The sequence below is a fragment of the Rhizobium sp. K33 genome, from assembly GCF_056501445.1.
Genome location: NZ_CP096478.1, coordinates 3,325,001 through 3,382,671 on the forward strand (window position 1 = coordinate 3,325,001; position 57,671 = coordinate 3,382,671).

General features: G+C 61.9%; 49 protein-coding genes (1 of these 49 cut by a window edge). 31 read left to right on the forward strand and 18 right to left on the reverse strand.

Annotated elements, in window-relative coordinates:
* The 6 genes from M1E12_RS16190 to M1E12_RS16215 form a co-directional block, all read left to right on the forward strand.
* Positions 1-50: the 3' end of an energy-coupling factor ABC transporter permease gene (locus M1E12_RS16190; RefSeq protein ID WP_479562546.1), read on the forward strand. 634 nt of this gene lie to the left of the window's left edge; only the last 50 of its 684 coding nucleotides appear in the window; its start codon lies off the left edge, out of view; it ends in the stop codon at positions 48-50.
* Between the two features lie 132 nt (positions 51-182).
* On the forward strand, positions 183-1,127 hold the full coding sequence (locus tag M1E12_RS16195; protein WP_479562547.1) for a phosphoribosylaminoimidazolesuccinocarboxamide synthase: 945 nt from the start codon (positions 183-185) through the stop codon (positions 1,125-1,127).
* 76 nt (positions 1,128-1,203) lie between these two features.
* Positions 1,204-1,806: a TetR family transcriptional regulator gene (locus tag M1E12_RS16200; protein WP_246035095.1), complete on the forward strand. Its 603-nt coding sequence runs from the start codon at positions 1,204-1,206 to the stop codon at positions 1,804-1,806.
* Between the two features lie 138 nt (positions 1,807-1,944).
* Positions 1,945-3,162, forward strand: coding sequence for an efflux RND transporter periplasmic adaptor subunit (locus tag M1E12_RS16205; RefSeq protein WP_479562548.1), 1,218 nt, complete (start codon positions 1,945-1,947; stop codon positions 3,160-3,162).
* 41 nt (positions 3,163-3,203) lie between these two features.
* Positions 3,204-6,323 (forward strand): efflux RND transporter permease subunit, encoded by a 3,120-nt coding sequence (locus M1E12_RS16210; RefSeq protein WP_479562549.1) that lies wholly within the window; start codon positions 3,204-3,206, stop codon positions 6,321-6,323.
* 128 nt (positions 6,324-6,451) lie between these two features.
* A complete protein-coding gene (locus M1E12_RS16215) occupies positions 6,452-7,891 on the forward strand; it encodes an efflux transporter outer membrane subunit (RefSeq protein WP_479562550.1) in 1,440 nt (479 codons plus the stop codon).
* A 69-nt stretch (positions 7,892-7,960) separates the two neighbouring features.
* Here M1E12_RS16215 and M1E12_RS16220 read toward each other — a convergent pair whose 3' ends face one another.
* Positions 7,961-8,737, reverse strand: a complete 777-nt coding sequence (locus tag M1E12_RS16220) for a cupin domain-containing protein (protein ID WP_479564904.1) — start codon at positions 8,735-8,737, stop codon at positions 7,961-7,963.
* Positions 8,738-8,922: 185 nt separating this feature from the next.
* Here M1E12_RS16220 and M1E12_RS16225 point away from each other — a divergent pair, with 185 nt between their 5' ends.
* Together M1E12_RS16225 and M1E12_RS16230 are read left to right on the forward strand one after the other, a co-directional pair.
* Positions 8,923-10,203, forward strand: coding sequence for a 4-aminobutyrate--2-oxoglutarate transaminase (locus M1E12_RS16225; protein WP_479562551.1), 1,281 nt, complete (start codon positions 8,923-8,925; stop codon positions 10,201-10,203).
* A gap of 3 nt (positions 10,204-10,206) precedes the next feature.
* Positions 10,207-11,691: an NAD-dependent succinate-semialdehyde dehydrogenase gene (locus M1E12_RS16230; RefSeq protein WP_113460939.1), complete on the forward strand. Its 1,485-nt coding sequence runs from the start codon at positions 10,207-10,209 to the stop codon at positions 11,689-11,691.
* 33 nt (positions 11,692-11,724) lie between these two features.
* On the opposite strand, the gene M1E12_RS16235 is transcribed toward M1E12_RS16230, so the two are convergent.
* The gene (locus tag M1E12_RS16235) at positions 11,725-12,651 is read right to left on the reverse strand and encodes a hydrogen peroxide-inducible genes activator (RefSeq protein ID WP_136541850.1); all 927 of its coding nucleotides are present in this window, start codon (positions 12,649-12,651) and stop codon (positions 11,725-11,727) included.
* 102 nt (positions 12,652-12,753) lie between these two features.
* Here M1E12_RS16235 and M1E12_RS16240 point away from each other — a divergent pair, with 102 nt between their 5' ends.
* The gene (locus M1E12_RS16240; RefSeq protein WP_479562552.1) at positions 12,754-12,984 is read left to right on the forward strand and encodes a YdcH family protein; all 231 of its coding nucleotides are present in this window, start codon (positions 12,754-12,756) and stop codon (positions 12,982-12,984) included.
* 152 nt (positions 12,985-13,136) lie between these two features.
* Here the strand turns inward: M1E12_RS16240 and efp are convergent, their stop codons facing one another.
* A complete protein-coding gene (gene efp, locus M1E12_RS16245; RefSeq protein WP_113460942.1) occupies positions 13,137-13,706 on the reverse strand; it encodes an elongation factor P in 570 nt (189 codons plus the stop codon).
* A 137-nt stretch (positions 13,707-13,843) separates the two neighbouring features.
* Between efp and epmA the strand changes: the two genes are divergently transcribed.
* The 7 genes from epmA to M1E12_RS16280 all read left to right on the forward strand — a co-directional run bounded on the left by epmA (position 13,844) and on the right by M1E12_RS16280 (position 21,906).
* The gene (gene epmA, locus M1E12_RS16250) at positions 13,844-14,911 is read left to right on the forward strand and encodes an EF-P lysine aminoacylase EpmA (protein WP_479562553.1); all 1,068 of its coding nucleotides are present in this window, start codon (positions 13,844-13,846) and stop codon (positions 14,909-14,911) included.
* Positions 14,904-15,947, forward strand: a complete 1,044-nt coding sequence (locus M1E12_RS16255) for a lysine-2,3-aminomutase-like protein (RefSeq protein ID WP_479562554.1) — start codon at positions 14,904-14,906, stop codon at positions 15,945-15,947. The genes epmA and M1E12_RS16255 overlap by 8 nt, the downstream gene beginning before the upstream one ends.
* A 161-nt stretch (positions 15,948-16,108) precedes the next feature.
* Positions 16,109-16,360, forward strand: coding sequence for an acyl carrier protein (locus M1E12_RS16260; protein ID WP_136541858.1), 252 nt, complete (start codon positions 16,109-16,111; stop codon positions 16,358-16,360).
* On the forward strand, positions 16,360-17,541 hold the full coding sequence (locus M1E12_RS16265) for an acyl-CoA dehydrogenase family protein (protein WP_479562555.1): 1,182 nt from the start codon (positions 16,360-16,362) through the stop codon (positions 17,539-17,541). The genes M1E12_RS16260 and M1E12_RS16265 overlap by 1 nt, the downstream gene beginning before the upstream one ends.
* Before the next feature lie 4 nt (positions 17,542-17,545).
* Positions 17,546-18,454 (forward strand): amino acid--[acyl-carrier-protein] ligase, encoded by a 909-nt coding sequence (locus M1E12_RS16270; RefSeq protein ID WP_479562556.1) that lies wholly within the window; start codon positions 17,546-17,548, stop codon positions 18,452-18,454.
* Between the two features lie 7 nt (positions 18,455-18,461).
* Positions 18,462-19,427 carry a DUF1839 family protein gene (locus M1E12_RS16275; protein ID WP_479562557.1) on the forward strand — a complete coding sequence of 322 codons (966 nt, stop codon included), beginning with the start codon at positions 18,462-18,464 and terminating at the stop codon, positions 19,425-19,427.
* Positions 19,428-19,437: 10 nt separating this feature from the next.
* Positions 19,438-21,906: a glycosyl hydrolase 2 galactose-binding domain-containing protein gene (locus M1E12_RS16280; protein WP_479562558.1), complete on the forward strand. Its 2,469-nt coding sequence runs from the start codon at positions 19,438-19,440 to the stop codon at positions 21,904-21,906.
* 18 nt (positions 21,907-21,924) lie between these two features.
* Here M1E12_RS16280 and M1E12_RS16285 read toward each other — a convergent pair whose 3' ends face one another.
* The 3 genes from M1E12_RS16285 to M1E12_RS16295 all read right to left on the reverse strand — a co-directional run bounded on the left by M1E12_RS16285 (position 21,925) and on the right by M1E12_RS16295 (position 25,416).
* Positions 21,925-23,046 carry a GumK N-terminal domain-containing glycosyltransferase gene (locus M1E12_RS16285; RefSeq protein ID WP_479562559.1) on the reverse strand — a complete coding sequence of 374 codons (1,122 nt, stop codon included), beginning with the start codon at positions 23,044-23,046 and terminating at the stop codon, positions 21,925-21,927.
* The gene (locus M1E12_RS16290; RefSeq protein ID WP_479562560.1) at positions 23,046-24,230 is read right to left on the reverse strand and encodes a glycosyltransferase family 4 protein; all 1,185 of its coding nucleotides are present in this window, start codon (positions 24,228-24,230) and stop codon (positions 23,046-23,048) included. The genes M1E12_RS16285 and M1E12_RS16290 overlap by 1 nt, the downstream gene beginning before the upstream one ends.
* A 103-nt stretch (positions 24,231-24,333) precedes the next feature.
* Positions 24,334-25,416 (reverse strand): glycoside hydrolase family 5 protein, encoded by a 1,083-nt coding sequence (locus tag M1E12_RS16295; RefSeq protein WP_479564905.1) that lies wholly within the window; start codon positions 25,414-25,416, stop codon positions 24,334-24,336.
* 334 nt (positions 25,417-25,750) lie between these two features.
* On the opposite strand from M1E12_RS16295, the gene purU reads away from it, so the two are divergent.
* From purU to M1E12_RS16310, 3 genes are all read left to right on the forward strand, one after another.
* Positions 25,751-26,635: a formyltetrahydrofolate deformylase gene (gene purU, locus M1E12_RS16300; RefSeq protein ID WP_479562561.1), complete on the forward strand. Its 885-nt coding sequence runs from the start codon at positions 25,751-25,753 to the stop codon at positions 26,633-26,635.
* A gap of 116 nt (positions 26,636-26,751) precedes the next feature.
* Positions 26,752-29,679: an aminotransferase gene (locus M1E12_RS16305; RefSeq protein ID WP_479562562.1), complete on the forward strand. Its 2,928-nt coding sequence runs from the start codon at positions 26,752-26,754 to the stop codon at positions 29,677-29,679.
* A 162-nt stretch (positions 29,680-29,841) separates the two neighbouring features.
* The gene (locus M1E12_RS16310) at positions 29,842-30,249 is read left to right on the forward strand and encodes a DUF3307 domain-containing protein (protein ID WP_479562563.1); all 408 of its coding nucleotides are present in this window, start codon (positions 29,842-29,844) and stop codon (positions 30,247-30,249) included.
* A gap of 5 nt (positions 30,250-30,254) precedes the next feature.
* On the opposite strand, the gene M1E12_RS16315 is transcribed toward M1E12_RS16310, so the two are convergent.
* Positions 30,255-31,154 carry a LysR family transcriptional regulator gene (locus M1E12_RS16315; protein ID WP_479562564.1) on the reverse strand — a complete coding sequence of 300 codons (900 nt, stop codon included), beginning with the start codon at positions 31,152-31,154 and terminating at the stop codon, positions 30,255-30,257.
* A gap of 148 nt (positions 31,155-31,302) precedes the next feature.
* On the opposite strand from M1E12_RS16315, the gene M1E12_RS16320 reads away from it, so the two are divergent.
* The gene (locus tag M1E12_RS16320; protein ID WP_479562565.1) at positions 31,303-32,586 is read left to right on the forward strand and encodes an NAD(P)/FAD-dependent oxidoreductase; all 1,284 of its coding nucleotides are present in this window, start codon (positions 31,303-31,305) and stop codon (positions 32,584-32,586) included.
* Between the two features lie 39 nt (positions 32,587-32,625).
* A complete protein-coding gene (amaB, locus tag M1E12_RS16325) occupies positions 32,626-34,167 on the forward strand; it encodes an L-piperidine-6-carboxylate dehydrogenase (protein WP_479562566.1) in 1,542 nt (513 codons plus the stop codon).
* 57 nt (positions 34,168-34,224) lie between these two features.
* Here the strand turns inward: amaB and M1E12_RS16330 are convergent, their stop codons facing one another.
* The 4 genes from M1E12_RS16330 to M1E12_RS16345 all read right to left on the reverse strand — a co-directional run bounded on the left by M1E12_RS16330 (position 34,225) and on the right by M1E12_RS16345 (position 37,869).
* On the reverse strand, positions 34,225-35,151 hold the full coding sequence (locus tag M1E12_RS16330; protein ID WP_479562567.1) for a TonB family protein: 927 nt from the start codon (positions 35,149-35,151) through the stop codon (positions 34,225-34,227).
* A complete protein-coding gene (exbD, locus tag M1E12_RS16335) occupies positions 35,148-35,627 on the reverse strand; it encodes a TonB system transport protein ExbD (protein WP_479562568.1) in 480 nt (159 codons plus the stop codon). The genes M1E12_RS16330 and exbD overlap by 4 nt, the downstream gene beginning before the upstream one ends.
* 4 nt (positions 35,628-35,631) lie before the next feature.
* Positions 35,632-36,792, reverse strand: a complete 1,161-nt coding sequence (exbB, locus tag M1E12_RS16340; protein WP_479562569.1) for a tonB-system energizer ExbB — start codon at positions 36,790-36,792, stop codon at positions 35,632-35,634.
* A 147-nt stretch (positions 36,793-36,939) separates the two neighbouring features.
* Positions 36,940-37,869 (reverse strand): 1-phosphofructokinase family hexose kinase, encoded by a 930-nt coding sequence (locus tag M1E12_RS16345; RefSeq protein WP_479562570.1) that lies wholly within the window; start codon positions 37,867-37,869, stop codon positions 36,940-36,942.
* 236 nt (positions 37,870-38,105) lie between these two features.
* Here M1E12_RS16345 and M1E12_RS16350 point away from each other — a divergent pair, with 236 nt between their 5' ends.
* Positions 38,106-38,726 (forward strand): riboflavin synthase subunit alpha, encoded by a 621-nt coding sequence (locus tag M1E12_RS16350; RefSeq protein ID WP_479562571.1) that lies wholly within the window; start codon positions 38,106-38,108, stop codon positions 38,724-38,726.
* 10 nt (positions 38,727-38,736) lie between these two features.
* Here M1E12_RS16350 and M1E12_RS16355 read toward each other — a convergent pair whose 3' ends face one another.
* Positions 38,737-39,129: a response regulator gene (locus tag M1E12_RS16355; protein WP_113460961.1), complete on the reverse strand. Its 393-nt coding sequence runs from the start codon at positions 39,127-39,129 to the stop codon at positions 38,737-38,739.
* A gap of 199 nt (positions 39,130-39,328) precedes the next feature.
* Here M1E12_RS16355 and M1E12_RS16360 point away from each other — a divergent pair, with 199 nt between their 5' ends.
* Positions 39,329-39,715, forward strand: coding sequence for a hypothetical protein (locus M1E12_RS16360; RefSeq protein ID WP_113460962.1), 387 nt, complete (start codon positions 39,329-39,331; stop codon positions 39,713-39,715).
* Between the two features lie 29 nt (positions 39,716-39,744).
* The gene (locus M1E12_RS16365) at positions 39,745-40,236 is read left to right on the forward strand and encodes an MgtC/SapB family protein (protein WP_479562572.1); all 492 of its coding nucleotides are present in this window, start codon (positions 39,745-39,747) and stop codon (positions 40,234-40,236) included.
* Between the two features lie 3 nt (positions 40,237-40,239).
* On the opposite strand, the gene M1E12_RS16370 is transcribed toward M1E12_RS16365, so the two are convergent.
* Both M1E12_RS16370 and M1E12_RS16375 read right to left on the reverse strand, forming a co-directional pair.
* Positions 40,240-41,028, reverse strand: coding sequence for an SDR family oxidoreductase (locus tag M1E12_RS16370; RefSeq protein ID WP_479562573.1), 789 nt, complete (start codon positions 41,026-41,028; stop codon positions 40,240-40,242).
* Positions 41,025-41,216, reverse strand: coding sequence for a DUF3008 family protein (locus M1E12_RS16375; RefSeq protein ID WP_113460965.1), 192 nt, complete (start codon positions 41,214-41,216; stop codon positions 41,025-41,027). The genes M1E12_RS16370 and M1E12_RS16375 overlap by 4 nt, the downstream gene beginning before the upstream one ends.
* A gap of 142 nt (positions 41,217-41,358) precedes the next feature.
* On the opposite strand from M1E12_RS16375, the gene glgX reads away from it, so the two are divergent.
* On the forward strand, positions 41,359-43,437 hold the full coding sequence (gene glgX / locus M1E12_RS16380; RefSeq protein WP_479562574.1) for a glycogen debranching protein GlgX: 2,079 nt from the start codon (positions 41,359-41,361) through the stop codon (positions 43,435-43,437).
* A 23-nt stretch (positions 43,438-43,460) separates the two neighbouring features.
* On the opposite strand, the gene M1E12_RS16385 is transcribed toward glgX, so the two are convergent.
* On the reverse strand, positions 43,461-44,468 hold the full coding sequence (locus M1E12_RS16385; protein WP_479562575.1) for a diguanylate cyclase: 1,008 nt from the start codon (positions 44,466-44,468) through the stop codon (positions 43,461-43,463).
* A gap of 243 nt (positions 44,469-44,711) precedes the next feature.
* A complete protein-coding gene (locus M1E12_RS16390) occupies positions 44,712-45,899 on the reverse strand; it encodes an acyl-CoA dehydrogenase (protein ID WP_479562576.1) in 1,188 nt (395 codons plus the stop codon).
* Positions 45,900-45,996: 97 nt separating this feature from the next.
* Here M1E12_RS16390 and M1E12_RS16395 point away from each other — a divergent pair, with 97 nt between their 5' ends.
* From M1E12_RS16395 to M1E12_RS16415, 5 genes are all read left to right on the forward strand, one after another.
* Positions 45,997-46,917, forward strand: a complete 921-nt coding sequence (locus tag M1E12_RS16395; protein ID WP_479562577.1) for a LysR family transcriptional regulator — start codon at positions 45,997-45,999, stop codon at positions 46,915-46,917.
* Positions 46,918-47,022: 105 nt separating this feature from the next.
* The gene (locus M1E12_RS16400; RefSeq protein ID WP_479562578.1) at positions 47,023-52,467 is read left to right on the forward strand and encodes an alpha-2-macroglobulin family protein; all 5,445 of its coding nucleotides are present in this window, start codon (positions 47,023-47,025) and stop codon (positions 52,465-52,467) included.
* A complete protein-coding gene (pbpC, locus tag M1E12_RS16405; protein WP_479562579.1) occupies positions 52,467-54,554 on the forward strand; it encodes a penicillin-binding protein 1C in 2,088 nt (695 codons plus the stop codon). Before M1E12_RS16400 ends, pbpC begins: the two co-directional genes overlap by 1 nt.
* Positions 54,555-54,640: 86 nt before the next feature.
* Positions 54,641-55,042 carry a hypothetical protein gene (locus tag M1E12_RS16410; protein ID WP_113460972.1) on the forward strand — a complete coding sequence of 134 codons (402 nt, stop codon included), beginning with the start codon at positions 54,641-54,643 and terminating at the stop codon, positions 55,040-55,042.
* Positions 55,043-55,103: 61 nt separating this feature from the next.
* On the forward strand, positions 55,104-55,520 hold the full coding sequence (locus tag M1E12_RS16415) for an OsmC family protein (protein WP_479562580.1): 417 nt from the start codon (positions 55,104-55,106) through the stop codon (positions 55,518-55,520).
* Here the strand turns inward: M1E12_RS16415 and M1E12_RS16420 are convergent.
* Positions 55,496-55,957 (reverse strand): DUF1810 domain-containing protein, encoded by a 462-nt coding sequence (locus M1E12_RS16420; RefSeq protein ID WP_479562581.1) that lies wholly within the window; start codon positions 55,955-55,957, stop codon positions 55,496-55,498. The genes M1E12_RS16415 and M1E12_RS16420 overlap by 25 nt on opposite strands.
* A 340-nt stretch (positions 55,958-56,297) precedes the next feature.
* Here M1E12_RS16420 and M1E12_RS16425 point away from each other — a divergent pair, with 340 nt between their 5' ends.
* A complete protein-coding gene (locus tag M1E12_RS16425) occupies positions 56,298-57,401 on the forward strand; it encodes a DUF475 domain-containing protein (protein WP_479562582.1) in 1,104 nt (367 codons plus the stop codon).
* Positions 57,402-57,472: 71 nt separating this feature from the next.
* Here the strand turns inward: M1E12_RS16425 and M1E12_RS16430 are convergent, their stop codons facing one another.
* Positions 57,473-57,652 (reverse strand): hypothetical protein, encoded by a 180-nt coding sequence (locus tag M1E12_RS16430; RefSeq protein ID WP_113460975.1) that lies wholly within the window; start codon positions 57,650-57,652, stop codon positions 57,473-57,475.
* Positions 57,653-57,671: the final 19 nt, after the last annotated feature.

Below are 57,671 nucleotides of genomic sequence, written 5' to 3' on the forward strand. Positions count from 1 at the left end.
CAACCGACAATGGTCTGTTCAACGGCCGCCTGCACCACGCAGCCGTCTGATCGACGCTTCACTGAGAAGAGCGCATGGTCCGGCCATGCGCTTTTTCTTTGAAACAGGGGCCACTTTCGGGTACCGCGAGGCGGAAACCGCACAACCTGAGTGCTATCGCCGTCAAGACATCGAGGACACCCATGCGCATCCTGTCCGAAGCTCATTATCCGGAACTGCCGAACTACTATCGTGGCAAGGTGCGCGAAAACTACGACCTTGCGGACGGCAGCCGGATCATCATCTCGACCGACCGCCTCAGCGCCTTCGACCGGATCCTCACCTGCATTCCTTATAAAGGCCAGGTTCTGACCCAGACGGCGCGCTACTGGTTCGAGAAGACGAAGGACATCTGCCCCAATCATGTGATCGCCTATCCCGACCCGAATGTCGTTGTCGGCAAGCGCCTCGATATCCTCCCCGTCGAGATTGTTGTCCGCGGTTATCTCGCCGGTACGACGGGCACCTCGATCCTCACTCTCTATAAGAAGGGTGAGCGCCAGATGTACGGGATCACCCTTCCCGACGGCATGCGGGACAATGAGAAGCTTCCGACCCCGATCATCACGCCGACCAGCAAGGAATTCGACGGTGGCCATGACGAGCCGCTGACACCGTCCGAAATCGTGGAGAAGAAGCTGCTGACCGCCGACCAGTGGGAGACCTTGTCCCGCTATGCGCTCGCGCTCTTTGCACGCGGTCAGGAACTGGCGGCCAAACGCGGCCTCATTCTCGTCGACACGAAATACGAATTCGGGACGGACGAGAACGGCACGATCATTCTGGCGGACGAAATCCACACCCCTGACAGCAGCCGCTACTGGATCGCGGACAGCTATCAGGCGAGCTTTGAAAAGGGTGAGCGTCCCCAGAGCTTCGACAAGGACTTCGTGCGCGCCTGGGTCGCCGAGAGATGTGACCCCTATGTCGATGAGATCCCGGAAATTCCACAAGCGCTGGTCGAAGAGACATCGCGTGTCTATATCAAGGCGTACGAAGCGATCACGGGAATGGCATTCGTGCCCGATGACAGCGGCGAAAGTCCCTGGGCCCGTGTCCGTCACAATCTGACCTCGTACCTCCCCTGAGAAAGGGTGGACTATGAATCATGATCCTCGCGTAAGGCCTCTCACCTGCTGCCCTTCGGCTGGAGCGGGTGCTGCCATGCGCAGGCCAAGACGGCCGGCGGAGGAAACGCGCGAGGAGATTTTGAACACGGCCGAACGCATGTTCCGCGCTCAGGGCTATGCCAGCGTATCCATTGCGGACATCGCGACAGAGCTTTCGATGTCGCCGGCCAACGTGTTCAAGCATTTCCGCACCAAGACAAGTCTTGTGGATGCGATCGCCACCCGCGCCATCGAACAGACGCTGAATGCCTTGAAGGCCCTCGCCAGCGACAGGCCGGCGCCGGAGCGGCTCTACGCACTTGCCCAGCACCTGATGGACGAACACCTTTCCGAGCAGGTGGATGCTCCCTTCGTGTTCGAGATGATCCTTGTAACGATCACCGAAGAACTGGATTGCGGCGACCGATTCCGCCAGATCGTTGTCGGCATGATCGGCGAGATCATTGCGGCCGGCGTCGAGGAAGGTGTCTATCACGCGGATGATATCCCGCGCCTGGCCAACGCCACCTTCGATGCGCTCGCCTGTGTCATTCATCCTGTCATGACAGGGATGGAGAAGGCTGACATAATGGCAACACGCTGTCGGGAAGTCGTCCGCCTCATCGATGCTGCATTGCGGTCGCCGCTTGCAAAGTGACGTTTCTTGACTTACGTCACTTCGATCATGATGGAGACCTCCTTCAACGGACGCCTCCATAGTTCCGTCATGCCCTGATTCCGATGAAGCAGGACAGGACTGCTCTCGTTCAATGCCTGACCATCTGTATGGGATTATTTGATGCGCCCAAGCCTCAGACTTGCTTCCGCTCTCGTCATCTGCACTGCAGCCCTCGCCGGCTGCTCCGAACAGGAGGCGGCTCAGGGAGGTGGTGGAGCTGCAGCCGGCGGCGGTGAACGCCCACCGGCGGCCGTCAGCGTCGTGGTGATGAAGAAGGAATCCCACGAGCTCACGACAACCCTGCCCGGTCGTGCCTCCGCATTCCAGATGGCAGAGATCCGTCCGCGCGTCAGCGGCATCATCAAGGAAATTGCCTTCAAGGAAGGCAGCGAGGTCCAGGCCGGCGATCTGCTCTTCAAGATCGAGGACGACACCTATCGCGCAGCGGTCGCCCAGGCGCAGGCCAGCCTGCAGAAGGCAGAAGCCGGCGTTCCGACCGCTCAATCCAACCTTGCCCGTCAGGAACGCCTTGTCGGCAGCGGCGCCACGCAGGTCGAGCTTGAAAACGCCCGTGTGACCCTGCTTCAGGCCGAAGCAGATGTTGCCCAGGCGAAGGCCGCCTTGCGGTCCGCCGAGATCGAGCTGGGTCTGACCGAAATCAGGGCCCCTTTCGAAGGCGTGACGACGGCTTCGCGCTACTCCATCGGCAATGTCGTGACCGCCAACCAGACCGACAGCCTGATGACACTGCGCCGTCTTGATCCGATTTACATCGACCTGACGGAATCGAGCGTAAACCTGCTGCGGCTGCGCGAGGCGATCAAGGCCGGCCGCATCGATCAGACCGACAGCGAGACCACAAACATCCGCCTGACACTGGAAGACGGCATCGAGTATCCGATCGTCGGCAAGCTCGACATGTCGGAACTGGCCGTCAGCCAGACCACCGGTACATTCTCGATCCGCGCCCTTTTCGACAATCCCGACAGCCTGATCCTGCCGGGCATGTATGTCCGGGCAACCGTCGATGTCGGCGTCGAGCAAGGCTTTCTCATCCCGCAGCGGGCGGCCACGCGCAGCCCGAACGGCGAGCTGACGGCGAAATTCGTGACCGCTGACAACAAGGTCGAAACGCGGACCTTCGAGAATGCCGAGGTTTCCGGTGACAATTGGCTCGTCGCCTCCGGTATCGAAGATGGCGACAAGCTGATCGTCGACGGCTTCCAGTGGATCGGCGACGGTGCACCCGTTCAGCCTGTCGAGGCGAAGATCAATGCGGACGGGCTCGTCGAAGAGACCGCGGCCCCGGCTGCTGCTCCTGCTGCACAACCTTAATTGTGCGACAGGCAAGGCAACCGAGGCGTAGAGGATAACCCATGGCCCAATATTTCATCCGTCGCCCGATCTTCGCTTGGGTGATCGCGATCATCATCATGCTCGGGGGCGCATTGGCGATCTCGACCCTGTCGATCGCCCAGTATCCGGAAATCGCACCGACGACGGTGCAGATCTCGGCAAGCTATAACGGCGCCAGCGCAGAGACCGTCGAGAAATCCGTAACCTCGATCATCGAGGACGGAATGACCGGTCTCGACGATCTGACCTATATGACCTCGTCGTCTAGCACCGGCTCGGCAACCGTGACGCTGACCTTCGGCAACTCCATCGATCCGGAAATCGCCCAGGTTCAGGTTCAGAACAAGCTCCAGCTGGTACAGGCGCAGCTGCCGGATATCGTGCAGACCTCCGGCATTTCGGTGACGCGTTCGACATCGAGCATCCTGCTCGTCGGCGCACTCGTCTCGACGGATGGCGCCCGCAGCAACGTCGAGCTTGGTGATATCTTCTCGTCCCAGATCGAAGACCAGATCAAGCGCCTCGAAGGCGTAGGCAGCATTCAGGTCTTCGGTACGGGCTATGCAATGCGCGTCTGGCTGGATCCGTTCCAGCTCAACAAGTTCCAGCTGACCCCCACGGATGTCACCACCGCAATCCAGGCGCAGAACACGCAGGTCTCCGTCGGCGCGCTGGGCAGCCAGCCCGCCCCGGCCGGCCAGCAGCTGACCGTAACGGTCACGGCTCAGAGCCAGTTGCAGTCGGTCTCCGACTTCGAGTCGATCATCCTGAAGACGGAAACGGACGGCGCGACGGTTCGCCTGAGCGATGTCGCCCGCATCGAGATCGGCCAGGAAAGCTACGGCACCAAGACCCGCTCCAACCGAAATCCGGCAACCGGCTTTGCCGTGAACCTCGCGACCGGCGCCAACGCGCTGGATACGGCGGCCCTCGTCAAGTCGCAGCTCGAAACCATCGGGCCGTCACTGCCGGAAAACGTGGTCATCACCTATCCCTATGACACAACGCCATTCGTCCAGCTGTCGATCGAGAAGGTCGTTCACACGCTGCTCGAAGCGATCGTGCTGGTCTTCGTGGTGCTGCTCGTCTTCCTGCAGAACCTGCGCGCCACCATCATTCCGATGATTGCCGTCCCAGTCGTTCTGCTCGGTACCTTCGGCATCCTTGCGATCACGGGTTATTCCATCAACACGCTCACCATGTTCGCCATGGTGCTTGCGATCGGCCTTCTGGTCGATGACGCGATCGTCGTCGTGGAAAACGTCGAGCGCATCATGTCGGAAGAAGGGCTCTCTCCGCTCGAGGCGACCCAGAAGTCGATGGGCGAGATCACCGGCGCAATCGTCGGCATCGCGCTCGTCCTGACCGCCGTCTTCATTCCGATGGCATTCTTCGGCGGCTCGACGGGCATCATCTACCGCCAGTTCTCGGTCACCATCGTTTCGGCCATGCTGCTCTCGGCGCTTGTGGCTATCGTCCTCACACCGGCGCTCTGCGCCACGATGTTGAAGCCGATCGACCACCACAAGCAGAAGCGCGGCCTTGGCGGCTGGTTCAACCGGAACTTCGACAGTGCCACCGGCGGCTATGTCTCCTCCATCGGCTATCTCCTGAAGCGCCCGCTCCGCGTCATGCTGATGTTCGTGATCGTGATCGGCGGCATGAGCTGGCTCTTCCTGCGTCTCCCGTCCTCCTTCCTCCCGCAGGAAGACCAGGGCGTGTTGATGACCATCGTGCAGCTGCCGAACGGCGCAACCGTCACGCGGACGGAAGAGATCATCAAGAAGATCGAGGACTACTATCTCGATCAGGAGAAGGACGCGATCCAGGACGTTTTCTCGGTCTCCGGCTTCTCTTTCACCGGGTCGGGCCAGAACTACGCGCTCGTCTTCGCCAAGCTGAAGGATTTCGAGCTGCGTGAAGAGCCAGAACTCGCGGCTTCGGCAATCGTGCAGCGTGCCATGGGGTATTTCTTCACCCTGCGTGATGCCCAGGTCTTCCCGCTGCAGCCGCCTGCGATCCCGGGTCTCGGAACCTCGAGCGGCTTCTCGATGTACCTCGTCGACAGCGGCAAGAACGGCACCGAAGCGCTGACCGCCGCCTCGCAGCAATTGATGCAGGCCGGCAGCTCCAACTCCGCTATTAGCTCGCTGCGCTCCAACAACCCGCCGGCGGAAACCCAGCTGAAATTCCTGCTTGATCAGGAAAAGATGGGCGCCATGGGTCTCGACATCGCAACCGTCAACAACATGCTGTCGACGATCTTTGCGGGCCGTGACGTCAACGACTTCACCCTGAACGGCGAGCTGAAGCCGGTCTATGTGCAGGGTGACGCGCGCTACCGCATGCAGGAAACGGCGATCAACGACTGGCATGCCCGCAACAGCAACGGCGAAATGGTGCCTTTCTCCTCTTTCGTCAAAACCCAGTGGATCAGTGGCGCTCCGACGCTCAGCCGGTTCAATGGCGTTGGTGCGATCTCGATGGAAGGTGCAGCCGGCGCAGGCGTCAGTTCCGGCACGGCCATGGACACGATGGAAGAGCTGACCGCTGCCATGGATGGCGGCTACACCGTCGCCTGGCAGGGCATCTCCTACCAGGAGCGACTGTCCGGCTCTCAGGCGCCGCTGCTCTATGCTCTGTCCGTTCTGATCGTCTTCCTCTGCCTTGCCGCCCTTTACGAGAGCTGGTCCATCCCGTTCTCGGTCATCATGGCGGTGCCGGTCGGCGTGCTCGGAGCGGTCGCCGCGGCAACCCTGTTCGGTCAGTCAAACGACGTCTACTTCAAGGTCGGCCTGCTTACCACGATCGGTCTGGCTGCCAAGAATGCGATTCTCATCGTGGAGTTCGCAAAGGACCGTCAGGCGGCCGGATTGAGTGTCATTGATGCAACACTCGAAGCCGCAAAGCTTCGTTTGCGCCCGATTATCATGACATCTCTCGCCTTCATCCTCGGCGTTGTGCCATTGGCTATTGCGACCGGCGCGGGTTCCGCTGCGCAGAATTCGATCGGTATTGGCGTTCTAGGCGGCATGTTGACCGCAACGGCGCTCGGAATCTTCTTCGTGCCGTCGTTTTTTGTGATCATTCGGCAACTTTTCGGCGGTGCAAAACCGAAAGATGAGCTGTCTAAGGGATGATTGACAAACTACGTTAAGGAATTATTGCGTAGGCTGCTGCGGTAGCCTGCGTGAGTATAGCGGTCGCCGGCAAAGGTATCCAGAGATCCTTCCGCGGCAAGACCGGGGGACCAATACAGGAACACGTGATGCTGAAAATTCGCGCCGCCGCACCTCTCGCAATGCTCCTCCTTTCCGGTTGTGTCGTCGGACCGGATTACGAGACGCCCCAAACGGCACTCCCGATCAAGTTTTCCGAAGGCAGCACGCGGGCTGCTGCAGACGTAACGCTGCAGCCCTGGTGGACGGCATTCAACGACCGCCGCCTGAACACTCTGGTTGATCAGGGCCTCGACCAGAACCTGGATGTTCTACAGGCGATCGAGCGCATCACCTCGGCTGAAGCGAACTTCGAATCCGCCGATTCGGCGGCATTCCCGCAGCTCTCGGTTTCTGGGCAACACCAGACCTCTGGCAGCAGCGGCACTGGTGACTTCGACGGTTCCGGTCAAAGTGGCCAAGATAGCCCTACACGTAACACCACTAGCGGAACGGCAAGCGTTTCATGGCTCCTAGATCTCTTTGGTCAGTATAGACGCTCGAAGGAGAGCGCCAAGGCATCGCTCGACGCGGCCTATGCCAGCGCCGACGTCGCACGTCTGACCTTCCTGTCGAGCGTCGTGACGGCCTATGTCGATGCCCGCTACTATCAGGAGCGCATCGCGATTGCCCGCAAGAACCTCGGGTCCCGCAGGGAAACGCTGGAATTGACGCGCCTGCAGCTTGAAGCCGGTGCGGCTTCCCGCCTCGACGTGGTCCAGTCGGAAGGTCTCGTGAATTCGACGCTGGCTGAGATCCCCGCACTCGAGATCTCGTTCCGCCAGTCTGTGCACCGGATCGCGCTTCTGCTCGGCCTTCCGGCGACGAGCCTTCTCGCAGACCTGCAGAAGGGCGCATCTCAGCCCTACTTCCGCCGCAGCGTGAATGCCGGTGTTCCTGCCGACCTGATCCGCAACCGTCCGGATATTCGCGCAGCCGAGCGTAATCTCGCAGCGGCAACGGCCGAAATCGGCGTGGCTGAAGCCGCTCTTTACCCGTCTATTTCCTTGAGCGGCTCGATTTCACCCAGCTACATTGTGACCTCCGCTGCAAACGGTGGAGTCACAACCTGGGGCTTCGGACCGACCCTTGACTTGCCGATCTTCGATGCGGGTGCCCGTCGCGCCAACATCAAGGCACGGGAAGCGGCAGCGCGGGAAGCCTATCTCGCCTGGAAGCAGACTGTTCTCGGCGCGGTCGAGGAAGTGGAGAACGCCCTCGTGGCCGTCAACCGCACGCGTCAGACCGTTTCGGCACTGACCGCCACCGTCCGCTCCTATGAAGAGGCCCTGTCGCTTGCAACGGCAAGCTACCGTGATGGCGCCTCCTCGCTTCTCGACGTGCTGGATGCCCAGCGCAACGTTGCCAGCGCCCAGGCGAGCCTCGCCCAGGCTGTGCAGCAGTTGGCCAACGGCTATGTCGCCCTCAACGTCGCCATCGGCGGCGGCTACGCATGGGACGGCGCAAAGACCGTCGTCGCCAGCAAGTAAGCGTCCTGAACCAGACGATAAGAAAGCCCGGCACCTGAAAAGGTCGCCGGGCTTTTCTTTGTCCAGAGTTCAGAAAGTGGCGGGCGTATTGATCCAGATGAGCACGGTCTCGCCGCTTGAGATATTGCGCCACGAATGCGGCCTGCGGCTTTCGAAATAGAAGCTGTCGCCGGCATGCAGTTCGAAGAACTGGTCACCGTCGAGGATGATCTCCAGGCTTCCCGACAACATATGGATGAACTCCTCTCCCTCATGCTGATAGGCGCCCTCGCTTGAAGCGCCCGGTGCAAGCTGGAACCGGTTGCACTCCATCATGTTGCGCCCTTCGGCCAGGACCTGAACCGCGACACCGGATGAAGTGGTTGGCCAGGAAGCCCATTTCCCTTCGCGGATCAGGCTCTCCCCGCCCCTGCCCTCCTCCTGTCCGCTGAGCGAGGCCAGCGTCGTGCCGAGGTGGCGGGCAACCTCGTGCAGCGCGGTGAACGAAAGGCCCTGGGAGGTACGTTCGAAGGTCGAGAGCTGGGAGATGGATACGCTGGTTGCCTGAGCGACAGTCTCAAGCGTCTTGCCGGCCTCCCGCCGCAGACGCCGCATGCGGGTGCCCGGCCGGATGTCGGAAGCGTCGTCCTCTGCCTCGCCGGTATCGTCGTCGGCTTCCGGCAAGTCACGAAGGGTCTCGCGGATCGCCGCGGGATTGAGCCCCTTCTCGCTCCGAAGCCAAGCAATCTGCTTCAACCGATCCACCAGGGCGCGATCATAAAGCCGCTGCCCCGTCTCGGTGCGAAGAGGCTGGATCAGTTCCTGGCTTTCCCAGAGCCGCAGCGTCGAGGGCGAAACGCCCGCCATGCGCGCTGCCTCCGCAATCTTGAACCGGATATCGTCCACGCTGCCCTCGATCAAATGTCGCAGTCACGCGTGATAATGCCGACAGGACATATTGCAAGTCTACAGAAAAAATGTAGGAAATATGAAACCGGGCGATCAACCTTGTCGATGACGCCTCTGGCAACCCTTCGCACAGGACGAAAACGATGAAGAACGCCGAAATCTCAGCCCGCAAGAATGACGCCATCTCCCGCGGCGTCGGCATGACCACGCAGATCTATGCCGACAAGGCAGAGAACTCGGAAATCTGGGACGTCGAAGGCCGCCGCTTCATCGATTTCGCTGGCGGCATTGCCGTACTCAACACCGGGCATCGCCACCCGAAGGTCGTTGAAGCAGTCAAGAACCAGCTCGACCGCTTCACCCACACCTGCCATCAGGTCGTCCCTTACGAAAACTACGTCGCGCTTGCCGAGCGCCTGAACAAGATGGTCCCCGGCAACTTCGAGAAGAAGACGATCTTCGCAACGACCGGCGCCGAAGCCGTCGAGAACGCAATCAAGATCGCCCGCTGCGCCACCGGCCGCTCTGCCGTGATCGCCTTTACCGGCGGCTTCCACGGCCGCACCTTCCTCGGTATGGCACTGACCGGCAAGGTCGTGCCCTACAAGGTCGGCTTCGGCCCGATGATGGGCGACGTCTTCCACGTGCCCTTCCCGCTCGAGATGCACGGCATTGATGTCGAGACCTCGCTCGACGTTCTCGACAAGCTGTTCAAGGCCGATGTTGACCCGAAGCGCGTTGCGGCCATCATCGTCGAGCCGGTCCAGGGCGAAGGCGGCTTCTACGACGTGCCGCGCCCGCTGATGAAGGCACTGCGCGAGATCTGCGACGAACACGGCATCCTGCTTGTCGCGGACGAAGTGCAGACCGGCTTTGCCCGCACAGGCAAGCTGTTTGCCATGGAGCACTATGACGTCGTGCCGGACCTGACGACGATGGCAAAGAGCCTCGCCGGCGGCTTCCCGCTCTCGGCCGTCACAGGCCGCGCCGAACTCATGGACGCGCCCGGCCCCGGCGGTCTCGGCGGCACCTATGCCGGCAACCCGCTGGCGATCGCCGCCGCCCATGCCGTTCTCGACGTGATCGACGAAGAAAACCTCTGCGATCGCGCCAACCAGCTCGGCAGCCGCCTGAAGCAGCGTCTGGAAGCCATCCGCGCGGATGTTCCGCATATCATGGACATCCGCGGCCTCGGCTTCATGAACGCCGTCGAGTTCAAGGTGCCCGGAACCGACAAGCCGAATGCGGATTTCACCAATGCGGTGCGTCTGAAGGCGCTGGAGAAGGGCCTGATCCTGCTCACCTGCGGCGTCTACAGCAACGTCATCCGCTTCCTCGCCCCGATCACCATTCAGGATGAGGTCTTCAACGAGGCGCTCGATCTGATCGAAGCCTCGATCCGTGAAGTTGCAGCAGGAGCCTGAGGCATGACCCTTTCGAACATTCTGACCGACAAATTGAAGGACCCGACACTGGCGACCGACAAGTCGCTGGTCGGTAATGACTGGCTGGCTGCAAGCCAGTCGGGCAAGACCTTCGAGGTCACCAACCCGGCCACGGGCGAAGTCATCGCGGTTCTTCCCGATGTGAGCAAGGCAGAAGTCACCAAGGCGATAGATGCCGCTCACACGGCCCAGAAAGCCTGGGCGAAGAAGACCGGCAAGGAGCGCGCCGCCGTACTCCGCAAGCTGAACGACCTGATGGTCGCCAATGCCGACGACCTTGCGACGATCCTGACGATGGAGATGGGCAAGCCCTGGCCCGAAGCCCGTGGTGAAATCCTCTACGGCGCATCCTATGTCGAATGGTTCGCCGAAGAAGCCAAGCGCGTCTATGGCGACACCATCCCCGGCCACCAGGCCGACAAGCGGATCATGGTCATCAAGCAGCCGGTCGGTGTCGTCGGTGCGATCACGCCATGGAACTTCCCCAACGCGATGCTCGCCCGCAAGGTCGCGCCAGCACTTGCCGTCGGTTGCGCCATGGTGTCGAAGCCCGCCGCCCAGACGCCGCTATCGGCTCTGGCGATCGCCATTCTGGCCGAGCGTGCAGGTCTCCCCGCCGGCCTCTTCTCTGTGTTGACCTCGACCGACGCGGCCATGGTTGGCCAGGAACTCTGCGCCAATGACAAGGTCCGCAAGCTGACCTTCACCGGCTCCACCAATGTCGGCCGCATCCTGATGCGTCAGGGGGCCGACCAGATCATGAAGCTCGGCCTCGAGCTCGGCGGCAATGCTCCCTTCATCGTCTTCGACGATGCGGATCTCGATGCCGCCGTCGAAGGGGCGATGATCTCCAAGTATCGCAATGCCGGCCAGACCTGCGTCTGCGCCAACCGCCTTTATGTCCAGTCCGGCATCTACGACGCCTTCGCCAGGAAGCTCGCCGAAAAGGTTGGCCAGCTCAAGGTCGGCAACGGATTTGCCGAGGGCGTGACCACCGGTCCGCTGATCGACTCCAAGGCCGTTGAAAAGGTCAAGGAGCACGTGGCGGACGCCGTCTCCAAGGGTGCTCAGATCGCTCTCGGTGGAAAACCCTCCTCGGCGGGCGAGCTCTTCTTCGAGCCGACGATCCTGACGGGCGTCACCACGGCGATGAAGGTGGCGACCGAGGAAACCTTCGGGCCCGTCGCTCCGCTCTTCAAGTTCGAGACGGAAGAGGAAGTGATCGAACTTGCCAACGCCACCGAATTCGGCCTCGCCTCCTACTTCTACTCGAAGGACATCGCCAAGGTGTTCCGCGTGGCGGAAGCCCTCGAATACGGCATGGTCGGCGTCAACACCGGGCTGATCTCGACGGAAGTGGCGCCCTTTGGCGGCATCAAGCAGTCCGGTCTCGGCCGTGAAGGCTCCAAATACGGCGTGGATGACTATACCGAGATCAAGTATATCTGCCTCGGCGGCATTGCCTGACCGATTGAAGATCCCCGGCCCTGCCGGGGATCCTCATTTCTGTTGATCGCCTTCGAAGATGCGCTCGGCCACAGAGCGTCCGAGACGCGCTAATGTCTCGAAATGGCTGCCTCGTGCCGAAGACTGGCGCCAGAAGAAGCCGATGTCGCGAATGCCTTCCCAGCCGTCGATCGTCAGCAGCTTGATCCCGTCTTCCTTGGCGAATTCAGAGCGCACATAAAGCTCCGGAAAGAGCGACAAGCCCATGTCGATCGACACCATCTGCCGGATCGCATCCAGGCTGGACCCCTCATATTCTTCGGCCAGTGTGGCGCCAGACATGTCCGCGAGGCGCCGCACTTCGTCCATCAGCCGGTGACCGGCACCGAGCGTGAGAAGCCTCTCGCCCTTCAGCGCATCCGGCGCGATCCTGTCGAACGCAGCCAGCGGATGCGCCTTGGGGACGCCAAGAAGAATCCGCTCCCGACAGATCTGCAGCGAGACGAAACCGTCTTCAGCCGATGGCAGCGGACCCAGTCCGCAATCCGTCTCCCCCTGCAGCACGGCCTTTTCCAGCTGCCGCGGCCTGTCTTCCCGAATGTAGATCTTGAGCTCCGGATACTGCTGGTGAAGGGGCGGCAGAAGATAGGGTAGAAAATAGGGGCCGAAGGAGGGCGCGACGCCGAGGCGGATCGCGCCGCCAAGATTGGACTTCGATCCGGTTGCAAGCGCCCTGATCTCATCCAGACCACTGAGAATGACCTTGGCGGCCGTGATGATCTCGGTGCCGACGGGCGTCGGGGTCACCTGACCCGGCATGCGATCAATGAGCGTCACCCCCAGCTGTTTTTCGAGAAGCGCTACCTGCACGGAGAGCGTCGGCTGGGAGACGTTGCAGCGTTTGGCGGCTTCCCCGAAATGCCCGGTCTCGCCGAGCATCACGAGATATTCCAGCTGCCGGTGGCTTGGTCGGAAGGGCACGGGGTCAACTCCATAGAGAGGGCCTATGGATTTTATATAATCAATGAATTGGAACAATCAAACGAACACCCTCATATTCTGATCGTACGAAAGGAGATAGCCATGAAGCAACTGCTGAAAGCCCTGAGAGCCCGTCACTCGATCGTCGCCGCCAAGATCGATGAAGAACAGCGTCGTCCGCAACCGGATGGCATCCGGGTCCGCGCCTTGAAGAAGATCAAGCTGCACTTGAAGGAGCAGATCATGTTGCTGGAGCAAGGCGGGACCATGAAGGTCGCCTCAGCGCGCTCCAAGGCGTCGAACTTCGGCACACCTCTTCTCGCCGGACGCTGATCCGCCTGCGCGCCGTGATGGCGCAGGCGTGACCGGCGAGAGCGGCCGGCGGGGCACCCTGCGCCCCGCCGGCATTTTCGGGTCGATGAAACGAAAAAGCCCGGCGTCGTTGAACGCCGGGCTTTTTTGGTTTTTGTCGGTCTCGCGCCGGATTAGTTCTTGGCGCGCTCGACGTAGGAATTGTCTTCGGTCGCGATCACGACGCGGGTACCAGCGTCGACATGCGGCGGCACCATGGTGCGGATGCCGTTCGAAAGCATGGCGGGCTTGTAGGAGGAGGAGGCCGTCTGACCCTTCACGACCGGCTCGGTCTCGGTGATCTCGAGCGTCACGTGACGCGGCAGCTGGATGGCAAGAGCGACGCCTTCATGCATCGAGAGGATGCAGACCATGCCTTCCTGCAGATAGGCCTTCTGATCGCCCATCGTCTCGGCATCGACAACGACCTGATCGTAGTTGTCAGGGTTCATGAAGTGGAAGCCTTCACCGTCCTCGTAAAGGAACTGGTGGTTCACATCTTCAACGAACGCGCGCTCGACCTGTTCGGTCGTGCGCCAGCGCTCCGAAACCTTCACACCGTCGACGATGCGGCGCATGTTCACCTGGGTGACCGGCGTGCCCTTGCCCGGATGGAAATTCTCGGCCGTCAGGACGACGTAGAGCTTGCCGTCGACATCCAGAACATTGCCCTTGCGCACGGACGAGGCGATAATCTTGACCATTGGAATTCCTTGTATCTGCGTAAGACCCGTCGTAAAGGACGGCGGTCCCGATGGACCTCTTTGAATTTCTCGGGCGCAACTAACCCAAATCCGGCAAAATAGCCAGCCCGTGTTGAGAAATGGACCGAGATTCCGGCATGATTGACAGCCGCCGATCATCCCCCCCGTGGTGGCGCGCTTCCGTGCATGCGGACCGCCGTCCTTTCCTCATCGGCCGCAACCGGATTCAGGCTGCTTTTCGCGCGCATTTCGCCGGACAGGACTTCATCGAAGTGGACACCGCGACCCTGCAGGTATCGCCCGGCAACGAGGCCCATTTGCATGCGTTCCGGACCGAGGCGATCGGCCATGATGGCTCCGCGGTACCGCTCTATCTGCACACATCGCCGGAATTCGCCTGCAAGAAGCTGCTGGCAGCAGGCGAGATGAAGATCAGCTGTTTCGCGCATGTCTATCGCAACCGCGAGCGCGGCCCACTGCACCATCCGGAATTTACCATGCTCGAATGGTATCGGGTCGGCGAAGGCTATGAGCAACTGATGCGGGACTGCACCGACCTGATCGCGCTCGCAGCCCGGACGGTAGGAACGCGCCAGTTCGCCTATGGCGGCCAGACTGTCGACCCCTTCGCGGAGCCGGAACGGATCTCGGTCGCGGAAGCCTTCTCCCGTTATGCCGGCATCGACCTTCTGGCGACCATTGCCGTCGATGGCTCGACGGATCGCAATGCCTTGGCAAGAGAACTCGAAAACGCCGGCATCAAGACGGCGGTTGACGATACCTGGGCCGACCTCTTCAGCCGCGTCATCGTGGAAAAGGTCGAGCCGAACCTCGGTGATGGCCGCGTCACCATTCTCGATCGCTATCCCGTTGCAGAAGCCGCTCTTGCCCGCCCCTGTGCGGACGATCCACGCGTCGCTGAACGCTTCGAAGTTTATGCCTGCGGCGTGGAACTGGCCAATGCTTTTGGCGAACTGACAGACCCGGCGGAGCAGCGCCGGCGCTTTGAAGCGGAGATGGTCGAGAAAAACCGCGTCTATGGCGAGACCTATCCTTTGGACGAAGACTTTCTGGAAGCGCTCGCCAGCATGCCGGACGCATCCGGCATCGCACTTGGCTTCGACCGTCTCGTCATGCTGGCAACCGGCGCGCTCCGGATCGACCAGGTGATCTGGGCACCGGTCGCGGAGACCCATCTTGGCTGAGGGAACGCTGCGCAGCGTCGGCGACCTCGTGTCGGAAGGTCTCGTGCCGGCCGACGAGGCGGCGTCCCTCACGGCCGTGGCGGAACGCTACGCCATCGCGCTTACGCCGACCGTCCGCGCCTTGATCGACACGAGCGCGCCGGCCGATCCGATCGCCGCTCAGTATGTGCCGTCTGCCGCCGAATTGATCGAACACCCGGGCGAGCGGCCGGATCCGATCGGCGATCATCCGCATTCGCCTGTCGAAGGCATCGTTCACCGCTATCCCGACCGGGTACTGCTGAAGCTCGTCCATGTCTGTCCGGTCTATTGCCGCTTCTGCTTCCGTCGCGAAATGGTCGGCCCCCAGGGTGACGGCAATCTCGGTGCAGAGGCTCTGCAAAGGGCGCTCGACTATGTCCGCGCCGACGCGCGCATCTGGGAAGTGATCCTGACCGGCGGAGACCCCCTGATTCTTTCGCCCCGCAGGCTGCGCGACGTCATGCAGCAGCTTGCGACCATCTCCCATGTGCGGATAGTGCGAATCCACAGTCGCGTGCCGGCCGTGGATCCTGCCCGCATATCCGATGAACTCCTGGAAGCGCTGACGACGGGCGGCAAGACGCTTTATCTTGCGCTGCACGTGAACCACCCGCGCGAACTCACGGCCGAGGTCCGCGAGGCCTGCAGACGACTCTCGACTGCCGGCGTGCAGCTGGTCAGCCAGAGTGTTCTTCTGCGGTCGATCAACGACAATGCCGAGACCCTGGCGGAGCTGATGCGATCTTTCGTCGAGATCGGCGTGAAGCCCTACTATCTTCACCATCCTGATATGGCGCCCGGCACCGGTCATTTCCGCCTGACCATTGCGGAGGGCCAGGCCATCATGCGGGACTTGCGCAGCAAACTTTCAGGCCTCTGCATCCCCCATTACATCCTCGATCTGCCTGGTGGTCACGGCAAAGTGGAAATCGGCACGAACGCGCTGCGCGAAGTTGAACCAAATCGGTACATCGTTCTCGACCGTCACGGCCGGGAACACCTCTATGAAGGTTAGTCCAGGCATATTTCCGCCCTGAAACGGCCTACTGGGACCTCTGCAGGCTTTATCTTAGCTTTCGTTCATTCTGATTTTACCGAAAGCCTTAGCGGAAACTTCGTCTTTCCTCTGTAAGAAATCGCTCAATAGATTTCGAGCGTCCGACCGGAGGGAAAACGATGAACGAAACCATTCGCGCGCTGCTGACCAAACTCGGTGGCCTTCCCGTAGCTGTCGATACGCTTGCTGATGATGCCGACCTTTATGCGGCTGGCCTGTCGTCCTTCGCCTCGGTCCAGCTGATGCTGGGCTTGGAAGAAGCCTTCGACATGGAGTTCCCGGACCATCTGCTGAACCGCAAGTCTTTTGCCAGCATCGCCGCCATCGAGGCGACGGTCGCAACCATCGTCGGGGACAGAAAGGTCGCCTGATGGACCTCTCCTCCACATCGACGGACAAGACACTGAAGGCACGCGCATCTCGCGTTGCCGCCGTCGCCGCTCAGCATGCGGACGATGTCGATAAGGCCGGCCGTTTCCCGAAGGAAGCGGTCGACGCCATGAAGGCGGAACGGCTGATGGGGATCCAGATCCCTCTCGATTGCGGTGGTGAAGGTCGATCGATCTCGGAAATCGCCGAGCTCTGCACCATCATGGCCCAGGGCTGCGCTGCCAGCGCAATGATCTTCGCCATGCATCAGATCAAGGCGTCGAGCCTGGTCTCTCACGGCACCGAAGCCCCCTGGCACCGAGACTTCATGCGCCGGATCTGCGCCGAACAGCTTCTGTTGGGCTCGGCCACGACGGAAGGCGGTATCGGCGGCAACCTGCGCAACTCGATCTGCGCGATCGAGGTCGAGGGTGAACGCTGCCGGCTGGAGAAGGACGCAACGGTCATTTCCTATGGCAAGCAGGCGGACGCGATCCTCATCACCTCGCGTGCCCACAAGGACGCGCCGCCCAGCGATCAGGTAATGACGGTATTCCTGAAAGACCAGTACAGCCTCGAACAGACCCATGTTTGGGACACGATGGGCATGCGCGGCACCTGCTCCGATGGCTTCCTGTTCAAGGGCGAAGCACCGACCGAACAGATCTTGCCGAAACCCTTCGCCGAGATCGCCGCGCAGTCGATGCTCGCCAGTTCGCATCTGCTCTGGAGCGCGCTCTGGTACGGCATTGCTGTCGATGCCTTCGCCAAAGCGCAGTCCTTCGTGCGTGCCGCTGCCCGCAAGGCGCCTGGCACGCAGCCGCCGGGTCTCGTCCAGCTCGCAGAAATGTCGAGCCAGTTGCAGGTCATCCGATCGAATATCCAGGCTGGCCTCACCTCCTACGAACAGGCCCTGAAAGATCAGGACCGTCTGTCGTCCATGGGCTTCGCCGTCGCCATGAACAACGTCAAGATCGCCTCGTCGGAGATGATCCTGCCGGTGATCAACCAGGCGCTGAGGATCTGCGGCATCATGGGCTACAAGAACGGCACGCCCTACAGTCTGGGACGTCACCTACGCGACGCTCATTCGGCGGAGCTGATGATTTCCAATGACCGCATCCTCGGCAATACCGCGACGATGCTGCTCGTACACAAGCAAGAAACCGGATTGTTGGGGTAAAGACATGGACATGCAGGTGAGCTTTCTGGACCGCCTCTTCGACAGCGGTCTTCTGATCGACACGGGCGTCGACGGTCTCTACGGCCGCAGCGGCCAGTTCGAAGACGTCATCGCCGCCTTCGAGCGACTGATCGACAAGGTCGGCGGTGCCGACGGCGCCGAAGCGATCCGCTTCCCGCCCGGCATGAACCGCGCCTATTTCGAAAAGAGCGGCTACATGAAGAGCTTCCCGCAGCTCGCGGGCACCGTGCATTCCTTCTGCGGCAACGATCACGACCATCTGAGCCTCTTGCAGTGCATGGAAGAAGACAAGGACTGGACGAAAGAGCAACAAGCGACCGACATCGCACTGACCCCAGCCGCCTGCTATCCGCTTTACCCGACCGTCGCCAAACGTGGCCCGATCTCGATGGATGGTGGCCTCTTCGACCTGCAGTCCTACTGCTTCCGCCATGAGCCCTCGAAGGACCCTGCACGTCAGCAGCTCTTCCGCATGCGCGAATATGTCTGCATGGGCACCGAGGCCCATGTCACGACCTTCCGTCAGACCTGGATGGATCGCGGCGTCGAGATGATGAAATCCATTGGCCTCGACGTCGAGATCGATGTTGCCAACGACCCCTTCTTCGGCCGCGCCGGCCGGCTGCTTGCCAACAACCAGCGGGACCAGAACCTGAAGTTCGAACTGCTGATCCCGGTCACCTCGCAGGCCAACAAGACCGCCTGCATGAGCTTCAACTACCATCAGGACGCCTTCGGCCAGAAATGGGGTCTCTCGCTGGCCGACGGCTCCGTTGCACACACCGCCTGCGTCGGCTTCGGCTTGGAGCGCATCGCGCTGGCGCTTTTCGCCCAGCATGGTCTGGATGTTGCAGCCTGGCCGGAAGCCGTGCGCAAGACGCTCTGGGGCTGAACCCGCAATGACATCGGTCTTCCCCGGTCTGGATCCGGATGCTTATGTCCCGCACGCTCTCCATGCAAAGGAGCGCATGTGGCCGGAAACCAACTGCTATGTCGATCTCTGGATCGAGGTGCTGGCCTCGGCCGGCTGTGTGCCGGAAGCCATGCTTGGCTTCACCCTGACCCAGGACTTCGAAGGCGACCAGTTCACCTTCTTCAAGGTGCCGCTCGAAGACCTCGAACAGCTCTACGACGTCAGGGTCACAGAACTCGCGATCTTCGACACCGTCGAGGACCACGTCAGCGAGCAGATCGCCCGCGGACGCCTGTGCCTCGTGGAGATGGACAGCTTCTTCATGCCCGACACGCAGGGCGTCGGCTACCGGCAGGAACACGGCAAGACGACGGTCGGCATCAACCGGCTCGACGTCGAAAACCGGGTCATGGACTACTTCCACAATGGCGGCTTCTTCCGCCTGGAGGGCGAGGACTTCGACGGAGTTTTCCAGCGGAACCTGCCGGAAGGCGCGTTGCCCTTCCTGCCCTACACGGAATTCGCCAAGTTTCCGAATGCGCCCACGTCGATAGCCCACCAGCGCGAGACGGCATTAGCGCTTCTCCGCCGGCACTACGCCCGGCGTCCGCAAGGCAATCCGATCGCAGCCTTCGCAGCGGTTTTCCCGGCACAGGTCAAGGCAATCGCCGAACGGCCCTTCGGCTACTTCCACAAATACGCCTTCAACACGCTGCGCCAGTTCGGCGCCAATTTCGAGCTTCTGGCCGGTCATCTGGCATGGATGGATGAAGCCGCTTACGCCTCTGCCATTGCCGAAGCTCTGGCGATCAGCGAATGCGCCAAGACGGTGCAGTTCCAGCTTGCCAGGGCTGTGACCCGCAAGAAGTTCGATCCCTTGGCCACGGCACTCGATCCGGCCATTGCGGCCTGGCAGCGTCTGATGGATGATCTTGGCCAACGACTGACGTAAGGACGCGCCTATGACGGGAACGATCTATCTGGGGGCTGACATGCGTCCCCTGGAGCAGGGCTGGACCCTCATGATGTCAGAGCCCGGGCAGTATCAGGTCCCCGCGGATCTTCCGCGCAATACGTTCAACATCAAGGCATCTGTTCCCGGAACGGTCGCGGCCGCACTGACCGAAGCCGGCCTTTTCGATCCGGCAAGTCCGGCGCCCCTGCATGGGAAGGATGTCTGGTACCGGAGATCGCTCAGCGGCGAAACACCCGGTCCCGCCGTGCTGCGCTTCGAGGGTCTAGCGACCATTGCGGAAATCTTCGTCAATGGCGTCTTGCGGCACACCAGCGAGAGCATGTTCGAACCGGTGGACCTGGCCCTCGACCTCTCGGGCGAAGACGAACTCGTCATCTGTTTCCGTGCCCTGCAACCGCATCTCGAAAGAAAGGGACCGCGAGCACGCTGGCGCCCGCAAATGATGGACCACCAGGGCCTGCGCCTTGTGCGAACAACCCTTCTCGGGCACATGCTCGGCTGGTGCCCTGAGATCCATCCTGTCGGTCCCTTCAGACCGATATCGCTCATTCGTCCTTCACGCGATGCGATCGCCGATTTGCGCATTGGGGCCGACCTCGATGAGTTCGGCACGGGCGTTCTGACCGTGGAATTCCGCGAAGAGGCCGGCGCAGAAATGGCGATCCTCTGTTGCGGCCGTACGGCGCAGTTCGAAAGGCAGCCCGACGGCAGAATGAGAGCCCGCCTCGATCTGCCAGCCGTCGCGGCGTGGTGGCCAAGAACGCATGGCGAGCCCACGCTCCATGATGTGACGCTGGCCATCGACGGGCGTCTTCATTCCCTCGGTCTCGTCGGCTTCCGCCGCATCGAGGTGGATCATGACGAGGACGGCAGAGGCTTCGGGCTGAAGGTCAACGGTGTCCCGGTCTTCTGCCGTGGGGCCGTCTGGACCAATGCCGATATCCTGCGGCTGCCGGGCACGGCTGAAGCCTATGCACCATGGCTCGCGCTGGCGGCCGAAGCGAACATGAACATGATCCGCATCGGCGGGACCATGACCTATGAGACCACCGACTTCTTCCGCCTCTGCGATCGGCTCGGCATCATGGTCTGGCAGGACCTGATGTTCGCCAATTTCGACTACCCGACCTCCGATGAAACCTTCGCGAGCAAAGCGGTGTGCGAAGTCGACATGCTTCTCGGGAGCCTTCAGGGCCATCCGTCCCTGGCCGTCGTTGCCGGCGGCAGCGAGGTCTTCCAGCAAGCGGCCATGCTCGGTCTTCCCGAGCGCATCTGGAAAGGCGAGTTCTTTACCGCCACGCTGCCACGCGTGGTGAGGGACCGCCGGCCCGACGTGGCCTATGTCCCGAACTCACCCTATGGCGGCAGCATGCCCTTCGTGCCGAACGAAGGCGTTGGCCATTACTATGGCGTTGGTGCGTACCAGCGCCCGCTCGAAGACGCCCGGCGCGCCAATGTGCGTTTCGCTGCCGAATGTCTGGCCTTCGCCCATATCCCGCAGCAGCGAACCCTCGACGCCCACCTGCCGGTTGCTCCGGTCCACGACAGCAGGTGGAAAGCGCGTGTGCCACGCGATCGCGGCGCCTCCTGGGATTTCGAAGATGTTCGAGACCATTATCTTGCAGAACTCTATGGCGTCGATCCGGCACGCCTGCGCCGGGAAGATCCCGCAGCCTACCTCGATCATGCCCGCGCAACGACAGCGGAAGTGGTAACGGAAACCTTTGCCGAATGGCGACGACATGGCTCGTCATGTCGCGGCGCGCTCACCTGGACACTTCAGGATCTGGAAGCCGGCCCTGGATGGGGGGTGATCGATGCGACTGGCGAACCTAAACCGGTCTGGTACGCCTTGAAACGCGCCTTCTGTCCGCTCCAGGTTCTGTTGACGGATGAGGGCACCAACGGCCTGGATATCCACCTGATCAACGAGAGGCCGACCAGCGAGAGTGTGACACTCGAGATTGCCTGCCTGCGAGAGGGTGCGCAGCCGGTCGTCTCGGCGAGCAAGGCCTTGTCCCTCGACCTTCGTTCCAGCCATCGCATTCCGGCCACGAACCTGTTCGGGGCATTCTTCGATACGACCTATGCCTATCGCTTCGGTCCGCCGTCGCATGATGTGACGGTTGCGAGATTATTGGATAGCGAAGGCGCCGTTCTCTCGGAGGCTTTCCATTTTCCGTCTGGGCGTCAGCACGCGCGGCATTCCGCCGGCATCGAACACGCCTTCCACCGGATCAACAGCGTGTGTTGGCTAGAATTGAGCACCGATCGGTTCGCCCAGTCGGTCCATCTTGATCTCGAGAACTTCCGGCCGGAGGATGACTGGTTTCATCTGGCGCCCGGCCGCACAAAGAGGATCCGGCTGCATCCGAGAGATGGTGCCGACCACGATCAGAAGCCACGGGGCACACTGCGCCATCTCGGCGCGAGGAGAAGCCATTCGCTAGCCTGACGATCAGGTTTTAGGACTTCACACCTTAGGATCGTGAAAAAGCCGTCCGACCACTTCGTCCCAGGTGAGAACATCGGATGTGTCGATGGTCAGATGGTCCATGACCTTGGCGCGTTCGAAGGCGGAGCGCATGGAGGCCGGATCGTCTGGATCATAGGCACAGACATTATCGCGACCGGCCGCTGCAAACCGCGGCGCCACAATCGGAAGATGGCAGTAGCTGTACTGGATCATCTTCAGGCTCGACTGACTGAGATAATCGGCGCCGGCACCGGGCCGATAAGGCGCAATCCCGATATCGGCAAATTTGATGAAGGGCACGATCGTCTGAAATGACACCTCCCCATGCACCACGATGTTTCCTCGTGGCTGGGAGGGGAGAGCCTTCTTGCCGAAGAGGTGAAAGGTCCAGTCGGGGTTTGCGGTCGCGAGCGTCTCGATGAGACTGGCATCGAACATCATGTCGCCAACGCTGATGGCGTGACGCTCCCCTTCGTAAGGGCTGACCGACGCCTCGTCGAACAGAATCTTGCTGATGCCGTGCGGCACGAAGACCACACGGTCCTGCAATCCGAAATCGGAGCGCATCGCGTCTGCCATGATCCGGATCTGATCATAGAGTGGCAGGGTCCGCTCAAGTTCGTCGATAATACAGGGGTGAACCCGAATGGTCTCCAGCCGATCTGCTGCGTGGTAGATGAATTTGGCCGCGGGCGCGTATTGATGCAGATAGCGCGTCAGAAGAGGCGAAGGTCCGCTCTCGATGACGACGTGCGAGTAGTCGGCCAGACGCTCGATCACCGCCTTTGGCAGAAACTGGCCGTAGCGGCGGTAAAAAGGTGCAGCCACGGCGTTCAGCAAGCCGAACCGCAGATTGACGGGATGGAAGGGCGCGACCCAGACGAACTCCTGCAGACGCTCATCCAGCTCGAACCACTGATTGATCGGACGGGTGCGCGCATGCTCGTAGCGTCCGTCCCGAATGAAACGGCTGATCGGGCTGAGGCGGCAGATCAGGAAATCGACCGCGGCACCTTCCGCACGGAGTTGGTCCGAGATGAAATGCAGGTCGACACGTCTCGGCGCATCGGCGAAATGATGGCCCGAGACGACGAGGATACGCTTGGAAGAAGATCTCATCAGGCAAACGCCTCCTGCAGACGCGGTCCTAGAACCTCGCGGTAGAGAGAAGCATGCTGATCGCAAACGCCCGCCCAGCCATGCTGCGAAGCGCCCGCGATCATCTCCGACCTGAGCGTGGGCGAAGCAGAAAGCCGCTGAAACGCCGCTTCGATCGACGAAGCTGCCAGTTCGGCCTGCGAAAAATCGGCAGTTGCCACCCCTGGATGGCGGGCTGCCAGAGCGCGGAAGGCCTCGTTCTCGTGAAGCACGGGCACCAGTCCTGCGCTCATGGCCTCGACGGCGACGAGCCCGAAGCCTTCATACTCCGATGCCGAGACAAACAAGGACGCGTTGGCGAAGATCTCGCGGACCCGATCATTGGTCACTCCGACATGCAGGTCGATCTCCTTGCCGAGGTCTTGGGCTGCGATCGCGGCACGGAGTTCCGTTTCCGTCTGATCGGAGGGCGAACCGATGATATCGAGATGCCAGCCGCTGGCTTGAGCCTTCAAAGCACGCATGGCATCGATGAGCCGGTCCAGCCGCTTGTTCGCCGAAAACCGACCGATGGTCACCATGCGCCGAACCGGTGTCTCGCTCGCAAGCCCGGCGAATTTGCCGATATCGACGCCGTTCTCGATCAGCCGCGCCTTCTTGCCGGCGATCGGCTTGAACATCCGCAGATCCGGTTGGCTGCAGCAGATGATCGCATCATAAGCCAGAGCCGAGGCGCGGGTCGCGGTCCCGAACCAGAGCTTCTTGATCGCCGCATGGTTCTTCGTATGGAAGAACCCACCATGCGTGGTGGCAACCAAAGGCTTGCGGTGAAACGGTCGGGACCAGGCGAGCGCATCGTAGAAGAAGTCGATGCCGTGCACATGCACGAGGTCGGCATCGACGATATGACGGAACACCTGGGGCGCGACGGGATACCGGCTGCTGCCACGCCAGGGAATGCGGACCACCTCGACGCCTTCAATGACTTCATGAGGCGGCAGGGCTATGCCGGGCTCCCGAAACAGGCGATCGAGGGTGATGACCCTTACATTGACGCCGCGCTCGACCAGCGAGCGGCTCAAGTTGGAGACCACATCCTCAAGACCACCCCGGCCCGGCGCATACTGGCGCACGATCTGCACGATGCGCGGGCTTCCCCCAGAGCCTGTCGAGCCGCTCGGTCGCAAGCCAGTCATGCTCCCCATGCAGCACCTTCGTCTTGGCTATATCCGGTCCATGTCATGCGCCCTGCCTAACGGAAAACCGTTAAGGTCAGGTGTGCGCAGCAGTGCCGGTCGGCTGGCGGCCTCAACCGCCTCCGCTCAGGGAGGGACAGGTCATGGCTTGCGGCGAGAAATCGGAAAGCGCCCGTGACAGGCCCTGCAGCTGCGGACGATCGCCGGCGTCCGTGGGCTGGATGTTCAATGCCTCCTCGGCGGGCCACCAGTCTCCTGCCGCCCAATAGGCCCATCCGATCCACACATCCCGCCCCCGTTCGACGGTATCGACCATGCGACTGAGAGCCTGAATGCAGGCTTCATCCTTCGGCACGCCGAACTCGCCCAGGTACCCGCGCTTGCCATTGTCCCGGAGCCACTGCGTGTAGTTCTCGATTGCGGCGATGGCATCCTCGGCCCTGCTGCAATTGTCCTTGGTCCCGGAGAAGTCGTCGTCGAGATACTGATGGACCTCGAAAGCATAATGGTCGAGCGGATCCTTCACGCCGAGCATGACGACGCCGTTGGCGCCACCATAGTCCTCGCCCATCCAGCTATGTGCTCCCGACCAGGAGTTTCCGGGCACGAGGATCAGGTTGCGCGCACCCGTGGTCCGGATGGCGGCGATCGCGACATTCGCCCCCGTCAGCCACTGCTCCGTCGGCATTGTGTGCGGCTCGTTCATCAATCCGAACACGATGCCATCCTGATTGCCGAATGCGAGGCTGAGCTTGGTCCAGAAATCGGCGAAGGCTTCGTAAGGCACGGCTTCCGAGCCGATCAATTCACCGCGGTAGCGGGCATAATTGTGAGGATCGAGAACAACGATCTGCCCCGCCTCCCGCAGTCGACGCACCGTATCCTTCAGCCGCTCAAATTCATCCGCATCGAAGTCCGCGTTGAGAGAGGTCTGCAGACGCGACCAGGAAAAAGGCAAGCGTACGGAGTTGAAGCCCTTGTCGGCGAAATAGCGGATGGTCTCGTCGGACGGATAGATATAGGCCGTCCCGAAGACGCCATCCTCCTCGCCGAACTCGGCACCCGCGAGATTGATGCCTCGCAGACAGGTCCCGGACGCAAGCACGGCCTGCGACGTCGTTGCCAACAGGCCCAAAGCAAGGCCGCACGCACGAACGAGGGGAAGGATCATGCCTTTGCGGGCGGTGCGCGTCATGGAGGATTTCATCTGCATCTCGTAACGAGGCCTGAGGTTGGCGCAGGTTATTGCCGGCTCTGCAAAGGTCAATGGGCCAGTTCAGGGATGGATAGCGGTTTTATGCATCGTGATCACGACGACGGCGAAGATGCGTCTTTGAAAGGCGCAATGGGAACGAGGTTTTGCTTTTCCTGGCCTAATCTCTGGCCATCGCAAAGGCAGGGAGCTCGCGGCGGCGAACAAAGCCCACCTTTGGAGGACGATAACAATCAGCGATGTTGCACGCTTCCGATCGTGACGGACATGCGATAGAGACACGGCGCCCTGCCATGCCGAGGAGATGAGAGAACCGATGACGAGCTATGTATTGACCGTATCCTGCCAGTCCACTCGCGGCATTGTAGCGGCGATCTCGGGTTACCTTGCCGAGCAGGGCTGTAACATCGTCGATAGTTCCCAGTTCGACGATCTGCATACCGGACAGTTCTTCATGCGCGTCTCCTTCATCTCGGAGGAAGGTGCGGCGCAAGCCAAACTCGAAAAGGGCTTCGTGGCCGTCGCCGATAAGTTCGGCATGAACTGGAACCTCTATGACGCCGCCCAGCGCATGAAAGTGCTGCTGATGGTGTCGCGTTTCGGCCACTGCCTGAACGATCTGCTCTATCGCTGGAAGATCGGTGCGCTCCCGATCGACATCGTCGGCGTCGTCTCGAACCACTTCGACTACCAGAAGGTCGTCGTGAACCACGACATCCCCTTCCACCACATCAAGGTGACGAAGGAAAACAAGCCGGAAGCCGAAGCTCGGATCATGGATCTGGTCGAGCAGACGGGTACCGAGCTCATCGTTCTCGCCCGCTACATGCAGGTTCTCTCCGACGACATGTGCCGCAAGATGTCGGGCAAGATCATCAACATCCACCACTCCTTCCTGCCGAGCTTCAAGGGTGCCAACCCCTACAAGCAGGCCTTCGAGCGCGGCGTGAAGCTGATCGGCGCGACCGCCCATTATGTCACGGCCGATCTCGATGAAGGCCCGATCATCGAGCAGGATGTTGCCCGCATCACCCATGCGCAGTCGGCGGAAGACTATGTCTCGATCGGCCGTGATGTGGAAAGCCAGGTGCTGGCGCGCGCGATCCACGCACACATCCACCACCGGACCTTCATCAATGGCAACCGCACGGTCGTCTTCCCGGCAAGCCCGGGCTCCTATGCCTCGGAGCGCATGGGTTGATCAGGGCAAAGGGCGCCGCAGCGGCGCCCTTTCTCGTTTCAGGCCCGATTTCTCCGGGATAGACGCAAAACCACGCTCTGCTAATCTCCCGTCATGATTCCCCAGGGAGGAAACGTATGGCCGACTCGGCTCTGCTCCAGCGCACTGAACTGCCGCGTCCAAACGTTTCGCTGGCCGATGCCAGGATCATCTTCAATGACTTCTATGGCTTCAGTGGCGAGATCCAGGAACTCGGCAGCCAGCAGGATCGCAACTTCCTGATCGACGCAGGCGACGAGCGCCTCGTTCTGAAGGTCACGCGGGCGGAATATCCCCAGCATGAACTGGATGCGCAGAACCGGGCGATGGACCATCTGCGGGCACTCGACATCGGACTGCGGATCCCGGAACCGGTTGCCGCTCTCACGGGCGAGTTCATTCCGCAGATCGAGATCAACGGCGAATACTACTGGGTGAGGCTCCTGTCTTTTCTCGACGGCCAGCCCCTGACCCGTCAGAGATATCTCTCACCAGAGGTCGTGGCAGCCTTTGGCGACGTTGTCGCGCGTGTCGCCAGCGGGCTGAAGGAGTTTCGCCATGAGGGTCTGGATCGCGAACTGCAATGGGATCTGCGCCGCGCCGGCCCCGTCGCGCTCCATCTTCTGAAATCGGTGACCGACCAGAAGCAGCGGGACAGGATCGCCAAGGCCATGATCATGGCGGTGAAGCGCCTGCAGCCACTCGCCTCCGAACTCCGCATCCAGCCGATCCACCACGACATCACTGACGACAATGTTGTTGCGACACCGGACGCGAGCGGCCGTCTGACACCGGATGGCGTCATCGACTTCGGTGACGTGCTTTACGGCTGGCTGGTGGCCGACCTTGCCGTCACCTGCGCCGCCCTGCTCCATCACGCCGACGGCGATCCCTTCTTCATCCTGCCGGCCATCAAGGCATTCCATGCCCGCTACCCGTTGAATGAAGCCGAGCTCAAGGCTCTATGGCCACTTATCGTGGCGCGGGCGGGCGTTCTGGTGGCCAGCAGCGAGCAACAGCTGTCGATCGATCCCGACAACGACTACGTCCTCGGCAATATCGAGCACGAACGCACCATCTTCGAAGTCGCGACCTCGGCACCCTACCCGCTGATGGAAGCGGCGATCCTGGAAGCAGCAGGCGCGCTTCCCGACGAGTCCGAGGTCACGATCGCTCACCCGCTTCTCCCCGCGCTGCAGCCGGCCGATGTCCGACTGACCGATCTCACGGTGACGAGCCCCGACCTTCCGCGTGATAGCTGGGCTGATCAGGAAATCGACTGGAAGCTGCTGGCGCGGGCCGCGATGGAGACCGGTGTCGCCTCGACACGATACGGCGAATACCGTCTTTCCTACACCAAGCCTCTGTCGGCGACGCCACCGGCAACCTTTGCGCTGCATATCGACGTCTGCTTGCCCGGTGGCACCGAGGCCGTTGCTCCCTTCGACGCGACGATCGTGCTGGACGGCCATCACCTGATCCTTTCCTCGCCCGAGGTTTCGCTGCATCTCGATGGCATCGATTGCAGCCTCGAAGACGGCGCAAGCGTGGAGGCCGGCGATCCGATTGGTGCGGTTGCTGGCGCGGCCGGTGGCGTGGGCGGTCTGCGCATCCAGCTGTGCCGGGATCCGGACCTCGTTCCGCCGCTCTTTGCAAAACCTCAGCAAAGTGCCATCTGGAGCCGCATCTGCCCTTCCCCCTCCCGCCTGCTCGGCGTGGGCATCGATGCCCCCGCGCCGGTGAACCAGGAGCTGCTCGACAGACGCCGCAAGAACTTCGCCAAGCCACAGAAGAACTATTACAGCGAGCCTCCGCAGATCGAACGCGGCTGGAAGGAACATCTCTTCGACGTCAATGGCCGCGCCTATCTCGACATGGTCAACAATGTCACGATCCTCGGCCACGGCCATCCGCGGCTCGCGGAAGCGGTTGGCCGGCAATGGGCCATGCTCAACACCAATTCGCGCTTCCATTACGCCGCTGTCGCCGAATTTTCCGAGCGGCTCGCCTCGCTTGCGCCGGACGGCCTCGACACAGTCTTTCTGGTGAACTCCGGTTCCGAGGCCGTGGATCTCGCACTCCGCCTCGCCTGGGCTCATAGCGGCCACCGCAATATTCTGAGCCTGCTCGAAGCCTATCACGGCTGGACAGTCGCAAGCGACGCCGTCTCCACCTCCATCGCGGATAACCCGCGCGCTCTGGAGACTCGGCCGGATTGGGTCCATCCGGTGCTTTCTCCCAACACCTATCGCGGCAAACATCGTGGCGAAGGTTCCACGGCCGCCTATGTCGAGGCGGTGGCGGAGAAAATCGCCGAGATAGAGAAACAGGGTGGCCATCTGGGTGGGTTCATCGCCGAGAGCGTCTATGGCAATGCCGGCGGAATACCCTTGCCACCGGGCTATCTGAATCAGGTTTACGAGCTGGTGCGCCAGCATGGCGGCCTTTGCATCGCCGACGAGGTTCAGGTCGGCTATGGCCGGCTTGGCCATCACTTCTGGGGGTTCGAGCAGCAGGGCGTCGTGCCTGATATCATCACCGTCGCCAAGGGCATGGGCAACGGACAACCACTCGGCGCTGTGATCACGAGACGAGAGATCGCCGACAGTCTGGAAAAGGAAGGCTACTTCTTCTCCTCCTCCGGCGGCAGCCCTGTCAGCTGCGTTGTGGGCATGACGGTGCTGGACATCATGCGCGACGAGAACCTGCAACAAAACGCCCGCGATGTCGGCGACCACCTGAAAGCTCGCCTCGTAGCGCTCGGCCAGCGCTTCCCGATCGTCGGCACCGTCCACGGCATGGGCCTCTATCTCGGTCTGGAATTCGTCCGTGACCGGGAAACGCTGGAGCCGGCAACAGAGGAAACGGCTGCGATCTGCGACCGGCTGCTCGATCTTGGCGTCATCATGCAACCGACGGGCGACCATCTTAATGTTTTGAAAATAAAGCCGCCGCTTTGCCTTGCCCTAGAAAGCGCCGATTTCTTCGTCGAGATGCTGGAAAAGGTGCTTTCGGACGGCTGGTGACCCACGGCACAAGAATGACCACGAGCCTAACAGGCAGCTCCCAAAAACGCATTTTGCGTAAAGAAAGCGCAAAGCCCAAATCTGGGTAAACTAAATGGCAGCTTCACAGCGTTTTGAAGAGTGGTCTATCTTCGGACACAGAAGTTAGCCGAAGGAATATCCATGCCGACAATACCGGAGCAAATCTCCAGTCATTTGCTGATCTGGGCCGTCGCTCTGTTCATCGTGAAGCATCTGCTTGCAGATTTCCTTCTCCAGACCAGCTGGATGGCACAAGGCAAGGAGCGCCCTCACGCCTGGGCAAAACCGCTTCTCGCCCATGTCGGCGTGCACGCGGCAGGGACCCTGCTGATCGCATCCCTGATGGCCCCTTCGCTCATCTGGCTGGCTTTGGTCGATTTCGTCGTCCATGGGGCGATCGATCGTTGCAAGACGCTGATCCAGCAGCGTCATCACTTCAAGGTGGATCAGGCGGCCTACTGGTGGCTCTTCGGGGTCGACCAGACCCTTCATCACCTGACGCATCTCCTCTTCGCAGTCTGGATTGCTGCGGCGGCAAGCGCCGCCTGATCGGATCAGGCTTTGGATAACTCTTTGACGATCCAGTCCCGGAAGGCAACGAGTGGCGGATAGGCTGCCCGCTCTCGCGGGAAGGCCAGGTAGTAGCGCTGCGCGCTTTGCATCGGTCGGTCGACGGCGGGCACAAGTTCACCGCGCCTCAGCTCGTCCTGGATCAGGAATGTCGGCAACAAAGCCACCCCCAATCCACCGATTGCCGCCTGCGACGCTGTCGCGAACTGGTCGAAAAGCATGCCGTGCAGACTGTCGAATGCGGCGCCGGTTTCGGTGAACCAACGCTCCCAGGCGTCGGGCCTTGTCGTCAGGTGCAGAAGCGGCACTTTGATGAGATCGGCGGGCTGCTCTATCCCGTGCGTCTGCTTGAATTCCGGACTGCAGGCCGGCACCGTCTGTTCCTGCATCAACAAGGTCAGTTCCGCGCCAGGCCAGACCGCGTCCCCGAAATGTATGGCGGCATCGATGGAATCCAGACGGAAATCGAAGGGTGACAGACGGGTCACCAGATTGATCGTGATGCCGGGATTGGCAGCGAGGAACTGGCCGAGACGCGGCGCGAGCCACCGCGCGCCGAAGGTTGGCAGGATGGCAAGGTTGAGGGTGCCTCCATGGGGATTGGCGCGAAGGTTGAGCGAAGCGCTGGAGATCCGCCGCAGGGCCTCCCGGATCTCACGGGCATAGCTGTCGCCAGCGACCGTCAGCCGGATCGTCTGTCGCTCCCTGAGAAAGAGTTCGACACCGAGCTGGCTCTCCAGGGCCTTGATCTGACGGCTGACCGCACTTTGCGTGAGATCGAGCTCGCGGGCAGCGGCGGTGATGCTCCCCGTCCGTGCGGCAGCCTCGAAGGCGCTGAGCAGAGAAAGCGACGGAAGAAAGCGGCGCGCCGGTAGCATGGTCATGCCTTTTCGGAATGATCTCTTGAGAATTTATCGCTGGAGTGGCGTAGAACGCTCTTCTAGAAATCACAAGACTGTACGGGGAGGAATGACATCGGGGGACAGACCCACCCGAACTCCTGGCCCCGCACCATGCATCCGGGGCCACGCCATGCTCAACGATCCTCGCTCCCACGGTCTATGGGAAAAGACGGCCCCTGCCGCCCCGCAGACGACCCCGCTCAAAGGCGCGGCAAAGGCCGACGTCGTCATTATCGGTGGAGGCTATACAGGCCTTTCCGCCGCGCTGCATCTGGCCGAAGCGGGCACCAGTGTTATCCTTCTCGAAGCCAAAGAGATCGGCTTCGGCGGCGCCGGCCGGAACGTCGGCCTGATCAATGCCGGCATGTGGGTCATGCCGGATGATCTCCCAGGCGAGCTCGGTCCCGTCTATGGCGAGCGGCTGCTCGACCTGCTCGGCAACGGACCACGCGTGGTCATGGAGCTGATCGATCGGCACGGCGTCGAATGCGAGCTCGAACGCCAGGGCACGCTGCACTGCGCCGTGGGCTCCACAGGCCGGAAGGAAATCGAGGCCCGTGCCGAACAGTGGCAACGTCGCGGCGCTCCCGTGGAACTGCTCGATGAAGCGGAAACCGAACAGAAGATTGGCACCCGAGCCTATCAGGGCTCGCTTCTCGATCGCCGGGCCGGCACTTTGCAGCCACTCGCCTATGCACGCGGCCTTGCCCATGCCGCGATCAAGGCAGGCGCGACGCTGCACACGGCAAGCCCGGTCGAAAGCTATGTCAGGACGGCAGACGGCTGGCAGGTCAGGACCTCCGAAGGCAGCGTCGATGCGCAGTGGATCGTCGTGGCAACCGACGCTTATAGCAACGGTCCCTTTGCCGCTGTGCGCGAGGAGCAGGTGCATCTGCCCTATTTCAATTTTGCGACCGTTCCCTTGAGCGATAATTTGCGTAAGTCGATCCTGACGGACCGCCAGGGCTGCTGGGATACCAAGGAAGTGTTGTCCTCCTTCCGCATGGACAAGGCTGGCCGGATGGTCTTCGGCAGTGTCGGCGCCCTGCGCGGCACAGGTCTCGCCATTCACCGCGCCTGGGCACAGCGTGCATTGAAGACGATCTTTCCGCAGATCGGTGACATCACCTTCGAAAGCGAATGGTACGGCCAGATCGGCATGACGACCAATGCGCTCCCGCGCTTTCACAAGTTTGCGCCAGGCGTCATCGGCTTCTCCGGCTATAACGGCCGCGGCATCTCCCCGGGCACCGTCTTCGGCAAGACGATTGCACACCATATCCTTGGCCAGATCTCCGAAGATGAGCTGCCCCTGCCGCTCACCGATCCACAAACGCCGGCCTTCCGCACTTTGAAGGAAGCATGGTACGAGGCGGGCGCCCAGGTGGCGCATCTGGCCGGCGCACGATTTTAAACGAACAAGAACCAGGTAGACCTGACGGGAAGGACCATCATGACCCTCGCCACTCTCAAATTTTCCGCCGAAACGGCCTCGCTGATGGCAAGCTTCGGCGTGGATGCCAAGGCTCTGACCGGCGGCACGCTTTCGGTTCGCTCGCCGATCAATGGCGAAACCATCGCAGCGGTCGCAGAGATTTCCGCAGATGACACCCGCAAGGCGATCGATGCAGCCCACAAGGCCTTCCTTGAATGGCGCCTCGTGCCCGCCCCGCAGCGCGGCGAACTGATCCGCCTGCTCGGCGAAGAGCTGCGCGCGGCAAAGAGCGAACTCGGCCGCCTCGTCTCCATCGAAGTCGGCAAGATCACCTCCGAAGGCCTGGGCGAAGTTCAGGAGATGATCGACATCTGCGATTTCGCCGTCGGCCTGTCGCGCCAGCTCTACGGTCTGACGATTGCGACCGAACGTGCCGAACACCGCATGATGGAAACCTGGCACCCGCTCGGCGTGACAGGCATCATCTCGGCCTTCAACTTCCCTGTCGCCGTCTGGTCCTGGAATGCAGCTCTCGCACTTGTCTGCGGCAACTCCACGATCTGGAAGCCGTCGGAAAAGACCCCGCTCACCGCCATCGCCACCCAGGCGATCTTCGAAAAGGCCGTGAAGCGCTACAACGCGCAAGGCGGCGAGGCGCCTGCCAATCTCTCGACGCTGCTGATCGGCGGACGCGACATCGGCGAGATCCTCGTCGACCACCCCAAGGTCCCGCTGATCTCGGCAACCGGCTCGACCGCCATGGGCCGCGCCGTCGGCCCGCGCGTCGCTGCCCGCTTCGGCCGCTCGATCCTCGAACTCGGCGGCAACAATGCCGCCATCGTCGGCCCGACCGCCGATCTGGATCTGACCCTACGTGGCGTCGCTTTTGCCGCCATGGGTACCGCCGGCCAGCGCTGCACGACACTGCGCCGTCTCTTCGTGCATGAAAGCGTCTACGACACGCTCGTCCCGCGCCTGATCAAGGCTTACGGCTCCGTCACCATTGGCAACCCGCTGGAAGCAGGCAACCTGATCGGTCCGCTGATCGACAAAGGCTCCTTCGACCGGATGCAGCACGCGCTCGAAGCCGCAAAGGCCAATGGCGGCAAGGTGCACGGAGGCGACCGCGTGCGCGCCGATGAGTCCGCTGAGGCCTATTACGTCCGTCCGGCTCTCGTCGAGATGCCGGAACAGTGCGGCCCGGTCGTCGAGGAAACCTTCGCGCCGATCCTCTACGTCATCAAGTATGCGAACTTCGACGACGCTCTGGCGCTGAACAACGACGTCCCGCAGGGCCTCTCCTCGTCGATCTTCACCAATGACATCCGCGAGGCGGAAGCCTTCGTCTCCGACCGTGGTTCGGATTGCGGCATTGCCAACGTCAATATCGGCCCCTCGGGTGCCGAAATCGGTGGCGCTTTCGGTGGCGAGAAGGAAACCGGCGGCGGCCGTGAGTCCGGCTCCGACAGCTGGAAGGCCTATATGCGCCGCCAGACCAACACCGTGAACTACGGCAGGACCCTGCCCCTCGCCCAGGGTGTCAAGTTCGACATCGAGTGAATGAACAAAAGGCCGGCGATAACCTCGCCGGCCTTCATCTTTTTCGGCACCCGCGACTTAGCGAAGGTTGAAGCGCACCGGAGCGGTGATGGTCTTGTTCACGCCGGCCGGCGGGGCCGGAACCGGGGATGCAGCGCGGACCATATCGAGCACCGCGCTGTCGAGGGTCGGATAACCGGACGACCTGGACAGAGAGACCGACAGCACATTGCCGGAATCGTCGATCCGGAACCGGACATAGACGGTTCCCTCCTCGCGATTGCTACGTGATGCACTCGGATAGCGTTTGCGGCGCTCCAGATGCGACATCAGCCGCGACTGCCACTTGGCCGGCGAGACGCTGCGCCCGGCGCCATTCGCCGTCGCCGCAGCAGCATTGCGGTTCGACTGGGCCACCTCGGCTTTTGCAGTGCGCGCTGCCTGAGACGCCGGCGGCTGAACCTGTTTCTTGGCGACTTTCTTGGGCGCGGGTTCTTTCTTCTCCACCTCCCGCTTGGGCGGAGGCGGCCGCATCATCGGGATCGGAACCTCGACATTTTCGAGCTCCGCCATAACCATCTGCTCGATCGGATCGATCTCCGGTTCGGGCTCCGGCAGCGGTTCAGGCTCGACCACCGGGGGCGGCTCCGGCAGAGCTTCGGCCACTTCCGGTTCGGGCTCAGGCTCTGGCGGAGGCGGTTCGGGCAGAGGCTGCTCCACCGGTTCCGGGATGGGTTCGGGCAAGGGCTCGCTGGTGGCGGTCTTCACCTCTTCGGCGTCCACCTGCTCCGTGGAGATTTCATTCTCTTCCGTGTTGACGGCTTCTGGTTCGGGCGCCAGTTCGATCATGATCGCAGGCGGCGGTCCGCTATCGGCAACCACCATGTCCGGTTCGCGCAGGAGAACTGCTACCGCTCCCGCATGCGCGGTCGCGATCAGGAGGCCGGCTGTTGTCCACAACAGCCCCTCGCCGACGACACGCTTCGTGGAGCGGGGCTCGATCATGGCGCGGTCTCCACGCCAGCCGCCGACGCTGCGGCCGCGTCTGCTGGTGCCGCCGGCACGGTCTCCAGCCCGACGAGCGCGATCTTCAGGTAACCCGCATCCCGAAGGAGGTTCATGACCTCCATGAACTGTCCGTAGTCGACCGTCTTGTCCGCCCGTAGAAAGATGCGTGCGTCCTTGTTGCCTTCGGTTATCCGATCAAGCGACGGGCCGAGCACATCACGGGCCACGGTGTCGTTGCCGAGCGAAAGGCTCATGTCTTCCTTCAGCGTCACATAGACAGGCTCATCCGGCCGCTGTGCAGGCTTTGCAGTGGAGGCCGGAAGATCGACATTCACGTCGACCGTCGAGAGCGGCGCTGCAACCATGAAGATGATGAGCAGCACCAGCATGACGTCGATGAACGGCGTCACGTTGATCTCGTGGTTCTCGGCCAGATCGTCGCCCGAATTGTTTTCTCTGATACCGCCGGCCATCAGATCACTCCGCCGCCATTGCCATGGCCTTGGCCGCCTGGGCAATCCGCGCGCTCTTGCGGAAATCGAGATCGCGGCTCACCAGACGCTCGATGCCGGCACCGGCATCGGCAAGCAGCTGGCGGTAACCCGTCACGGAACGGGCGAAGACGTTGTAGATGATGACGGCGGGAATGGCGGCAACGAGACCGATGGCGGTCGCAAGAAGCGCCTCGGCGATGCCGGGTGCCACAACGGCAAGATTGGTCGTCTGCGTCTCGGCAATGCCGATGAAGGAGTTCATGATGCCCCAGACGGTGCCGAACAGGCCGACGAAGGGTGCCGTCGAGCCGATGCTGGCCAGCAGACCGGTCCCGTTCGACATCTGGCGGCCCGCGCGCGCCTCAATGCGCGACAGGGCCGAGGCCACACGCTCCTTCACGCCATCGCCGCCGACCTGATCGATCGCGGCATCCGACAGGCTCATTTCATGCTGCGCGGCGCGCACCATGGTCGCCACCACGCCACCACGCTTTTCGAGTGCCTTCAGCGCATCGCTCAGCTGTCGGGCCTGACCCACGGCCTTCAGCCCGCGCTTTGCCCGGGCACGGGCGCCGAAGAGCTGCAGCGACTTGGCGAGCCACACGGTCCAGGTCAGCACGGAGGCCAGCGCGAGCAGGATCATGACCGACTTCACGACCCAGTCTGCTGCCATGAACATGCCTTCTGGTGACAGATCATGCGGCATGATCGCGGTCTCTGCCGCAGACACGTCCTGCGCTACCGGAGCGGCCGGTTCGTCAACAACCGGCGTCGCGGAGGGCTCGGCCGGCGCAGGATCGGCATTAGGCGCTTCGACGGGCGCGGCATCGGACGAAGACGGTTGAGCTGCGGTTGGAGCGGGCTGCGTGGTCGGAGTGGCCGCAACCGGTTGAGAGGGCTCTGCGGGAGCGACCGGCGGCACTGCAGGTGCGGCGGCCTCGCCGGTTGAACTCTCCGGCTGGGTCGCGGCAGCGGGCGCCTGAGCGGGCGTGGCCGACTGGGAAGGCGCAGTCTCCGGCAGTACCACACGGGGCTCTGTTCCAGCGGGAGCGGTTTGTTGGGCCGTCGCGGTGGATGCTGCCGCAACGAGAGAAAGCAGAAGCACAAATCGCTTGAGCGAGGGTCCCGAATGGATGAACGACATTGGGAGCTCCTTGTAAAATGGTGATGAAAAACGGGCGCAACGAGCACGCCCTTACGCTGCCTTCCCCATAATAAACTTGATTATCTGTGACAAGTAATAAAACAACCGGCGCGCGGTTTTCCCGCAACCGTGACCATCAGCGAGAGCTTAAACCGCGGCACGCGCCCGCTCGAAGAGATCGTTGACGTCCTGCCTCCGGCAAAGTTCTGTACCGGCCGTCATGACGGTGGCCGCGCCCGCGGCCTGACCGAAGAGAAAAGCGTCTTCGATCGTGTTTCCTTGCGCAAGCGACCAGACCATGCCAGCCACGAAACTGTCGCCGGCACCGGTCGCCGAATTGACCGGCACTTCGATGGCAGGCAGACGAATGATCTGGTCGGCCGAGGCAAGAACGGCACCATCGCCGCCAAGGGTGACTGCGATATACTGGGCGGCCCCGCTTCGCGCATAGGCTTGCGCCGCCGCACCGACTTCGTCATGGCTCAACTTGCGTCCGAGAAACGCCTCGAACTCGCCCAGGCTCGGCTTGACCAGGAACATTTTGGATCTGGACAAGGCCTCTGCGAGCGGAGCGCCGGATGTGTCGAGCACGAAGCGTGCACCCGCTTTCGCAACGATTTCCGCCAGACGGACATAGGTATCATCGGGTGCGCCTCGGGGCAGGCTCCCGCTGGCGACCACATAATCTGCATCGCTCGTCTCGATTGCCTCGAATACGGGAGCGAGTTCCGCGTCGCTCACCAGAGGCCCTTCCGGCACGAAACGATATTCGAGGTTGGTGGAAGTTTCGTGGACCGCAAAAGCGACCCGGACAGGATCGTGGATCTTGAACGCCCGCTCCACGATTGGCAAAGGCTTCAGCATGGCTTCCAGCAATTCCCCGGTTGCCCCTCCCGACAGGAACATCAGTTCACAGGTCCCGCCGAGCGTGACGATGACCCGGGCCACATTGATCCCGCCGCCGCCCGGAAACTGCTGCTGATTGTGGGTCCGTGTCTTGTGCGTGTGTCGGACCACCTCTGCATCGCTTGAGATGTCGATAGCGGGGTTGAGGGCAAGGCAAAGGATTTTGGGCATGAATCTGGCCACCACTGAGGAAGAAACAGGATACTGCAATACGGATGCGACAGATCTAGGACGCCAGGGGCGGTAGCCGCAAGCCGGTCAAAAGGCGCAGCCCCTCAACCGCGATGGACAGCTGGCGTTCCACAGGGAGCGTCCCGGGTGAACAGTGCGGTCGGCTCGACAGGGATTGTCTTTGGCGATTGAGACATTACCTTCGCTGCGCATCTCTCGAAGGAAAACCAGCAGCCATGTATACCGGCATCGTCCAGACCGTCGCCCCTGTCAAATCTATTGTGCGCCACGACGGCTACACCACCTTCTTCATTGAACTGCCGGAACGGCTGATGGCTGACCTTCAGATCGGGGCCAGCGTTTCGGTCGAAGGTGTATGCCTTTCCGTCACGACGATCGACGGCAATACGGTTACCTTCGATGCGATGGACGCGACGCTGGAACGGACCAATCTCGGAACTCTTCAGGCAGGCCACGCCGTCAACATCGAGCGCTCGGCCAAGCCGACGGATGAGAATGGCGGCCACAACATCGCCGGCCATATCGCGACCACGGCCGAGCTCGTCGCCGCGAAGATGGAAATGCCTGGAGCGTTTATACGCTTCCGCGTGCCGGAAGAGTGGGCGAAATACGTGTTCAAGCGAGGCTATCTGGCCGTGAACGGCGCGAGCCTGACGGTCGCGGAGGCCGAAGGTGACACCTTCACCATCAACCTCATTCCCGAGACGCTGCGCCAGACGACCTTTCCGCGCTACAGGGTGGGCGATGCAATCAACATCGAGGTCGACCATCAGACCATGGTCATGGTGGATGTCGTGGAACGCACCCTCGAACGCCTGATGGCAAAGCGCAGTTAGCCTGCCGCCTTCAGTGACGGCTATGGGATCCTGACGAAGGGACGTCTTTCATCAGAGAGACCAACACCTGCCGGTAATCGGCGGGCTTCGGCGCACAGAGTTCCTGAGGTATCCCGTTTTCTTCGATTTCCTTGATGGCCGAGCCCGAAACGATGCGGAACGGGATCCCGTTGCGCCTCAAGCGCTGAACGATCGGCGTCACCGCGCCGTCCCGCACCTGAAAATCGAGGATCGCGCCGGAGATATGTTCGGTATCGAGAATCTCCAGGGCATCGCGCACACTCTCGGTCGTGATGACATTCACACCAGCGCGTGCGACGGCGTCTGCAGCGTCCATAGAAATGAAGACGTCGTCCTCGACGATGAGGATCGTGTCGATCGCTAAAGCCTGTCCTGGTCTCATCTTCGTTCTCCTTTTGCCACCACAACGTCTTCAACCGCGCTTTGTTCAGTTTTTCTTAAATTGCTAAACGATATGGTAAACATAGACTTAACGCGTAATTTCGTTCCCATGTTGCGCTGCATGGATGGAACCCGAGCCCACCTTGGAACATCCATGCAAAGCCCTGCGTTTTCACTCCGCAGAACAACGGAGATCACACATGCAGATCATTGGAACGGAAATCATTGAAAGCCCGCAGCCTCACACGGCCTTCATCGTCGAGTTTCTCGGCGACGGCGGAGAAAAGGTTTCGGTTCACATGGCCGAGACGGAAAACGGCGGCCTGACGCGGGATAACGCGGTCCAGAAGGCACAGGTCCTGTTGCTTCAGGCGAGCCGCTTTGGTCTTTCCGATCAGGCTGACGATGACGAGACTGCCGACAAGGAGCCGAGCGCTGCCGTCGAAAGCCTTCGTCAGGAGCAGCAGGAGCGCAAGGTCGACGAGCGCAACGGCTCTCCCCTGCAGGAGGGACTGGAGGACACCTATCCCGCCAGCGACCCTGTCTCGGCCACCTACACCTCGACCATCGGTGAACAGAAGCACTAACAAAGCCGCATCGGCTTTACGGTAACGACATGCCCGCCGAATTGAACAGCTTTGGCTCGGCGACTTTTCTGGAGCTGTCTGCCATTATCGTTCGACTGCTGATCGCCATGGCCTGCGGGGCCGCGATCGGGGTCGAGCGAGAGTGGAAGAGCCATGCTGCGGGCTTGAGGACGCACATCCTCGTTTGTCTTTCAGCGGCGATCGTCGCAATCCTTACCATCGAAATCGCGCATCACAATGCTTTCAACCAGAACGAAGTCAGGCTCGACCCGATCCGCCTGATCGAAGCAGTGACGGCGGGCGTCGCCTTTCTGGCGGCAGGCATGATCGTCTATGCGAAAGGCGAAGTGCATGGCCTGACGACCGGCGCCGGCTTGTGGTTCGCCGGCGCCATTGGACTGTCCTGTGGCCTCGGCTTCTGGCAAATCGGCCTCATTGCCACGGGCTTTGCCCTGTCTGTTCTCTGGCTCCTTCGGGTGATTGAGAACAAGCTTCCAGAAAAACCTGGCGAGAACGACTAGTCGCTATCGAAGCAGGCTCTGGCCGCCGTCAACCCAGATCGGGGTTCCGGTCACATGCCTCGAGGCATCGGAAGCAAGGAAGGCCACGACATCGGCGATATCGTCGATCGTGCCGGATTCGCCGCCAGTCAGAGGAATGTCCCCTTCGGGAAACTCGACAGGCACCTCCGTCTGGCGCTTCTTGCGAACATTTGTGTTGTCGTCGATCTCAGTCTCGATGGCACCGGGACATATCGCATTGATGCGGATGCCGTGGCGCCCCAGCTCGAGTGCCAGCTGCTGCACCATGGCAAGCTGTGCCGCCTTGGTCGCCGAATAAGCGGTGGCACCGGGCGTGGTAAAGGTCCGTGTCCCGTTGATCGAGGACATGACGATGATCGACCCGCCGGTCTTCTTCAGGAACGGCACCGTATGGTGCAGGGTCAGATAGGTGCCCCGCAGATTGATGGCGATCGTCTTGTCGAATTCCTCGGGCTTCAGGTCGTCGATCGGCGCCCATGTCCCGTTGATCCCGGCATTCGCAACCACGATCTGCAGACCTTTTCGTGCGTCGATCAGTCGTCCGACCGCCTCCGCCATCTGATCCGCCTGACTGACATCGGCGACCAGTACCATACCGTCGCCGCCACCGGCCCGGATCTCGGCAAGCGTTTCCTCAAGCTCGTCTTCCGTGCGACCCAGAAGGCCAACAAAGGCGCCGCCTTTTGCGAGCCTCAGCGCTGCACCTTTGCCGATCCCGGACCCGGCACCCGTGACAAGTGCGGTATCCCTCTCGAATTCAGCCCCGTTCATGAACGATCGTCCGCATGCTCGGGTTTACCCTTGCGCTTCGTGGAAGCGAGATCTTCGAGTTCCTTCTCGCTCATGCTCTTTTCCATGCTGCGGGACGCGCCTTTAAGATCCGAGACCTTCGCGTCCCCTCGCTTGGCCGCAAGGGCCGCACCGGCCGCCTTTTGCTGTGCTTTCGACTTCGCTGGCATTGCCATCTCCTCTGGTGGTTCAGGGCCTGTCGTGTCGCAAGCAAACCGGCTAAAGAAACGAAAGTTCCTGGCCGCTCACGGCGCGGAACAAAGAGCGGGCCTTGCGGATTAAGCTGCGCAACTCCAGACATCAGAGGATCAGATGGACGCCAAGAGCACGCATTTTCATGTCACGCCGGGCGAGTGGCACAAACTGGGCGCGTGCTTTGATGGGGAGGGAACGAATTTCGCGCTGTTTTCCGCCCATGCCGAACGCGTCGAGCTCTGCCTCTTCGACGAGAGCGGGAGTGTCGAGATCGCACGGGTCGAATTGCCGGAATATACGAATGAGGTCTGGCATGGCTATTTGCCGGGCGTGAAGCCGGGTCAGCTCTACGGCTACCGCGTCCACGGCCCCTACGAGCCGGAAAACGGTCACCGCTTCAATCCGAACAAGCTGCTGCTCGATCCCTATGCGCGTGAGATCGTCGGTGACTTCGCATGGTCGAAGGCCCATTTCGGCTATGACTTCGACGCCGAGGAAAAGGATCTCTCCTTCAACGCACTCGACAGTGCGGACTGCTCCCCCAAATGCCGCGTCATTGATCCGGCGGAAAGCCGCGAGACGAACGGGTTCAAGATGATCCCCTGGGCGGAGACCATCGTTTACGAAACGCATGTGAAAGGCTTCACCAAGCTCCATCCGGCAATCCCGGAAAACCTGCGCGGCACCTTCGAAGGCCTCGGGCACAAGGCGGCAGTGGACTATGTGAAGAGCCTCGGCATCACCTCCATCGAACTCCTGCCGGTGCACGCCTTTCCCGACGATAGTCACCTGATGGACAAGGGGCTGCATAATTTCTGGGGCTACAACACCATCGGCTTCTTTTCGCCGGCGAGCCGCTACTACGGTCCCAAGGGTCTCCACGGCTTCCGAGACATGGTGCGGGCCTTCCACGATGCCGGCATCGAGGTCATCCTGGACGTCGTCTATAACCACACGGCGGAAGGCAACGAACTCGGCCCGACCCTTTCCTTCAAGGGCATCGACAACTTTTCCTACTACCGAACACTGCCCGACAATCACCGTTATTACATCAACGACACCGGGACGGGAAACACGGTCAACACCTCGCACCCCCGCGTCTTGCAGATGGTGATGGACAGCCTGCGCTACTGGGCGGAAGAGATGCATGTCGACGGCTTCCGTTTCGACCTGGGCACCATCCTCGGCCGCGAGCCGGAGGGCTTTGACCAGCGTGGCGGCTTCTTCGACGCCGTGACACAGGATCCCGTGCTGTCAAAGATCAAGCTGATCGGCGAGCCCTGGGACATCGGCCCTGGCGGCTACCAGGTCGGCGGCTTCCCGCCGGGCTGGGCCGAGTGGAACGACAAGTATCGCGATTCCACCCGCGAATACTGGCTGAATGCGGACAACACTTCTCAGGACTTCGCCGCCCGGCTGCTTGGCTCCGGTGATATCTATGACCTTCGCGGTCGCCGTCCCTGGGCCAGCGTCAACTTCATCACCGCCCATGACGGCTTCACTCTGAACGACCTCGTCTCCTATGACCAGAAGCATAACGAAGCGAATGGCGAGGACAACAACGACGGTCACGACCACAACCGCAGCCACAATTACGGCCACGAAGGCCCGACCGACGATGCGGAGATCAACGCGATCCGCGATCGGCAGAAGCGCAATTTCCTGGCCACCCTGTTCTTCTCGCATGGTACACCCATGCTCTTGGCCGGCGACGAATTCGGCCGGTCGCAGATGGGCAACAACAACGGCTATTGCCAGGACAGCGAGATCAGCTGGCTGCATTGGGAAGACCTCCCGCCAGCCTGCGAAGAGCTGAGAGAGTTCAGCCGACGGCTGATTGCCCTGCGCAAGGCCCAGCCCCTGTTGCGTCGTGAGAGCTGGCGCGATGGCATGATCATCGACTGGTATCATGTCGAGGGCGGCCATCAGGAGGCGGAGCACTGGCTCGACGGCAATCCGCTTGCCTTGAAGCTGCTGCGACAGGATCTCGAAAGCGAAGAAGGCGTGTGGCCGGAAGTGCTTCTGCTGTTCAACCCGGTTGCCGAGGACATCGAGTTTGTCCTGCCGGAAACCGGAGCCGGCGACTGGCAGCTGGAACTGACAACCTTCGACACAGAGCGACGTGGTGATATCGCGGAAGAAGGCAAGCCCTTCCAGCTACAAGCGCGATCAATGGCCCTGTTCCGCCGGGCCTAAGCCCAGAGGTCAGAAGTTGGAGGTCAGGCGCCCGAAGCGCGCTGCAGGACCTCGAAATCATAGAGCTGCCCGGCGACCGAGATACGCCGGGCGGAAATGACGACCGGGATCATGTTGCCGGCTCCGTCGCGGATCTCGCCGCGCTGCCCGGTGTAGCCGCCGTCACGGTCAAGCAGCATCAGCCGCTCGGCCCGCGCCTCGCTGCCGGAAACGACGCCGGAGGCCACCATTTCGCTGCCGCCGATCTCGTCCCAGCTCTTGCCGACGAGATCTAGATAGGCCTGGTTGACCCGGACATAGCGCGAGCTCCTCTGCCCGATGCTGGAGATCGAAAAGGCAACGGGCGAGAGGTCGAACAGCGCCTGGATGACGGGTCCTGAGAGTGCCGTGGTTTCCGCCTGCTCGATCATCTCACGAGATGGCCCTTCCGCTTCATCGCCCGAAGCAATCTCATAATCGGCGGGCATGGCCCATTCATCGCGAAGGACGGCTACGAAGCGCCAGAGATCGATTTCCAGAAACTGCGGTTTATGCGTGTCATCGACATTCTCGAGCCGCGCCGGCAGCCTGTCGATCGCATGGGTGAGACGCTGCGTCTCCCGCGGACTCTTGGCGCTCTCCAGCAGGGCTTTGAGCTTGCCAAGGGCAATCTCATGGATCAGCGCATAGGCATCCTGCAGCATCTCGGCGCGCTCGGCCTCGACTTCCTCCACCGGCCTTGACCCGTCGGCGACCGGCAACTCCTCCAGCAGGGCCCAGATCTTGCGCTCCTCGGGACACTCCTCGTGTTTTGCCGTGCCTTGCGGCGCGTACCGTACGAGGCTGAGAATGATGTCGGCCCCGAAGGCATCGACATTGGCAGGAACGGTTTCGCCGCCAGAGGCGGTTTGGAGCGCCGTGAGACGCGTCGGACTGCCATTGTCATCGAAATAGACGCAGACTTCGGAAATTGCCTCGGGAAACTCCAACCAAGGGTGCTCGTTGCGGAACACCTCCAGCGCGGAATGGTCGAGCACTGTCAGAGCATACATGGCGCCTCCTCCACAACCGGCTGTGGTGCCAAGCACCCGCCCCCTGCTTCCTCAAGCAGGAATCGCCGCTTATCAGCATAAAGCAATCTTCCCGGCTTCTGAACGTGTTTCTATGGCCGGACAAGTATATGAATGTTTAAGCTGAAATCTTGGAGTTTCGCCAGTGACGCAAGAATGCGACAGTCCGGCACCCAAACCCATAAATAGTCAGGGACGCCAGACTGGTAAGGCTCGAATGAGCGATCAGAAGAAGGCCTGGATGCCCGTCTGCGCACGCCCGAGGATCAGGGCATGCACGTCATGCGTGCCTTCGTAGGTGTTCACGGTTTCCAGGTTCTGCGCGTGGCGCATGACGTGATATTCGATCTGGATGCCGTTGCCGCCGTGCATGTCGCGGGCCATGCGGGCGATATCGAGCGCCTTGCCGCAATTGTTGCGCTTGACGATCGAGATCATCTCCGGCGCGAACTGGTGTTCGTCCATCAGACGACCGACCCGCAGCGAACCGAGTAGGCCGAGCGCAATCTCCGTCTGCATGTCGGCGAGCTTCTTCTGGAAGAGCTGCGTGCCGGCAAGCGGCTTGCCGAACTGCTTTCGATCGAGACCATACTGGCGAGCCCGATGCCAGCAGTCTTCGGCCGCGCCCATGACGCCCCAGGAAATCCCGTAGCGGGCGCGGTTGAGGCAGCCGAACGGTCCCTTGAGACCAGAGACATTCGGCATCAGCGCATCTTCGCCGACTTCGACGCCATCCATGACGATCTCACCCGTGACGGAGGCGCGCAGCGAAAGCTTGCCGCCGATCTTCGGGGCAGAGAGCCCCTTCATCCCCTTTTCGAGAATGAAGCCACGGATCTCGCCGCCATGCGCCTCGGACTTCGCCCATACGACGAAGACATCGGCGATCGGCGCATTGGAGATCCACATCTTGGAGCCACGCAGACGGTAGCCACCCTCGATCTTCTCGGCACGCGTCTTCATGCCACCCGGATCCGAGCCGGCATCGGGCTCCGTCAGGCCGAAGCAGCCGATGAGCTCGCCGGAAACGAGGCCTGGCAGATACTTGTCCCGCTGTTCTTCCGAACCGTAGGCATAGATCGGATAGATGACCAACGACGACTGCACGCTCATCATCGAGCGATAGCCGGAATCGATGCGCTCTATCTCACGCGCCACAAGACCGTAGGATACGTAATTGGCATCAGCGGCGCCATACTTCTCCGGCAGCGTGACGCCGAGAAGACCGGCCTTGCCCATCAGGCGGAAGAGTTCCGGCTCGACCGTTTCGCCGAGATAGGCGTCTGCCACGCGGGGAGCAAGCTCGGCTTCGGCAAAGGCCGCCGCTGCATCCTGGATCATCCGCTCGTCCTCGCTGAGAACCTCGGACATCAGGAAGGGATCACTCCAGGAAAAGGGTCGCATCTCGCTCATTGGTCTCATCCATTTGTTTCGTTATGCCAGATTGCTCATGTCTGAGCACAATTCAAGGCATGTTTACTCATGTTGCTATTAGGTCTATTCATATCCCATGCTCACACACCAACGCCGTTTCCTGCCGTCCACCAGCGCGCTCGCCGCCTTTGATTCCGTTGCCAAGCTTGGCAGTTTCTCGGCTGCCGCCAACGAGCTGGCGCTGACCCAAGGCGCCATCAGCCGCCAGATCGGCCTTCTCGAAGATCAGCTCGGCGTCAAGCTTTTCGAGCGCACCAATCGCGGCGTCGAACTGACGGCGATCGGCAGAACCTATGCCAAGGGCATCGGTGATGCGCTCGCCACCATTCGGACGCTGTCGCTCGAAGCCATGGCGACGCGTGACGATACCCATCTGCATCTCGCCATTTTGCCGACCTTCGGCACCCGCTGGCTGATGCCGCGCATCCCCGACTTCCTGTCGAAGAACCCCACCATCATCATGGATTTTGCCACCCGCATCGGCCAGTTCGATTTCGAGGGATCGGGGCTCGATGCCGCAATCCATATCGGCGAACCGAACTGGCCCGGCACGGATTGCCAGTTCCTGATGCATGAACTGGTGGTGCCCGTCTGCAGCCCGGCCTTTCTGGACGCCAATCCGGTCAAGCGGCCGGAAGACCTCCTGGCGAAGCCGCTGTTCGACATGGCCTCGCGGCCCCGTGCCTGGGAACATTGGTTCGCCAGCCTCGGCATCAGCGAAGGCCGGGGTGGTGGCATGCGCTTCGAGCAGTTCTCCAACGTCGTCCAGGCCTGCCATGCGGGCCTTGGCATCGCGCTGGTGCCGACCTTCCTCATTGAGCCGGAACTGGCGAGCGGACAGCTTGTCCGTGCCTGGGATCACGAGGTCAAAAGCGCAAGCGCCTACTACCTCGTGCGCCCCCTGTCGAAAATGGCTTACGGCCCGGCAAGCACCTTTGCCGCCTGGATCCTGGACCAGGCCAAATCCTTCAGCGAACGGAGCAAGCCGGCTGCGTAAGCAGTCTGGGAGAATGAATTCGGCCTGTGTCCCCTGCCGATTGACAAGCCTCCGTCATGAGCGAAGACTAACGTCCGAAGCCCATGATCAGGCTTGGAGGGGACCATGTTCAAGAACCGTTTTTCAGCACTTTTCACGCTCGCTCTGGCTCTTGTCCCTCTCTCCCTTCCCGTCGTCGCCCAGGACATCCGTACGGTCGAACGTATTGACGATGCAGACTATTTCGGCTTCGATCTCAGGACGGAAAAGAATGTTTCCATTGATGAATGCGAGGCGAGTTGCATCGGCGACGCCTCCTGCCGGGCCTTCACCTACAATCCGAAGGTCAACTGGTGCTTCCTCAAGTCCGACTATGACCAGCTGAACAGTTTCCCCGGCGCGATTGCCGGGCGGATTGTCGTGCAGACGGCGGAGGAAGACATCGGAGCTCCACCGGCGCTGACCTTCGTTTCCGACTATTTGAAATCGGAAGCCCGCAACCAGCGCGCCAATCTATCCATCGCTCAGGAGCAGCAGGGACTGGGCCGCGATACCCTGATCGAAACAGGGCGCGCCGCCTTCGCAAGCGGCAATATTGATTACGCCTTGGCGTCGTTGAAGGGGGCGCTGGCGATCGACGCGGATGATGCGGCACTCTGGCTCGAATTGGCTCGGATGGCCAACACGCTCACCGGCAATTATTCCATGGCCAATGAAGGGGCGATGGCCTCCATTAACGGCTATCTGCTGACCCGCGGGGCCTCGACCCGCGCCGACGCACTCGCCACGCTGGCAAAGTCCCTCGAGAATAGCGAGAGCTGGCGCCCGGCGCTGAGCGCCTACAAGGCAAGCCTTGAACTCGCATCGAATGGGCAAGTGCGCGCCGCCTTCGAAGATCTGCGCTCCCGCCAGGGCTTCCGCGTCGTCAACAACACGGTCGATTCCGACAGCGCCTCACCGCGCGCCTGCGTCGAATTCTCCGAACCGCTGGTCAAGCGTGGCGTCGACTACTCGTCCTTTGTCACCCTCGACGGCAAGACGCCCAAGGCGCTCGAAGCAAAGAACAACCAGATCTGCGTCGAGGGCCTGGAGCATGGCGGTCGCTACCGCCTCGCGCTTCGCGCCGGCCTGCCCTCCTCGGTCGACGAAAACCTGGAAGCCCCGGTCGAACTCGAGGTCTATGTCCGCGATCGCAGCGCAACCGTGCGCTTCACCGGCGACGCCTTTGTTCTCCCCTCTTCCGCACGTCAGGGCATTCCGCTGGTATCCATCAACAGCGAAAGCGCCAATCTCGAACTTTACCGTATTGGCGACCGCAACATCGCCCCGCTTTTGGCATCGTCGCAATTTCTCACCCAGATGGACGGCTATACCGCCGGTCGCGTGAAGGATGAATTGGGCGAACTCGTCTGGCAGGGCTCGGTCGAGATCGCCAACGAGCAGAACAAGGAAGTCGTTACCAGCATTCCGCTGCAGGAAGCCCTGCCGACCCGCAAGCCCGGCATCTATGTGATGACCGCGGTCTCCCCGACCGGTATCACCGAGAATTGGGATAGCCGCGCAACGCAATGGTTCGTCGTCTCCGACATCGGCCTTTCGACCTTTGCCGGCACTGACGGCCTGCATGTCTTCGCCCGCTCGCTGGGATCGGCGAGCCCGCTTGCCAATATCGAGCTGCAGCTGATCGCCAAGAACAACGAGATCCTCGCAACCGCAACGACCGATGCCGAAGGCCGTGCCCGCTTTGATGCCGGTCTCGTGCGAGGCGGTGCGGCCATGGCACCAGCCGTCATTGCGGCCCGCAGCGGCGCCGACGACAACGTCTTCCTCGACATGACCCGCGCGGGCTTCGATCTCTCCGATCGTGGCGTTACCGGCCGCCCGGCGCCGGGCCCAGTCGACATCCTCGCCTGGACCGAGCGCGGGATCTATCGCCCCGGCGAAACCGTGCATGCCGCAGCTTTGGCCCGCGACACCAATGCCGATGCTATTTCCGGCCTGCCGCTGACCTTCCTCTTCTCGCGACCTGACGGTGTCGAGTTCCGCCGCATGGCAGTGACCAGCGAGACACTCGGTGGTTATGCCGTCGATCTGCCCATCCTGGGGAACGCCATGCGCGGCACCTGGACAGTCGCCATCCACACCGATCCCAAGAAGCCGGCCATCGCCCAGTCGACCTTCCTCGTCGACGACTTCGTGCCGGATCGGCTCGACCTGAAACTGTCAAGCGAAGCCACGGCAATCTCGACCGAGGAGCCCGTGACCGTCGCGGCCGATGGCCGTTACCTCTATGGCGCGCCGGCGGCCGGCCTCACGCTCGAAGGCGAAGTCGTGATCCGCCCGACAACAAGCCATCCGGACTTCGACCGCTACAGCTTCGGCCTGGCCGACGAAGAAGGCATCGAGGACATGCGCCTGCCGCTCGAAGGCCTTGACGTCCTCGATGACGAAGGTCTGGCCACCATCGACGTTTCCCTGACCGACTTGCCGTCCACGACGCGACTGCTCAATGCCGATGTGGTCCTGCGCCTGCGTGAAGGCGGCGGCCGCGCGGTTGAGCGCAAGCTGACCCTGCCGGTCACGCCGGAAGGCCCAATGATCGGCGTGAAGCCGGAATTCGAGGGCGACCTGGCCGAAAACACCAATGCCGCCTTCAACCTGATCGCGCTTGGCCCCGATGGTCAGCGTCAGGCGCTGCCGGGCGCGCGCTGGAAGCTGATCAAGCTGGAGCGAAATTACCAGTGGTACCGCGATGGCTCGTCCTGGCGCTACGAGCCGATCACCACGACCAAGCTCGTGGCTGACGGCACGGTCGACATCGCAGCCGATGGCACCCCGCTTTCGGTCCCCGTCACCTGGGGCAGCCACCGTCTGGAGGTCGAACAGGGTGGCGCCGTTACCAGCGTCGATTTCGATGCCGGCTGGTTCGTCACCGCAAGCTCCACCGAGACGCCGGATGCCCTCGAAATCGGCCTGGACAAGCCCTCCTATCAGATCGGCGACACAGCGAAGCTCAAGATCTCGCCGCGCTTTACCGGTCAGGTCATTGTCACCTCCGGAACGGATGCCCTGATCTCCACCCAGGTGGCCGAAGTTCCGGCTACGGGCACGGAAATCGAGATCCCCGTGACAGCAGAATTCGGCGCCGGAGCCTATGTGACGGCAACCCTCTTCCGTCCAGGTGATGCCGAGGAAAGCCGGATGCCGGCGCGTGCGATCGGCATTGCCTGGCTCGCGGTCGATCCGGGTGCCGACAAACTAGCCATCAAGCTTTCACCACCGGAAAAGACGCTGCCCCGCCAGCCGCTGGAAATCCCCGTGGAAGTGACCGGGGCCGGCATCGGTGAGGAAGCCTATGTGATGGTCGCTGCCGTTGACGTGGGCATCCTCAACCTCACCCGCTACGAGACACCCGATCCGGAAACCTATTACTTCGGTCAGCGCCGCCTCGGCCTTGAACTGCGCGATCTCTACGGCCGCCTGATCGATGGCTCGCTGGGCGCCACCGGGCGTCTGCGCACCGGTGGTGACGGCGGACAGGTTGCCCTTCAGGGCAACCCGCCGCGCGAAAAGCTCGTGGCCTTCTTCTCGGGTCCCTTGACGCTGGATGCAGACGGGAAGGCAACCGTCTCCTTCGACATACCCCAATTCAACGGCACGGCGCGTGTCATGGCCTGGGCCTGGTCAAAGACGGGCGTCGGCCACAGCGAGACAGACGTGATCATCCGCGATCCGGTGGTCGTAACGGCCAGCCTGCCGAAATTCCTCGCACCCGCTGACGAGAGCAGCCTTCGCCTCGATATCGCAGCGACCGACGCTCCATCAGGCACCTACACGCTCGCCGTCACCGGCGACGGTCCTGTCAGCGTCGGTGGCGGAGACAGCCAGCAGGTGGAACTGACATCAGGCGAAACAACGACCATCACCCTTCCGCTGATGGCCAACAGGCCCGGCGACGGAGCCATCGACATTGCGCTTTCCGGCGCCGACGGCATCGCCGTCAGCCAGTCCCTCGATCTTCCGGTGCGCCCGGCAACCCTGCCGATCACCGAGCGTCAGGTCATTGCGCTCGCCCCGGGCAAGAGCCTCACCATCAATGGCGACCTCCTCGCCGACAGCCTGCTGCAGGGCGCCTCGGTGAGCCTCAATGTTGCCCGCGCCGATGGCCTCGACATCCCGGGCCTGCTGATGGCCCTCGACCGCTATCCCTATGGCTGCGCCGAGCAGACAACCAGCCGCGCGCTGCCACTTCTCTATTTCGATGAACTGGCCAAGCTCTCCGGCCTGCCGGAGGACGAGGCGATCAACAAGCGCGTTCAGGATGGCATCCTCCGCGTGCTCGCCTACCAGTCGTCAAGCGGCTCCTTCGGCCTCTGGGCACCCGGTTCCGAAAGCCTCTGGCTGGATGCCTATGTCACCGACTTCCTGACCCGCGCCCGCGAGCAGAAGTTCGACGTGCCGGAAGAAGCCCTCGTCCAGGCGCTGCAGAACCTGCAAAACCGCATCGCCTACGACAACGACATCCGCACGCGCGGCAACGAGATCGCCTATGCGCTCTACGTGCTCGCCCGCAGCCGCAAGGCTTCGCTCAGCGATCTACGCTACTACGCCGACACGATGCTGGGTGATTTCCCCACCCCTCTCTCCAAGGCGCATCTGGCGGCAGCCTTGTCGCTTTACGGCGACAGCGAGCGGGCCAATGCCGTCTTCCTCGATGCAGCCGGCATGAGCGAACAGGCACGTCTCACGCCGGTCAGCTTCTCGCGCTCCGACTATGGCTCTGCATTGCGCGATGCCGCGGGCGTTCTGGCGCTTGCCGCAGAAAGCCGACCGGTTCCGCCGGTCGTGCCGATCCTGACAAAGGTGGTGGCGGACGAATGGAAGGCGAAGCAGACGCTGAGCACCCAGGAACAGACCTGGATGCTGCTCGCCGCCAGAGCGCTCCAGCAGGACGACAAGGGTCTGAAGCTGGACGTAAACGGTGCGGAAAAGACCGGCGCCTATGCCGCCACGATCCCTGGCGACGCGCTCCTGCAGGCGCCGCTGACGCTGACCAATACCGGCCTTGATCCGGTGAGCGCCGCCATCACCACGGTCGCAGCACCCGTGCTTCCCCCGGCGGCCGGGGGCGAAGGCTTCGCGATCAGCAAGACCTTCTATAGCCTGACCGGCGAAGAGGCCAATATCACCGAGGTCATCCAGAACGAGCGCTACGTCGTCGTGCTGGAGGTGACGGAAGAGGACGAATGGCCGGCGCAACTGCTGGTGACCGATCTGCTTCCCGCCGGCTTCGAGATTGACAATCCGAGCCTGGTCGATAGCGCCGCCCTCGCCAACTTCGACTGGATCGGCGAAACCGAAACGGCGCATCTCGAATTCCGCAGCGACCGCTTCGTGGCAGCCATCAATCGTGGCGAAGGCGAGAACGGCACGATCACGCTGGCCTATGTCGTCCGCGCCGTCACCCCCGGCACCTATGACCTGCCGGCAGCCAGTGTCGAAGACATGTATCGCCCGCAGCTGTCGGCGCGCACGGCGGCCGGTGCGATGACGGTCTCGACCGCACCCTGATGGGTCGGGCGCGGCGCATCGGGATCAGCATCGGGGCGGTCGCCATCGCGGCCACCGCTTCGCTCGCTGGGCTCGACTGGGCAGACAGAAACTTTCCGCCCCCGCTGGAGGCGGCGCAGGAAGTCTCGACCGAAATCCTCGATCGCGATGGCCAACTCTTGCGCGCCTTCGCGACCCGGGAGGGTCTCTGGCGGCTCGAAACCACAATCGATGACGTCGATCCGGCCTTGCTGCGAATGCTCGTCGCCTATGAGGATCGCCGCTATGATAGCCATTCCGGCGTCGATCTTCTGGCGCTGGGGCGAGCCGCCTGGCAGCTTGCCGCCAATGGCCGCATCGTCTCCGGCGCCTCGACGCTTTCGATGCAGGTCGCACGCCTGATCGAGCCGCGCCGGGAACGCTCGATCAGCGCCAAGCTCATCCAGATCGCCCGCGCGATCCAGATCGAGCGGCGCCTGTCGAAGACGGAAATCCTCAACCTCTATCTCACCCACGCCCCCTATGGCGGCAATCTCGAAGGCGTGCGCGCGGCAAGTCTCTCCTGGTTTGGCAAGGAACCCAAACGCCTGTCGACAGCAGAGGCGGCCCTCCTGGTCGCATTGCCCCAGCTGCCGGAAAGGCGCCGCCCGGACCGCTATCGCGACAACGCACTCGAAGCCCGCAAGCGGGTTCTCGAACGCGCCCGCGAGGCCGACGTTGTCGACGACATGGAAGTCGAACTCGCCTTCAACGCATCGCTCCCCACCGCACGGCGTCAACTTCCAGCCCTTGCGCCCCACCTGGCGGAAGCCGCACGACGCAAGGCCCCCGCGGCAAAAACCCACCAGACCACCATTATCCGCCCGGTCCAGGAAACCTTGGAAAAGGTGGCGCTCGAAGCGGGCCGCAAGCTCGACCCGAAGGTCTCGCTCGCTTTGCTGATGGCCGATGCCACCACCGGCGAGATCGTCGCCGAAGTCGGCGCGGCCAACTATTTCGATGCCTCCCGTTCCGGATGGATCGACATGACGCGGGCTGAGCGCTCTCCGGGCTCTGCGCTGAAACCCTTCATCTACGGCCTCGCCTTCGAGCAGGGTCTCGTCGCCCAGGAAACCATCGTCGAGGATCGCCCGGCCGACTTCTTCGGCTATCGCCCGAAGAACTTCGACATGCACTACCAGGGCGACGTCAGCATCCGCCAGGCGCTGCAGCTGTCGCTCAACGTGCCCGCCGTGCGCCTGCTCGATGCCGTCGGTCCCTCCCGCCTGATGGTGCGCCTGCGCCGCGCCGGGGTGACGCTGAAGCTCCCGCCGAACGAGGCTCCGGGCCTCGCGATTGCGCTTGGCGGCGCCGGGATTACGCTGAAGGATCTGGTGCAGCTCTATGCCGGTCTCGCCAACCGCGAGCAGCCCCTCCGGCTCGGCGACGGCATTCGCGACAAAGCCGAACTGATAGACGAGGAGTCGCTTTTCGAACCCGCAGCCGCCTGGACCATCGCAGACGTGCTCGGTGACGTCCTGCCGCCAACCGGCAGCCCGCCCGCCGGCATCGCTTACAAGACCGGCACCAGTTACGGTTATCGCGACGCCTGGTCCGTGGGTTATGACGGCCGCTATGTCCTGGGCGTCTGGATCGGCCGGCCGGACAATGCCGCCGTCCCCGGCATCTCGGGATATCAGACGGCAGCCCCCATCCTCTTCGAAGCTTTCAGCAAATCCGGTCTCGCCGGAACCGCCCTGCCGCGTGCACCGGCAGGTGCCAATCGCATCGCCGCCTCCGAGCTGCCGCAGTCCCTGCGGCGCTTTTCGGTGGACTCAAACGGGCTCGTCTCCGTCTCGGCCCGCGAGCGCCCGCCGCAGATTGTCTATCCGCTGGAGGGATCCGTTCTGGAACTTGGAAAGAGTGCAGATGGGAAAGCTCTGCCTGTTGTCATGAAGATGCAGGCCGGACGGGCGCCTTTCCGCTGGTTGGTCAACGGCAAGCCGATGAGCGAATCCACGCGGCGCAGAACCGGGGAGTGGCATCCGGAAGGCACCGGCCAGTCCACCTTGACCGTCATCGACGCGGAAGGCCGGGCCGCCTCGGTCAATGTCTTTGTCCGCAATTGAAGCATCTGTGACTGCCGCGCGTGATCCGGCTGTTGATGCGGAGCGTAAAAGACCCCGTTAACCCCATTGAACGGGAGACCTTCGTTATGACCAGCAGCTTTCGCGCCGGACTGATTACGCTCCTGACGCTCGCTTTCGCCGTCCCCTCCGCCATGGCCAACGAGCGCTTCACTGCCAATGACATCAAGGGCGAGATCATCGGCAAACGCATCTATCTCGCAGTACCCTTTGGCGGCGAATTCCCGCTGAACTATCGCCCCAATGGCCAGGTGGATGGCTCCGGCGAGGCGCTGGGCCTCGGCCGTTTCGCCAAGCCGAATGACAAGGGCAAATGGTGGATCAATGGCGATCGCCTCTGCCAGCAGTTCACCAGCTGGTACAAGGGCGAGCCCATGTGCTTCGAACTGATCCGCACCGGTGACAAGCGCCTGAAATGGATCCGCGACAACGGCCAGACCGGCACGGCCCGCATCGGCAGCAGCATCTGACCCGCCTTGTCGCCGCAATATCGTGCCCCTATTCTGATCCGTCATCAGGATGGGGACACGAATGGCAGATCTGAGAAGCCGGCCGATCGGCGCAACGGCCAGCCTGGGCCGGACGGGCTATCCGTCAATTCGCTCGGCAACAGGCGGTGAACTTCAGATCGTGACGGGCCCAGCCCAAGCCGGCTTCAACCCGCTGGACCTGCTGCTGGCGTCGCTCGCGGCCTGTATGAGCATGAGCGCGCGGATCGCAGCCCGGGAGCTCGGGTTCTCGGACACCTTCGAAGGTCTCGAAGTCGACGTCAGCGGCGAAAAGTCCGCGGACGAGCCGTCCCGCTTTGTCGGCTTCACCGTGCGAATGACCTTCCACGGCGAGATCCCATCAGAACAGCAGTGGTTGATTGCCCGCCGCGCCGAAGAGATCTGCACGGTCAGCAACAGCCTGGCAGTTCACCCTCAGCTGTTGCTCGGCCCGGTCTGATCCTCGAGAAGCCGCAAGGTTGCTCGGTCCGGCTCGCCATTGCAGAACACCGCGAGGGCGGTCCGGAAAAGCGTGCCCGCACCCGGCTCGGCTGCCTCGGCAAAAAGCGTCATGGACGACTGAAACTTCATGTCGTCAGGCTGTCCGAAGATCTCTCCCAAGCTGCGGTTTGAGTGCGCGAGCGCCGCGCTGGTGACCGCCCGCAGGCGTTCCCCCAGCACGGCATGAGCAAGATAGGCTCGCGCCTCGTCGAGCGACGTCAGCGCGAAGTACTGCGCCGTTGGCGAACGTCCGAGCCCCGTGAGCTGCGGGAAGATGAACCACATCCAGTGACTGCGTTTCTGCCCCGCCTGGAGTTCGCGCAGCGCTTGAGGGTAAAGGTCCTTCTGCGCATCGACAAAGCGGTCAAGGCCGGTACTAGAACGCTTGTCGTCCATGGATGCTCCTCCTTCGGCCTGCTGGAGCCAGAAGCCAACCTGCCCATCGCCTTTGGCCGATACGATCAACTGTTTGTCCTTGCACGCCATAAATCTTGACGCCGGGGCAATGTTCGTTAACAAGAACGTGAGGCGCCGTGATTTCAGCATCACCGCGTCCAAACCTGGTGCCGGGCCCCTCTGGCGAGAGTTTTACGGCGCTCTCGTGATGTCGGTACCGCCAGCAATTTGAGCCGGCGGATTCTAGAACAATGAACACTTGGATCATGCTTCGTGCGAAGGCGTGCAGGGCGCTTCGCATCTCCACAATTTCTGTGTCCTCGAGCCTGGAGGACCGCACATGAGCACCTCAGCAGCAACAGGCGCCACGTCCACGCTCGGCTATTTCCGCTGGGCCTTCATCGTCACCGCGATCGGCCTCGTTATGGGTGCCGCCCTCGGATGGCAGATGAGCGGCACCATCGCCGGCATGGCGACCATCTTCTTCATCTGCTGGGTCCTGGCCGTGCTCGAAATCTCGCTTTCCTTCGACAACGCGATCGTCAATGCCAACAAGCTGAAGGACATGACGCCGGTCTGGCAGCGGCGCTTCCTTACCTGGGGCATCATCATCGCCGTCTTCGGCATGCGCATCATCTTCCCGCTTTTGATCGTTGTGATCGCGGCGCAGATCGGCCCCATCGAAGCGGTCATTCTCGCAGCCCGCGAACCGGCCGAATATGCCCGCATCATGAACGAGGCCCATCTCCCGATCGCGGCCTTCGGCGGCACCTTCCTGATGATGGTCGGCCTCACCTACTTCTTCAATCAGGAGAAAGACGTCCACTGGATCGAATGGCTTGAAAAGCACATGGCGCGCTCGGCCTCCATCAAGGGCATCGAGATCGCCGTCGTGCTGCTGCTCATCCTGCTGTTCTCCAACCTTCTCGAGGGCGAGGAAGCCACCACCTTCGTCTATTCGGCGATCTACGGCCTTGTGACGTTCCTCGCCGTCGAAGTGCTGGGCGGGCTGCTCGACGCATCCCAGAAGGCCATGAGCGAGGCGGCGAAGGGTGGTCTTGGCGCCTTTATCTATCTGGAAGTGCTGGACGCCAGTTTCTCCTTCGACGGCGTCATCGGCGCCTTCGCACTGACGCAGAACCTGTTCATCATCGCCATCGGCCTTGGCATAGGCGCCATGTATGTGCGCTCGATGACCATCATGCTGGTCGAAAAGGGCACGTTGGCGGAATACCGCTATCTGGAGCACGGCGCCTTCTACGCGATCCTGATCCTGTCGGTGATCATGTATGTCCAGACGCTGGTGCATATCCCGGAAGTCATCACCGGCCTCGGTGGCGCAGCGCTGATCGGTATCTCCCTCTGGTCCTCGATCAAATACAATCGGGAAGAACGCGAAGCGGAAGAACGTCTCGCCCACGAAAGCGTGGCCGAGAATATCTGAGCGTATCATATCAGCATCAGACGAAACAGAAGGCCGGTGTGTGCGCACCGGCCTTCTTCTTTGAAGGTATCTCAATCGGGGCCGACATCCGCCCCTTGCGAGCCGACATCCGGCAAGGAACCCGTGCCCGGCGTTTTCATCGGATCCTGCAGCTCCTCCTTGTCGTGCGGGCCGGCCGCAGGCATGTCCTCGGCCTTGGTCTTGTCCTCATCCGGCTCCGGCTTGCCGGCATTTTCGATCTTCTCGCTCATGGCTATCTCCGTTTTCGGG

Bases quoted from the DNA above. Each gene is read 5' to 3' on its own strand.
- M1E12_RS16195 (WP_479562547.1), top strand. From the start codon at position 183: ATGCGCATCCTGTCCGAAGCTCATTATCCGGAACTGCCGAACTACTAT.
- M1E12_RS16200 (WP_246035095.1), top strand. From the start codon at position 1,204: ATGCGCAGGCCAAGACGGCCGGCGGAGGAAACGCGCGAGGAGATTTTG.
- M1E12_RS16210 (WP_479562549.1), top strand. From the start codon at position 3,204: ATGGCCCAATATTTCATCCGTCGCCCGATCTTCGCTTGGGTGATCGCG.
- M1E12_RS16215 (WP_479562550.1), top strand. From the start codon at position 6,452: ATGCTGAAAATTCGCGCCGCCGCACCTCTCGCAATGCTCCTCCTTTCC.
- M1E12_RS16220 (WP_479564904.1), bottom strand. From the start codon at position 8,737: ATGGCGGGCGTTTCGCCCTCGACGCTGCGGCTCTGGGAAAGCCAGGAA.
- M1E12_RS16225 (WP_479562551.1), top strand. From the start codon at position 8,923: ATGAAGAACGCCGAAATCTCAGCCCGCAAGAATGACGCCATCTCCCGC.
- M1E12_RS16230 (WP_113460939.1), top strand. From the start codon at position 10,207: ATGACCCTTTCGAACATTCTGACCGACAAATTGAAGGACCCGACACTG.
- M1E12_RS16240 (WP_479562552.1), top strand. From the start codon at position 12,754: ATGAAGCAACTGCTGAAAGCCCTGAGAGCCCGTCACTCGATCGTCGCC.
- efp (WP_113460942.1), bottom strand. From the start codon at position 13,706: ATGGTCAAGATTATCGCCTCGTCCGTGCGCAAGGGCAATGTTCTGGAT.
- epmA (WP_479562553.1), top strand. From the start codon at position 13,844: ATGATTGACAGCCGCCGATCATCCCCCCCGTGGTGGCGCGCTTCCGTG.
- M1E12_RS16260 (WP_136541858.1), top strand. From the start codon at position 16,109: ATGAACGAAACCATTCGCGCGCTGCTGACCAAACTCGGTGGCCTTCCC.
- M1E12_RS16265 (WP_479562555.1), top strand. From the start codon at position 16,360: ATGGACCTCTCCTCCACATCGACGGACAAGACACTGAAGGCACGCGCA.
- M1E12_RS16270 (WP_479562556.1), top strand. From the start codon at position 17,546: ATGGACATGCAGGTGAGCTTTCTGGACCGCCTCTTCGACAGCGGTCTT.
- M1E12_RS16275 (WP_479562557.1), top strand. From the start codon at position 18,462: ATGACATCGGTCTTCCCCGGTCTGGATCCGGATGCTTATGTCCCGCAC.
- M1E12_RS16280 (WP_479562558.1), top strand. From the start codon at position 19,438: ATGACGGGAACGATCTATCTGGGGGCTGACATGCGTCCCCTGGAGCAG.
- M1E12_RS16285 (WP_479562559.1), bottom strand. From the start codon at position 23,046: ATGAGATCTTCTTCCAAGCGTATCCTCGTCGTCTCGGGCCATCATTTC.
- M1E12_RS16290 (WP_479562560.1), bottom strand. From the start codon at position 24,230: ATGGGGAGCATGACTGGCTTGCGACCGAGCGGCTCGACAGGCTCTGGG.
- M1E12_RS16295 (WP_479564905.1), bottom strand. From the start codon at position 25,416: ATGACGCGCACCGCCCGCAAAGGCATGATCCTTCCCCTCGTTCGTGCG.
- purU (WP_479562561.1), top strand. From the start codon at position 25,751: ATGACGAGCTATGTATTGACCGTATCCTGCCAGTCCACTCGCGGCATT.
- M1E12_RS16305 (WP_479562562.1), top strand. From the start codon at position 26,752: ATGGCCGACTCGGCTCTGCTCCAGCGCACTGAACTGCCGCGTCCAAAC.
- M1E12_RS16310 (WP_479562563.1), top strand. From the start codon at position 29,842: ATGCCGACAATACCGGAGCAAATCTCCAGTCATTTGCTGATCTGGGCC.
- M1E12_RS16315 (WP_479562564.1), bottom strand. From the start codon at position 31,154: ATGACCATGCTACCGGCGCGCCGCTTTCTTCCGTCGCTTTCTCTGCTC.
- M1E12_RS16320 (WP_479562565.1), top strand. From the start codon at position 31,303: ATGCTCAACGATCCTCGCTCCCACGGTCTATGGGAAAAGACGGCCCCT.
- amaB (WP_479562566.1), top strand. From the start codon at position 32,626: ATGACCCTCGCCACTCTCAAATTTTCCGCCGAAACGGCCTCGCTGATG.
- M1E12_RS16330 (WP_479562567.1), bottom strand. From the start codon at position 35,151: ATGATCGAGCCCCGCTCCACGAAGCGTGTCGTCGGCGAGGGGCTGTTG.
- exbD (WP_479562568.1), bottom strand. From the start codon at position 35,627: ATGGCCGGCGGTATCAGAGAAAACAATTCGGGCGACGATCTGGCCGAG.
- exbB (WP_479562569.1), bottom strand. From the start codon at position 36,792: ATGTCGTTCATCCATTCGGGACCCTCGCTCAAGCGATTTGTGCTTCTG.
- M1E12_RS16345 (WP_479562570.1), bottom strand. From the start codon at position 37,869: ATGCCCAAAATCCTTTGCCTTGCCCTCAACCCCGCTATCGACATCTCA.
- M1E12_RS16350 (WP_479562571.1), top strand. From the start codon at position 38,106: ATGTATACCGGCATCGTCCAGACCGTCGCCCCTGTCAAATCTATTGTG.
- M1E12_RS16355 (WP_113460961.1), bottom strand. From the start codon at position 39,129: ATGAGACCAGGACAGGCTTTAGCGATCGACACGATCCTCATCGTCGAG.
- M1E12_RS16360 (WP_113460962.1), top strand. From the start codon at position 39,329: ATGCAGATCATTGGAACGGAAATCATTGAAAGCCCGCAGCCTCACACG.
- M1E12_RS16365 (WP_479562572.1), top strand. From the start codon at position 39,745: ATGCCCGCCGAATTGAACAGCTTTGGCTCGGCGACTTTTCTGGAGCTG.
- M1E12_RS16370 (WP_479562573.1), bottom strand. From the start codon at position 41,028: ATGAACGGGGCTGAATTCGAGAGGGATACCGCACTTGTCACGGGTGCC.
- M1E12_RS16375 (WP_113460965.1), bottom strand. From the start codon at position 41,216: ATGCCAGCGAAGTCGAAAGCACAGCAAAAGGCGGCCGGTGCGGCCCTT.
- glgX (WP_479562574.1), top strand. From the start codon at position 41,359: ATGGACGCCAAGAGCACGCATTTTCATGTCACGCCGGGCGAGTGGCAC.
- M1E12_RS16385 (WP_479562575.1), bottom strand. From the start codon at position 44,468: ATGTATGCTCTGACAGTGCTCGACCATTCCGCGCTGGAGGTGTTCCGC.
- M1E12_RS16390 (WP_479562576.1), bottom strand. From the start codon at position 45,899: ATGAGCGAGATGCGACCCTTTTCCTGGAGTGATCCCTTCCTGATGTCC.
- M1E12_RS16395 (WP_479562577.1), top strand. From the start codon at position 45,997: ATGCTCACACACCAACGCCGTTTCCTGCCGTCCACCAGCGCGCTCGCC.
- M1E12_RS16400 (WP_479562578.1), top strand. From the start codon at position 47,023: ATGTTCAAGAACCGTTTTTCAGCACTTTTCACGCTCGCTCTGGCTCTT.
- pbpC (WP_479562579.1), top strand. From the start codon at position 52,467: ATGGGTCGGGCGCGGCGCATCGGGATCAGCATCGGGGCGGTCGCCATC.
- M1E12_RS16410 (WP_113460972.1), top strand. From the start codon at position 54,641: ATGACCAGCAGCTTTCGCGCCGGACTGATTACGCTCCTGACGCTCGCT.
- M1E12_RS16415 (WP_479562580.1), top strand. From the start codon at position 55,104: ATGGCAGATCTGAGAAGCCGGCCGATCGGCGCAACGGCCAGCCTGGGC.
- M1E12_RS16420 (WP_479562581.1), bottom strand. From the start codon at position 55,957: ATGGACGACAAGCGTTCTAGTACCGGCCTTGACCGCTTTGTCGATGCG.
- M1E12_RS16425 (WP_479562582.1), top strand. From the start codon at position 56,298: ATGAGCACCTCAGCAGCAACAGGCGCCACGTCCACGCTCGGCTATTTC.
- M1E12_RS16430 (WP_113460975.1), bottom strand. From the start codon at position 57,652: ATGAGCGAGAAGATCGAAAATGCCGGCAAGCCGGAGCCGGATGAGGAC.